This window comes from Longitalea luteola, assembly GCF_017356035.1.
Taxonomy (GTDB): domain Bacteria; phylum Bacteroidota; class Bacteroidia; order Chitinophagales; family Chitinophagaceae; genus Niastella; species Niastella luteola.
Map to the genome: position 1 here is coordinate 1 of NZ_JAFIQX010000017.1, position 57,671 is coordinate 57,671.

47 protein-coding genes (1 of these 47 running past the window's edge) are annotated in these 57,671 nt (G+C 44.2%); 35 read left to right on the plus strand and 12 right to left on the minus strand.

Annotated features, from left to right (window positions below):
• Positions 1–647: 647 nt before the first annotated feature.
• Both JUB15_RS26985 and JUB15_RS26990 read left to right on the plus strand, forming a co-directional pair.
• On the plus strand, positions 648–2,450 hold the full coding sequence (locus tag JUB15_RS26985) for a hypothetical protein (RefSeq protein ID WP_207515780.1): 1,803 nt from the start codon (positions 648–650) through the stop codon (positions 2,448–2,450).
• Positions 2,451–2,783: 333 nt separating this feature from the next.
• Complete coding sequence (locus JUB15_RS26990; protein WP_207515781.1) at positions 2,784–3,371, plus strand: hypothetical protein; 588 nt, start codon at positions 2,784–2,786, stop codon at positions 3,369–3,371.
• An 850-nt stretch (positions 3,372–4,221) separates the two neighbouring features.
• Here JUB15_RS26990 and JUB15_RS26995 read toward each other — a convergent pair.
• On the minus strand, positions 4,222–4,872 hold the full coding sequence (locus JUB15_RS26995; RefSeq protein ID WP_207515782.1) for an HD domain-containing protein: 651 nt from the start codon (positions 4,870–4,872) through the stop codon (positions 4,222–4,224).
• Positions 4,873–5,008: 136 nt separating this feature from the next.
• Complete coding sequence (locus tag JUB15_RS27000; RefSeq protein WP_207515783.1) at positions 5,009–5,260, minus strand: carboxymuconolactone decarboxylase family protein; 252 nt, start codon at positions 5,258–5,260, stop codon at positions 5,009–5,011.
• A gap of 135 nt (positions 5,261–5,395) precedes the next feature.
• On the opposite strand from JUB15_RS27000, the gene JUB15_RS27005 reads away from it, so the two are divergent.
• Complete coding sequence (locus JUB15_RS27005; RefSeq protein ID WP_207515784.1) at positions 5,396–5,986, plus strand: Crp/Fnr family transcriptional regulator; 591 nt, start codon at positions 5,396–5,398, stop codon at positions 5,984–5,986.
• 113 nt (positions 5,987–6,099) lie between these two features.
• Positions 6,100–6,849: a glucose 1-dehydrogenase gene (locus tag JUB15_RS27010; protein WP_207515785.1), complete on the plus strand. Its 750-nt coding sequence runs from the start codon at positions 6,100–6,102 to the stop codon at positions 6,847–6,849.
• Positions 6,850–6,971: 122 nt separating this feature from the next.
• On the opposite strand, the gene JUB15_RS27015 is transcribed toward JUB15_RS27010, so the two are convergent.
• Positions 6,972–7,742, minus strand: coding sequence for a PAS domain-containing protein (locus tag JUB15_RS27015; RefSeq protein WP_207515786.1), 771 nt, complete (start codon positions 7,740–7,742; stop codon positions 6,972–6,974).
• Positions 7,743–7,944: 202 nt separating this feature from the next.
• Between JUB15_RS27015 and JUB15_RS27020 the strand changes: the two genes are divergently transcribed.
• From JUB15_RS27020 to JUB15_RS27055, 8 genes are all read left to right on the plus strand, one after another.
• Positions 7,945–8,304 (plus strand): hypothetical protein, encoded by a 360-nt coding sequence (locus JUB15_RS27020; protein WP_207515787.1) that lies wholly within the window; start codon positions 7,945–7,947, stop codon positions 8,302–8,304.
• A 2-nt stretch (positions 8,305–8,306) separates the two neighbouring features.
• Positions 8,307–8,717 carry a response regulator gene (locus JUB15_RS27025; protein WP_207515788.1) on the plus strand — a complete coding sequence of 137 codons (411 nt, stop codon included), beginning with the start codon at positions 8,307–8,309 and terminating at the stop codon, positions 8,715–8,717.
• 259 nt (positions 8,718–8,976) lie between these two features.
• Positions 8,977–9,276, plus strand: coding sequence for a hypothetical protein (locus JUB15_RS27030; RefSeq protein ID WP_207515789.1), 300 nt, complete (start codon positions 8,977–8,979; stop codon positions 9,274–9,276).
• Between the two features lie 63 nt (positions 9,277–9,339).
• Positions 9,340–10,923, plus strand: a complete 1,584-nt coding sequence (locus JUB15_RS27035) for a SulP family inorganic anion transporter (RefSeq protein ID WP_207515790.1) — start codon at positions 9,340–9,342, stop codon at positions 10,921–10,923.
• Positions 10,924–11,355: 432 nt separating this feature from the next.
• The gene (locus JUB15_RS27040) at positions 11,356–16,272 is read left to right on the plus strand and encodes a PAS domain-containing protein (RefSeq protein WP_207515791.1); all 4,917 of its coding nucleotides are present in this window, start codon (positions 11,356–11,358) and stop codon (positions 16,270–16,272) included.
• 9 nt (positions 16,273–16,281) lie between these two features.
• Positions 16,282–16,722 (plus strand): response regulator, encoded by a 441-nt coding sequence (locus JUB15_RS27045; protein WP_207515792.1) that lies wholly within the window; start codon positions 16,282–16,284, stop codon positions 16,720–16,722.
• 509 nt (positions 16,723–17,231) lie between these two features.
• Positions 17,232–18,029: a hypothetical protein gene (locus JUB15_RS27050; protein WP_207515793.1), complete on the plus strand. Its 798-nt coding sequence runs from the start codon at positions 17,232–17,234 to the stop codon at positions 18,027–18,029.
• Positions 18,030–18,173: 144 nt separating this feature from the next.
• Complete coding sequence (locus tag JUB15_RS27055; protein ID WP_207515794.1) at positions 18,174–19,262, plus strand: alpha/beta hydrolase; 1,089 nt, start codon at positions 18,174–18,176, stop codon at positions 19,260–19,262.
• A gap of 67 nt (positions 19,263–19,329) precedes the next feature.
• Here the strand turns inward: JUB15_RS27055 and JUB15_RS27060 are convergent, their stop codons facing one another.
• Together JUB15_RS27060 and JUB15_RS27065 are read right to left on the minus strand one after the other, a co-directional pair.
• Positions 19,330–20,214 (minus strand): AadS family aminoglycoside 6-adenylyltransferase, encoded by an 885-nt coding sequence (locus tag JUB15_RS27060; protein WP_207515795.1) that lies wholly within the window; start codon positions 20,212–20,214, stop codon positions 19,330–19,332.
• Between the two features lie 156 nt (positions 20,215–20,370).
• Positions 20,371–21,411: a hypothetical protein gene (locus JUB15_RS27065; protein ID WP_207515796.1), complete on the minus strand. Its 1,041-nt coding sequence runs from the start codon at positions 21,409–21,411 to the stop codon at positions 20,371–20,373.
• A gap of 271 nt (positions 21,412–21,682) precedes the next feature.
• Between JUB15_RS27065 and JUB15_RS27070 the strand changes: the two genes are divergently transcribed.
• Together JUB15_RS27070 and JUB15_RS27075 are read left to right on the plus strand one after the other, a co-directional pair.
• Complete coding sequence (locus JUB15_RS27070) at positions 21,683–22,024, plus strand: hypothetical protein (RefSeq protein ID WP_207515797.1); 342 nt, start codon at positions 21,683–21,685, stop codon at positions 22,022–22,024.
• 52 nt (positions 22,025–22,076) lie between these two features.
• Positions 22,077–23,012: a YihY/virulence factor BrkB family protein gene (locus tag JUB15_RS27075; RefSeq protein WP_207515798.1), complete on the plus strand. Its 936-nt coding sequence runs from the start codon at positions 22,077–22,079 to the stop codon at positions 23,010–23,012.
• Positions 23,013–23,060: 48 nt separating this feature from the next.
• On the opposite strand, the gene JUB15_RS27080 is transcribed toward JUB15_RS27075, so the two are convergent.
• Positions 23,061–23,918, minus strand: a complete 858-nt coding sequence (locus JUB15_RS27080; RefSeq protein ID WP_207515799.1) for a DUF8832 domain-containing protein — start codon at positions 23,916–23,918, stop codon at positions 23,061–23,063.
• Between the two features lie 317 nt (positions 23,919–24,235).
• Here JUB15_RS27080 and JUB15_RS27085 point away from each other — a divergent pair, with 317 nt between their 5' ends.
• The 3 genes from JUB15_RS27085 (at position 24,236) to JUB15_RS27095 (ending at position 30,033) form a co-directional block, all read left to right on the plus strand.
• Positions 24,236–27,199 (plus strand): T9SS type A sorting domain-containing protein, encoded by a 2,964-nt coding sequence (locus JUB15_RS27085; RefSeq protein ID WP_207515800.1) that lies wholly within the window; start codon positions 24,236–24,238, stop codon positions 27,197–27,199.
• Between the two features lie 170 nt (positions 27,200–27,369).
• The gene (locus JUB15_RS27090; protein ID WP_207515801.1) at positions 27,370–29,568 is read left to right on the plus strand and encodes a TonB-dependent receptor plug domain-containing protein; all 2,199 of its coding nucleotides are present in this window, start codon (positions 27,370–27,372) and stop codon (positions 29,566–29,568) included.
• A 291-nt stretch (positions 29,569–29,859) separates the two neighbouring features.
• Positions 29,860–30,033 (plus strand): hypothetical protein, encoded by a 174-nt coding sequence (locus JUB15_RS27095; RefSeq protein ID WP_207515802.1) that lies wholly within the window; start codon positions 29,860–29,862, stop codon positions 30,031–30,033.
• A 7-nt stretch (positions 30,034–30,040) separates the two neighbouring features.
• Here the strand turns inward: JUB15_RS27095 and JUB15_RS27100 are convergent, their stop codons facing one another.
• The 4 genes from JUB15_RS27100 to JUB15_RS27115 form a co-directional block, all read right to left on the minus strand.
• Entirely contained in the window at positions 30,041–30,229 is a 189-nt protein-coding gene (locus JUB15_RS27100; protein WP_207515803.1) for a hypothetical protein, read from the minus strand.
• 58 nt (positions 30,230–30,287) lie between these two features.
• Positions 30,288–30,686, minus strand: a complete 399-nt coding sequence (locus JUB15_RS27105) for a response regulator (RefSeq protein WP_207515804.1) — start codon at positions 30,684–30,686, stop codon at positions 30,288–30,290.
• A gap of 205 nt (positions 30,687–30,891) precedes the next feature.
• Positions 30,892–31,266, minus strand: coding sequence for a hypothetical protein (locus tag JUB15_RS27110; protein ID WP_207515805.1), 375 nt, complete (start codon positions 31,264–31,266; stop codon positions 30,892–30,894).
• A 304-nt stretch (positions 31,267–31,570) separates the two neighbouring features.
• Positions 31,571–33,013, minus strand: coding sequence for a PQQ-dependent sugar dehydrogenase (locus JUB15_RS27115; protein WP_207515806.1), 1,443 nt, complete (start codon positions 33,011–33,013; stop codon positions 31,571–31,573).
• A 423-nt stretch (positions 33,014–33,436) separates the two neighbouring features.
• Between JUB15_RS27115 and JUB15_RS27120 the strand changes: the two genes are divergently transcribed.
• The 18 genes from JUB15_RS27120 to JUB15_RS27205 all read left to right on the plus strand — a co-directional run bounded on the left by JUB15_RS27120 (position 33,437) and on the right by JUB15_RS27205 (position 57,004).
• Positions 33,437–33,841 carry a response regulator gene (locus JUB15_RS27120; protein WP_207515807.1) on the plus strand — a complete coding sequence of 135 codons (405 nt, stop codon included), beginning with the start codon at positions 33,437–33,439 and terminating at the stop codon, positions 33,839–33,841.
• A 221-nt stretch (positions 33,842–34,062) separates the two neighbouring features.
• Positions 34,063–34,971 carry a hypothetical protein gene (locus JUB15_RS27125; protein ID WP_207515808.1) on the plus strand — a complete coding sequence of 303 codons (909 nt, stop codon included), beginning with the start codon at positions 34,063–34,065 and terminating at the stop codon, positions 34,969–34,971.
• A 170-nt stretch (positions 34,972–35,141) separates the two neighbouring features.
• A complete protein-coding gene (locus JUB15_RS27130; protein ID WP_207515809.1) occupies positions 35,142–36,497 on the plus strand; it encodes a MutS-related protein in 1,356 nt (451 codons plus the stop codon).
• Entirely contained in the window at positions 36,487–37,800 is a 1,314-nt protein-coding gene (locus tag JUB15_RS27135) for a MutS-related protein (RefSeq protein ID WP_207515810.1), read from the plus strand. Before JUB15_RS27130 ends, JUB15_RS27135 begins: the two co-directional genes overlap by 11 nt.
• A gap of 57 nt (positions 37,801–37,857) precedes the next feature.
• A complete protein-coding gene (locus tag JUB15_RS27140) occupies positions 37,858–38,445 on the plus strand; it encodes an RNA polymerase sigma factor (protein ID WP_207515811.1) in 588 nt (195 codons plus the stop codon).
• A gap of 109 nt (positions 38,446–38,554) precedes the next feature.
• On the plus strand, positions 38,555–39,775 hold the full coding sequence (locus JUB15_RS27145) for a FecR family protein (RefSeq protein ID WP_207515812.1): 1,221 nt from the start codon (positions 38,555–38,557) through the stop codon (positions 39,773–39,775).
• 227 nt (positions 39,776–40,002) lie between these two features.
• A complete protein-coding gene (locus tag JUB15_RS27150; protein WP_207515813.1) occupies positions 40,003–43,410 on the plus strand; it encodes a SusC/RagA family TonB-linked outer membrane protein in 3,408 nt (1,135 codons plus the stop codon).
• Positions 43,411–44,826 (plus strand): RagB/SusD family nutrient uptake outer membrane protein, encoded by a 1,416-nt coding sequence (locus tag JUB15_RS27155; RefSeq protein ID WP_207515814.1) that lies wholly within the window; start codon positions 43,411–43,413, stop codon positions 44,824–44,826.
• Positions 44,827–44,831: 5 nt separating this feature from the next.
• Complete coding sequence (locus tag JUB15_RS27160; protein ID WP_207515815.1) at positions 44,832–45,536, plus strand: DUF4843 domain-containing protein; 705 nt, start codon at positions 44,832–44,834, stop codon at positions 45,534–45,536.
• Between the two features lie 3 nt (positions 45,537–45,539).
• Positions 45,540–47,069 carry a PKD-like family lipoprotein gene (locus tag JUB15_RS27165; protein WP_207515816.1) on the plus strand — a complete coding sequence of 510 codons (1,530 nt, stop codon included), beginning with the start codon at positions 45,540–45,542 and terminating at the stop codon, positions 47,067–47,069.
• 7 nt (positions 47,070–47,076) lie between these two features.
• Complete coding sequence (locus JUB15_RS27170; RefSeq protein ID WP_207515817.1) at positions 47,077–48,009, plus strand: ABC transporter ATP-binding protein; 933 nt, start codon at positions 47,077–47,079, stop codon at positions 48,007–48,009.
• A 17-nt stretch (positions 48,010–48,026) separates the two neighbouring features.
• Positions 48,027–50,345, plus strand: coding sequence for a Gldg family protein (locus tag JUB15_RS27175; RefSeq protein WP_207515818.1), 2,319 nt, complete (start codon positions 48,027–48,029; stop codon positions 50,343–50,345).
• A gap of 219 nt (positions 50,346–50,564) precedes the next feature.
• Entirely contained in the window at positions 50,565–51,311 is a 747-nt protein-coding gene (locus JUB15_RS27180; protein ID WP_207515819.1) for a hypothetical protein, read from the plus strand.
• Positions 51,312–51,344: 33 nt separating this feature from the next.
• On the plus strand, positions 51,345–51,974 hold the full coding sequence (locus JUB15_RS27185; RefSeq protein WP_207515820.1) for a hypothetical protein: 630 nt from the start codon (positions 51,345–51,347) through the stop codon (positions 51,972–51,974).
• 211 nt (positions 51,975–52,185) lie between these two features.
• Positions 52,186–53,022, plus strand: coding sequence for an SDR family NAD(P)-dependent oxidoreductase (locus JUB15_RS27190; RefSeq protein WP_207515821.1), 837 nt, complete (start codon positions 52,186–52,188; stop codon positions 53,020–53,022).
• A 65-nt stretch (positions 53,023–53,087) separates the two neighbouring features.
• Positions 53,088–54,005 carry a helix-turn-helix domain-containing protein gene (locus JUB15_RS27195; RefSeq protein ID WP_207515822.1) on the plus strand — a complete coding sequence of 306 codons (918 nt, stop codon included), beginning with the start codon at positions 53,088–53,090 and terminating at the stop codon, positions 54,003–54,005.
• 150 nt (positions 54,006–54,155) lie between these two features.
• On the plus strand, positions 54,156–54,920 hold the full coding sequence (gene map, locus JUB15_RS27200) for a type I methionyl aminopeptidase (protein WP_207515823.1): 765 nt from the start codon (positions 54,156–54,158) through the stop codon (positions 54,918–54,920).
• Between the two features lie 425 nt (positions 54,921–55,345).
• Positions 55,346–57,004, plus strand: coding sequence for a T9SS type A sorting domain-containing protein (locus tag JUB15_RS27205; RefSeq protein ID WP_207515824.1), 1,659 nt, complete (start codon positions 55,346–55,348; stop codon positions 57,002–57,004).
• Between the two features lie 62 nt (positions 57,005–57,066).
• Here JUB15_RS27205 and JUB15_RS27210 read toward each other — a convergent pair whose 3' ends face one another.
• Together JUB15_RS27210 and JUB15_RS27215 are read right to left on the minus strand one after the other, a co-directional pair.
• The gene (locus JUB15_RS27210; RefSeq protein WP_207515825.1) at positions 57,067–57,573 is read right to left on the minus strand and encodes a DUF6520 family protein; all 507 of its coding nucleotides are present in this window, start codon (positions 57,571–57,573) and stop codon (positions 57,067–57,069) included.
• A gap of 7 nt (positions 57,574–57,580) precedes the next feature.
• Positions 57,581–57,671 carry the 3' end of a MauE/DoxX family redox-associated membrane protein gene (locus tag JUB15_RS27215; RefSeq protein WP_207515826.1) on the minus strand. It continues 443 nt past the right edge of the window, so the window shows 91 of its 534 coding nt (coding positions 444–534); the start codon falls outside the window, past its right edge — the gene reads right to left on this strand; its stop codon occupies positions 57,581–57,583.

Sequence of the window (57,671 nt, forward strand, 5' to 3'; positions counted from 1 at the left end):
GGTCCTTTTCCAATGTTTCTTGTCCGTTTTATTTGGCTGCAAAACAACTACTTTTCTCCTAAATCCCCCAACTTTTCAACCTGATCCGTTTTTCACGCATTCACTGTTTACACGACACATAAATGACACATTTAATGACATACAAAAATCAGCTTCGTTTTATGGGTCCCGTTAATCTACGCCCGGAACTGGAGGCTAATCCACTTCGTTGTACTCAGTTTGTTCCGACGTGACACATGGCTCGTTTTACACTTGTTACACTGATTTAGCAACTTTTCGACTAAAGATGTCGCCAGTATTCTACGCCGACATTTTACAGATTATAAGGGCAAACAGCAAAACACCATTCAGAAAGAAATTGCTACCATCACCCCACATGTGGATCCCCATTCTGGAAGGTTTAAGCGTTTAGACAAGGCGCTTCAGGACTTTTCTTCTGTTAATATTGGCTAAATTATTCCCTCCTGACCCACCAGCACGAAAATCTAAGCACTTTATTCTAAGTGTACCCTATCACGCCATTGAGATCACCCGCCTTGCAACGAACAAATAAATCAAATACGTGAAAAACACCCGTATTTAAAAAGGAGAAAAATTAAAACTTTGGAATTACAAGTCAATATTTTTTAACCCTTAATTTAACCGGTATGAGCGCAATGAAAGTTTCCCTGTCGTTTATTTTATGCCTTTTTTTTTCATACTCTTATTCTCAAGGCACATCTAAAGCCTCGCCCAACGTGACAGATACGGGAAAAGTAGAAGACATTAAATCGGATACAGCATTACTGAAATCGATTGAAAAAAATACTGAAACATTAACAAAGCCGACGGTAGACGAAATTAATGGCCTTACAAAAATCAAGGAAGCAATTGAAGATGAAATAAAAGCCATTAAGCATGACAGAAACAAGGCGCTCGCAGAAAGGCAATCTGAAATTGCTGAAAAGGAAAAAAAGTTAAGTGGGGTTAAAGAACAAATAACATCTTTGCAAGAGCAATACAATAAGCAAAAAGCCGCTCTTGATGATTTAAAAAGACGAACACAAGACCTCAAGCAGAATGCAGATTCTTTACAAGACGTAGTTAGAAAGTTAGATACATCCAAAAATAAATTACAAGCGGTGTCGGATTCATTAAAGAATGATTATCAACAGAAGCTATCTACATATATCAGCGAGCTGGCTAAAAAGGAAGCTGAGATCGCTAAAAAGGAAACTGAGCTTGCAAAGAAGGATGATTCTCTCTCTGTGATTGCTAAGATCAGGCTTGAAGACGTAGCGGTAGAGGTGAACAAAAAGCGGAAAAAGAATTTCGCTATAGATCCTGAAAGGATTTATGATATTGATAAAGGCAGTAAGGAAAATTTTTTATCTGCAAAAGATAGCCTTGCAAAAAAAGATACTGTAGAAATTAATCTGGCGAATATTAAAGAGGTTAGAATAAATGTAAGTGAAGGGTTGATAAATGAAATAATTGTTAAAACAGATATCGGAGTTTTTAGAAATAAAAAGGCACCTATTGATATAGTTCATTTGGGAGAACGTTGGGAGGATAAATTATACAGAGAAGGGACTGATTCAGCTAGATATATTTTTTTAAAGCAAGTAATTTCTTACACGCCCATACGATCCTATGGCGATTTACCGTATGCCCAATTTGATATTACTTTGACCCGCGATAGCAGTAATCGAGAATATGAGATAAAGGAAAGTACTTCAATTAATTCCTATTTTGATGTTTCTGTTTTTACCGATGTAAAAGGCATTTCAGGTGATGCTAATGGGCTTGCTCAAATTACAGCTAACGCCAAGTTTATTACCAATACACGCAACGCTGCTAACAAAGCACTTATTTTTAGTAATTATGTTTCATTTTATGGCGGTTTATCCAAATTCGATAATGATTTTAAAGGCACCCCAATTTTAAATGGAGATAGTATAAATCGAAAGGACTTATTTCAGCGGTCTAATTATTCATTGGGTTTGAAATACAATGTGCTCCATTGGGTTAAATCTCCCTATCCGCAGCGATTGATCCAAGATATACAGCTAAATGTTGGATATAACTTTATAGGCTCCAAAGTGCTCAATACCTATTTTAAAGATAGTGCCAAAACCGCGATGGATACAATCGTTAGTACTGTGACACACAACCAAATATATATTGAACCGATGATTGGGTTTAGTCGGCATAGAAATTTTAATATGACCATAGGGCTTCCTTTTTTTGTCCAAAACTTGAAAGCAAGTTCAGGTATTGCCAATCGTGAATGGGAGTTTTGGGCTTGTCCGGCAATCACACTAATGTACTATTCTGGCAGGGAATCACGAAACAAACTGTTTTTCCGATACAACCATTTCGTCAATCTAAGCAATACAAAACAAGCCTTTACCCAAATGCAGTTAGGGTATTCGGTGAATATTACCGAGCTTTTGAGTTCGAAAAAATAGATTGCGTGCGCAACCTGCTATTATCGTAATGAATAGCGCATAAAAACTTTATTTATCAACAATTTTATGCGCTATTTTATATATTTAATTCAAAAGATGTTGATCCTGGACTTCCCAAACTCCACGACTTCGGAGTGGCTGCCTGTCTGGATGCTGTTAAAAAAAGGTGAACTACAATACTGATCAAACCAGCTTTTTATTTAAATTACGAAATCTGTTAAGGTTATGATACTGCCGTTATGAATAGATATTGTTATTTATCGGTTAGGGTAGCAGCGTTACAACCTAATTTAGCGTCCGTAGGAGTTTTTTTATTCAGAAAAAAATTCGTGTATGGATCTCGAAAGCATGCAGTACTATGAGGAAAGCCCTGAAGAAAAGCGGAGAAGAAAGAAGGCAGAAGAGGAATCTGCTAAATTTATGGGAGTTCTTTTAAAAACCATTGGTACATGGTTTTTACTTGCATTTATTTATAGTAGTTCGCTTTTTGCAGCATATTTTATCCTTAATGATTCTAAATTCTTTGCAAGCCTGAAAGGTTGGGAACAAGTGATCGCGGTAATGTTTCTGGCCTATTTAATCAGTAGCCTGGTCTTTTTTCTCAAAGGGATCATGATCGTTTTGAGAGCATACCGCAATTGGTGGTGGATAGTAATTTGGGTGGTATGCTTTGTTTTTGTGTGCCTGCTGCCTACTGTGATGGTTTATTTTATTCTTGAAAATATATTAGGTCCTTCCATCCCCGCAAAGAGGGATGGTATAAGCCATTATCAATTCTGGAGCCAGGTAGGTGCTATTGTTGCGGGTGGTTTTATTTACCACAAGTATGGCTTAAGCCGGGATAATGTCCTGAGAATTAGTGCCTGGGCATATTCATTAGGAAAACGTGCAGGACTTGCTTTGACAGGTCACAGAAAGTGATCCATTGCATATCTGATCCAAGTAAATTCGGTCGATTCTGATAACGCTTTATGCATGCGATATCCTGCATAGATTGAACGTTTATCCTATCATTTTCTGCTTCCTCGACGCTTTTTACTTTTTAGCATCATGTTTTCGTTCATGCGGAGTCTGTGCAACTGTAAAAATCTACAATGATTCCCTTGTTGCGGCTTGACAATTATCATTTACTTTATTAATTAATGTCATATCGCCGGGCTTACCTGGACAGACAGGTTTTTCCTGGAAATGGGGGCCAGGTTAGAGAAAGATCCCCGGGTGAAAAAAGAAATGTTAAGTGTTAAAAAAGAAAATATCGCTGCACTCATCAAAGATGTGCAAGCGCTTATGCTCTCGTCAAAGACCGCCTATAAATCAGGAAGAAGTAAACATGAACTCAGCTGAACAAACACCATTTTCGGATGTAATATCCCAATCGTGGATATTGTAAGTTCCTTCCACAGTAAGTTTGGCGGGGCCATTGGAGCGTTATTTTAGCTGGCTTAAGCTGTTAATGGAAGTGAACAGACTGCTTATGAATATGACAAAGGCAACAGCGACAGGCGTTATATGCAGAAAAAAGCGTTTCATTGTATGTCGTTGGGTGATGAACAAATTGATGATGTAAAACTATTGCCTGGATTTTCCAGAACGTATGACCTTACTAACGGACCAGTCTGACTGATATCAGGTGTGCGGATGACAGTGTACCGTTGGGCAATAAAGAAAGGCAGCCGGATGGCTGCCCTTGTTCCCTTTTGAAAATCCGGGTTGCGATTTATAGGATTTTTTATGCGTTACTGTCTTTTTTCTGTCAGTTTTAGCATACCGGTTACTCGCTCCATGGCGAATGAATAATAGCATCGCAGAAATTCTTTCTTTCAAAATTCGGGATCATAAAGGCACAGATGTCGGCATTGATAGTACCATACGTAGTTTCAGGTTTGTGTTTGAAGCCTTCAAAAAACGCAGGAATGATCTTTTTCTTAAAGCCGGTACGTGGAAATTGTCTAACGATTTCTTCCCGATTTTCTGCAGACAACTGGTCGTATCCCCTGCCAACCACATCCAGTGCCACACCATAATTTAATAACGAGACTTCCGCCTCTTTATGGGGCGCGACCCCAGGTATCGTATGCAAGGCGATAGCGTCCCATACGAGCTGTAGTGTCTGCTTTGGCATTCCATGGCTTCTGAGAAATTCACGGGCCGCATTCGCCCCGTCTACCTCAAAACATTTGTCAGGACTACTGTAATGTGAAGTAAGCCCCAGATCATGAAAAGCCGCGCTGACATACAAAAGTTCAGGGTCGTACGTGAGCTTTCTTTGCTCGCCATTTAACGATGCAAATAAATAAGTTCGCAATGAATGATTATACAATAATTCGCTTCCATGTTCGAGCAATAATTCCGTAGCCTGACGGGCAATAATGCTGTCAGGTATTTTGATACCGGCAACAGTTTTAGGCAGCTTCGTTGTCATAACGTTTCATTTTAATCAATAATTTGCATCACTTCACTTAAACGGGTATAGTTTTGGTGGAAATACCCACACGATTCATAAAATTGATATGACATACCAGCACGATTAGATCGGCTATTTCCTTGACCATGGCGTTTCAGATGAAACCTTCCCATGCGGAAAGCGCAAAGATCCTGCGCGGCAGTTCTCCTGTTTTTAAAGCTTCATGGGTATGATAATCAATACAAAAAACACATTTGTTAATTTGAGAAACCCTGATCTTGATCAGCTCTATCAGTGACCTGGGTATTGAAGAGCCATACAGCCGTTGATCCATTGCAGCGATTTGCTCCCAGTATAATGGTTCTTCTTTCCATACATCTAAGCGATGCTTAATTGACTTTATCATAAATTAAACGTTTTATATTGACAAAGTTCCACACAGGAGTTATTTATCTGCTTAAACTGGTTTAAGAAATGTGTTTCGCAATGCAGGCCAGCACTTTCGTTCGAAATCTCCTAATTTTGGCAGAAAAGGTTTTGCATGCAGCCTACTCCCTCCATAGAAAACTATGTTCGAAAATATGTTGATCTAAATGATGAAGAATTGGCCCACTTTGCATCAGCTTTTAAAGAAGTGAAAGTCAAAAAGCGGCAATTCCTCATACAGCCGAACTTTGTGGCCCGTCACCGGTATTTTGTACTCAAAGGCGCTGTAAGAGCTTACGTAGTGGCAGAGGATGACCAGGACAATACCATACAGCTGGCCATTGAAGAATGGTGGATATCGGATTATAACAGTTACATGTTTCAGCAGCCTGCCAGTATGTTTGTGATGGCGGTCGAGGATAGTACGCTCTTGCAGATCAGTTTTGAAGATGAACAGCGATTAAAAGCATCAAATTATAAATATGAAACCTTTTTCAGGATGATTGCTGAACGCGCCGCAGCTTTTATGCAAAGACGCGTTATTACAAGCCTCACTATGTCGGCCGAACAGCGATATGATCTGTTGATAGAAAAGTACCCTGAAATGGCAAACCGGTTCCCTCAATATGTTATTGCCTCTTATCTTGGTATGACTACCGAGTTTCTTTCCCGCATTAGAAAACAAAAGCTTAGGTCAAAAGGATAGCGCCAAAAAAGTTGAACCAGTTCAACGTTTTTTATTAGCCTGGTTCATTTTTTAAGGTTTTTCAGAAAGTGATTTTTGCATAGTCAATATCGATAATAGTAAAAGATTGAAACATGCAAAAATTACAAAACAAAGTAGCTGTTGTCACTGGTGGCGGCAGCGGTATCGGATTGGGTATTGCAAAGGCATTTGCGGCAGCAGGAGCCCGGGTCATTATAACTGGCCGAAACAAGGCCACGCTTGATAAAGCAGTGCAGGAAATTGGACACGATGCCGTGGGGCTGCCAGGCGATGTGTCTGATCTTTCACAACTTACAGGCATTTATCAAACCATCGACAGAAACTATGGACGTATTGATGTGTTGGTGGCCAATGCCGGCGTGTATATAATAGGGCCGCTTGCTACATTTACTGAGGAAATGTTTGACAAAGTGAGCGACATCAATTTTAAGGGAACTTTCTTCACGGTGCAAAAGGCATTGCCGGTGCTCAATGAGGGCGCATCTGTGATCCTCGTTTCCTCTACTGTAAATGGAAAGGGCATTCCAAATCATGCTGCTTATGCGGCTACTAAGGCTGCCACGCGTTCATTGGCCAGAAGCTTCTCCGCCGAACTGCTCAACAACAGGATCAGGGTCAATACGCTGACACCTGGTCCCATCGACACTCCCTTGTTTACTACTATAACAAACAATGCAGAGGAAGCAAAAGCAATGGCGGAAAGCATGGGCAACTTCACACCCGTAAAAAGACTGGGAACACCGGAAGAAATTGCTGCAGCAGCATTATATCTCGCTTCAGATGACTCTGCGTTTATGCTTGGTGCCGAAATCCTTCTCGACGGCGGTCTGAGAGATCTGTAAACGTCAATACTTCAAATTTATGACGGTTAAAAATGAAGGAGAGCACGGGGTTTCCCACACATTAATAGAAAACGGGAGCCAGAGAACCGGCTCCCGCAATAGTGTAATTATGTTGATTAAAATTATTCACTTTCCCCGCGCATTAACCGATGTGCGATGATCAACACGCCATATACCATTTCTTGAAACGAAAAGGGCGTAATGAATATATCAAAACGACAATTTTCTACCAGGTCTGACGCACTTCTGATCCATGAAGGTGTGCCGTCAAAGGCAGCGTTGATCTTAAGGTGCACTTCAGAATCTTTCAAATTCGGAAAACATTCAAAAATATTTTTTCCTTTCAATTCATCCGCCGTTTTTCCGCAGCATTTTGATAGGGCTTTATTGACAGCAGCAAGTACCAACTTTTTATCGAGTATCATAATTAGGTCATTGCTGGCGTCAATGATAGTTTCTGCCATCTTTGCCCGGTTATTCAACAATAATTGCTTCTCCAGCAAGACCCTGTTCAATTCGGAAATCCTGTTTTCCTGTTGAACGCTGTTCGAAATATCCTTGATAATACATAGTATACCGTGCAACTGGTCTCGCGTATCATGCAAAGGCATAATCTTCCATTCAAAATACTGGTTGGCTTTTTTCATAGGAAAGGTGCGTACAAGGGAGCGGCCCTTAAGAACAGATTCAAGATGCTGAAAAATAGCACTCCCATACCTTGCTTCGGGGAAAAAGTAAAACAGGTTTTTTTGAAACGCATCATTTATTGCACGGCCCAGTTTGTCTTCAGCTACTTTATTTACCATGGTGATCTGTAAATTTTTGTCGGTAGCAATAATCATATCATTTGAATGTTCTATAATCAGCCTGCAAAGATCAGTATCTGAAAACATAAACCTTTCCGTTACATATTGCCTGTCTTTATTCTTTTGTTCCATAACCGATAATTTTTAATTATCTATCTTCTTCTATTCTTCTGCTCTTTTCATAGAGCAAACAACCATGCCCCTTACGCAGAATACTGTACAGAATTAACATTTTATGTCAACCAGAGTAACCAGGCAGCTACCTTCAAAGAATGTAACAACCAACGCTATGGAGCCAAAATTTTCTTATGGCGATAAAGTAGTGGGTAGCTGGGTATTGAATTTGGAAGACATCAGAGATGGGAATGTGTACCTGTTAGTTACAAGGAACGGCATCTTATTGCGACGAATTGTAAACAAGCTCAGTGACCGGAAAAGTCTGCAGCTCATTTCCGATACATTAAAGTACAAAGACCAATATCCTTTAATAGAATTGTCTCCAGATATAATATATGAAGTATGGCTTGTGGAATATGTTATCAGCTCAAATCTTGACCAACCGATACAAAATGTATATGTGAAGATCGCAGATCTGGAAACTAAAATACAGGACTTATATAAATCAATGCAAAAAAGTAACACGCCTTAGAAATGAAAAAGGACATTAAAATTTACCTTGTTGATGATGATGAGGAAGATAGATTTTTAATGTTACAGGCTTTTAAACATTTAGGCATTGACGAAGGTATCTTACAATTCTCAAACGGCAAACAACTGATAAAGCATTTGAGCAGCTTGGAGCCTGACCATTTTCCCCAGCTTATCATCCTGGATTATAACATGCCCGTGCTAAACGGGTATGAAACTTTATCGGAAATCAAAATAAAGAACCTCTCATCTTCTATAAAGATTGTTATATATAGCACATCTATAAACGATCAGCAAAAGGCACAGTTCAAAAAAAATGGCGCATTAGATTGTTTTATAAAACCGACCACTTTTTCAAGACATCTTGAGATAGCCAGAACCTTTTTCGATATTGCTTTAGAATCACACAATTAATCCACTTCGATGACATCCTGCCTATGCAGTTAAACCGGCTAATGGGAATATTGAATGGTGGACGCATCCACAAAAGCGATATATTGTCAATATTGCAGGTAATTTTGACATTTTGGTAAATAATAAGACGGCTATGAAATCGGTTTGCCAGCTGGTAATATATGGCAAAAATACAGGCTGAATGCCATTTTGTAATGACATGGGCGTTGCTATCGGGTTTGCATACTTTTTGTTGAGCCGGTTATTATAACCGATCACAATGAAAAAGTTGATCGCGGTACTGTTTTTCCTGGCAATAGGAATAAAAGTGTCAGGCTGCCCGGCTCAATATAGTGAGAACCGGCACAGCATCTTTGCCGTGCCGTTCGAAGAAAGCGATACCAAATGCCAGCAACTTGATTCGAAAGAAAAGTTTGAGGAAGAATCTGCTGTAGTAACTTATTTCGCTATAGCATGTAATTCGGCAAAGAGTGCCAGGTATATTATCCATCCTTATACAGCTGCTTCTTCTCATGAAATGGAACCGTCTTTCCCTCCTCCCAATGTAGGTCTGCATTAGCAAACGTCTCCTGAATCAATCGACTGTTTTTCAAAATTTGCTTAACCATAAATACGGTAAGACATGAAAGGTGTGTTTAATTCAATAAAGAATGACATCTCTTCAGGTATAGTTGTATTTCTTGTGGCTGTCCCATTGTGCTTAGGTATCGCGCTTGCCTCAGGGGCTCCTTTCTTTAGCGGCATGATTGCCGGAATAATTGGGGGTATTGTTATAGGTTCCATAAGCAATTCATCCCTGAGCGTCAGTGGCCCGGCAGCAGGCTTAACTGCTGTTGTACTGACAGGCATTGCGACGCTTGGATCGTTTCAGATCTTCCTATGTTCCGTATTTCTTGCCGGAGCCTTACAGTTTGTGCTCGGTATGCTAAGAGCTGGCAGTGTAGCCAATTACTTCCCGGGAAGTGTTATTAAAGGAATGCTTACCGGTATAGGCATTATCATAATCATGAAACAGCTTCCACATGTAGTGGGTTATTATCAAACAACAACTGCAATAAATAGTGTTAGTGATCTGTTATCAAACTTTCATCTCGGGGTAACAATTATCTCACTGTTGGCTTTCCTTGTGCTCATATTTTGGGAGAAAAAATTGGTAAACAAAATCAGGCTAATACCGGGCGCCCTTGCAGCAGTTATCCTGGGCGTTATCGTGAACCAGGTCTTTGTCCTTCTTTATCCGGAAATGGCCCTTGAAGGCCGCTATCTCGTAAATGTGCCCGTGGCCGATACTGTAACAGATTTCCTGAATTTTTTTACCTTACCCGAATTTTCTTCAATATGGAATGACGATGTATGGATAACAGCCGCTACCATAGCGGTAGTGGCTTCTGTTGAAACATTGCTTTGTATTGATGCAGTAGATAAGATGGACCCTTTACGCAGGGTGACCGACCAAAACCGGGAATTAAAAGCGCAGGGTGTTGGTAATATGGTTTCCGGACTGCTTGGCGGCTTGCCGCTTACAAGCGTCATAGTGCGTTCTTCTGCCAACGTGCAGGCGGGAGCAAAAACAAAAGCATCCACCATTACGCATGGGCTGCTGTTGCTGGCATCATGCGCACTGGTGCCTCAACTGCTTAACAGAATTCCTTTGGGTTCGTTGGCGGCCGTCCTTATCGTTACAGGATATAAACTGGCGCGCATCGAGATATTTAAAAAGATGTACCGCAGTGGGATCTATCAATTTCTTCCTTTCATAATAACCATTGTGGGAGTGGTTGCTACCGATTTGCTTAAGGGTGTGGCATTGGGGCTCGTTACCAGTGCAGCCAGCATTCTTTATTTAAATATGAAAAACGCCTATTATTTTCACAAAGAAAAATATCACGACGGAGAGATCATAAAAATCCATCTTTCAGAGGAAGTTTCGTTCCTGAATAAAGCAAGTATAAAGATGACACTGCAGCATCTTCCGGCGCATTCAAAAGTGATCATCGATGCCAGCAATGCAAAATACATTGATTTTGATGTGCTGGAACTGATCAGGGAGTTTAAAGACATACAGGCTCCCGAAAAACAAATTGATTGTCAGTTAATGGGCTTCAAAGACTCTTATGGTGTAAACAACATGTACGCTGTAACTTCTGAGCCTGCATCAGCCTTTAAAAACAATATTGTTCACTCAGATAAATATGCAAATGTTTGAGAGCTTACCTCAATACCACCCGCGTTGCCAAAAAATAAAACCGCGATGTAGAAACATCGCGGCTTTTGGTTTAAGGCCCTGACAAGTAGCTTAATTAAAATAGGGTTCATCGTTAGCAACTGGTTTACTGTTCATTTACAAAGATTGTAGTTTATTATCTCATTGATTTATTCCTAAAGGATTAAATATAAATAATAAATTACATGTTATGATATTCTGTTTTATCGAAGCTGCCAGCTTGCACGAATGTATGTAACTAAGAAATCTTAGCGGTGATGTGAAGGCATTGCAACAAAAAATTTCCTAAAAAATGTGACCTAACTGTGTTTGAATTGATATGGGCCGGCATTTAATGTTTAAGACCAACTTCATGCTAACCCGATTAATACTCAGGGGGATTGGTGCAATTTCGTAACTTGAGTGACTTTAAGTATGGAACATCGTTTAATTCAGAATACAGATAACACTATCCCGGACTATTTATCCGGCGGAGGTGAAATGGGGCGATTTATTCGAGAAAAAGACTGGTCAAAAACTCCGTTAGGAAATCCAATCGGCTGGCCTCAAAGTTTGCGTTCAACCCTTAGTATTTGCCTTAATTCCAATTTTCCCATTGCGATCTACTGGGGAAATGATCTTATCCTTCTTTATAACGATGCATGGAGTCCAATACCTGGCAACAAACATCCGTGGGCATTGGGCAAACCTGCAAAGGAAGTGTGGCCCGAAATATGGGACGCAATAGAACCTCAGTTCAGAAAGGCTTTCAGTGGCGTACCGGGCGGTTCCAAAGACGCTTTTCTTCCCATGAACCGTCACGGCTATCAGGAGGAGTGTTATTTCAATTTTACATTTACTCCCATTTATGGCGAAGGTGGAAAGGTGGAAGGTGTTTTTAATGCGGTAATCGAAACCACAAAGACTGTTCTGAACGAACGTCAATTGCAAACATTGCGTGAATTAGGAAATCTTGACAGAACCTCCAAAACAGTAGATGAAGTGTTGGCATCTGCAGCAAAAGTGCTGCAAGGAAATAACAAAGATTTTCCTTTTGCGATCATTTATAAAATTGTTGCGGAAGAAAATAAGGCCATTCCGATTTCATACGTAGGAACAACGGATGCGCAAGAATTCTTTCCATCATGGATCAATCTGGATAGCTCAGCCGACGATTCAATAAGCATTTGTAAAGCATATTCCACCAATGCTCTGGTTGTGTTTGAGAATAAGGAAAATAGAAAGGCTTTGCCGAAAGGTGGCTGGGACATTGAAGCGACAAAATTTATTCATCTGCCAATCGTTAGTCAAAGCAGAAAAACTCCAATAGCTATATTGTCGGCTGCATTGAACCCTTACAGGCAATTCGATGAACTATACAAGCAATTTGTACAATTAATAGCCGATCAAATATCCACGGAAGTCAACAATGCATTGGCTTATGAAGAAGAACGTAAACGTGCGCAAGCCCTGGCCGAAATTGATAAAGCCAAAACAGCCTTTTTTACTAATATTTCACATGAATTCCGTACACCTTTAACTTTAATTCTCGGATCGCTTGAGCAATTGCTTAACAGAAAAACAGAAGAAATTGTAACTGAACATAAAGACGCAATAGAAACCTCACATCGCAACGCATTAAGAATGTTGCGCCTGGTTAATAATCTGCTTGATTTTAGTCGTATTGAAGCCGGAAAGGTCAAAGCCCGATTTCAGCTTACCGACCTTTGCCAGTATACGTCCGAACTTGCTTCTAATTTTCGTTCTGTAATTGAACATGGCGGATTGCAGTTTTACGTTCATTGTGAATCAATTTCTCAGCCGGTGTATGTAGATAAAGAAATGTGGGAAAAAATTGTACTTAATCTGTTATCTAATGCATTTAAATATACGCTGAACGGCAGTATCAGCATTTCGCTGCAATCAAAAAATGGTAGTGTTATTCTAAAAGTCAAAGATACAGGAACCGGTATACCGGAAGAAGAAATTCCAAAGATGTTCGAGCGTTTTCACCGCGTACAAAATGTTACGGGGAGAACTTATGAAGGGACAGGTATCGGACTTTCTCTGGTCAAAGAGCTTGTATTGCTTCATGGCGGAAATATATCAGTGAAAAGCAAGACCGGTGAAGGAACAGAATTTATCATTTCAATTCCGACCGGAAAGCATCATTTGCCTGCGGAATATGTTGTGGACAAAGAAACTGATCTCGATACGGCTGTTTCCGTCGCGTTCATTGAGGAGGCTGATTCACTATTAAGGAAGCCTGTCGCTTCAGATACGCAAGATCGCTTTAAGAACGCACCTACGATTTTAGTAGTAGACGATAACGCTGATATGCGGAGCCATATCAGGAACATTTTATGTAAAGATTTCAGTGTAGTTACCGCCAACAATGGAATGGATGCGCTGTTGAAAATAAAAGAAGAGGAAGTTGATGTCGTGGTAAGTGATGTGATGATGCCGGTAATGGATGGCATACAACTGCTTAAAACAATTAAGAACACGCAACGTACGTCAACTCTTCCGGTCATTTTGGTGTCTGCAAGAGCAGGAGAGGAGGCTAAGATTGAAGGCTTTGATATTGGTGCAGATGACTATCTTATTAAGCCTTTCTCAGCAAAAGAATTGTTAGCAAGGGTACGTTCGCAAATCAGTATTTCACAAAAAAGAGACAAGGCCTTAAGAGATGTTTATAATCTTTTTAATGAGGTGCCATTCGCGGTCGCTGCTTTGAAAGGCCCTGAGTTGATAATTGAATACATCAATCAGTATAGTCTTGCTATTTGGCAGCTGTCAAAAGATGAAGTTGTAGGCAAACCTTTGTTTGACGTTCGGCCTGACCTTCGTAAAAGTGCTGCACCTATTCACGAAGAAGTTTATCGTACCAAAAGGAGGTTCGAAGCCAGGGAGGCGCCGATACAAATGCTTGTAAACGGCAATGAGGAACTTCGTTATTTTAATGTTACTATTGATCCTATGAAAGACGATGAAGGCAATATAGTGGGTCAGCTTGCTACTTCTATTGATGTAACCCAACAAGTTGTAGCAAGAAAAAAAATCGAGGAAAGTGAAACCAGGGTTCGCATAGCGGTGGAATCAGGACAATTGGGAACCTTTGATATAGACCTGGTTCGCCATTCCATTGTTTTTTCTGATAGGCTTGCTGTTATTTGCGGTTTAGATCCGACAAAGAAATGGTCGCATCACGATTTATTAAATACACTGCATCCGGAGGATTTGCCTGTCAGGAACAAAGCCTATGAAATAGCATTACAAACGGGCAACTTACATTATGAAGCCAGAGTTATTTGGGGCGACGGCTCTGTTCATTGGCTTCGCATTCATGGTAGGGTAAAATATGAAAATGGTGAAGCGAAACGAATATTTGGGATTGCACATGATATAACAGATGAAAGAATTGCTCAGGAAAAAATCAGGGAAAGCGAAGAACGCTTTCGGGCCCTTGTGAATGCCACCTCCGATGTGGTATATCGGATGAGCCCTGACTGGACCCAAATGCAGGAATTGAAGGGCCGCGGATTTATTTCCGATACCGGAGAACCTATTAAAGACTGGGTCAATAAATACATTCATCCAAAAGATCAGGAAAGAGTACAGCAAGCAATTGCCACGGCGATAAAGACAAAGTCTATATTTGAGCTGGAGCACCAGGTAATCAGTGCTGACGGTACATTGGGCTGGACCTTTTCAAGAGCGATCCCTATTTTGGATAAAGAAGGCGATATAGTTGAATGGTTTGGCACTGCCAGTGATATAACTGAAAGGATTCGGATTGAAAGCCAATTAAAAATAAACGAGGAAAGGTATGCTCTTACTATCAATGCGACAAATTTAGGCATCTGGGATTTTGATGTAAAGAACCAGGTAGTTGTTGGCAGTGGCAAAATAGCTGCCATATACGGACTGGCTTCCAATGAGGAATACAACCTTGCTGTTGCATTCGACAGCATATATCCTGATGACAGAAATGAACAGAATAAACTATTTGAATCTATTATAAATGGCAGGGTTAATAAAAGTTTTGCAACAGAATATCGTATTATTCATAAAAAGAGTGGTGCCGTTAAATGGATAAGGGCACACGGGAAAGCCTTTTTTGATGAGCAAGGCCAACTGACCCGCACTGTTGGTACCGTTGCCGATGTTACGGAAGCTAAATTAGCAGAAGATGCATTGAAAGAAAGTGAAAATCGCTTTCGAACATTAACGCAATCATTGCCGCAATTGGTTTGGACAGCCACCAGGGAGGGCTATTGCGATTTCTTTAATCAACAGTGGTACGATTACACGGGTAGCACGCCTGAACAATCATTTGGTGATGGGTGGGCGAAATACATTCATCCGCAACATGTTTCGGCTTTATATGCAAAATGGCAGCAAAGTATAAAAAGTGGTCAACCAGTGGTGTTTGAATTTCAGTTAAAAGCAAAAGATAATGGCTACCAGTGGTTTTACGTGTTGGGTAACCCTGTAACGGATGAAAATGGAAGTGTCATTAAATGGGTTGGCGCATTAACGAATATTGAGGAAAGAAAAACAATTGAGGAAAAGCTTGAGCGTCTTGTTGCAGACCGGACATCTGAGCTGCGGCAGGCCAACCAGGAATTGCATCGCTCCAACGATGACCTTCAGCAATTTGCCCATGTTGCCTCACATGATTTAAAAGAACCTGTTCGAAAGATAAGAACTTTTGTCAGCCGTTTAAAAGAAGAATACCGTACATTCTTACCGGAACAAGGTGAGCGTTTTTTGCAAAAAATTGAAAACGCAGCTAACCGAATGAATGCCATGATCGACGGTGTATTAACGTACTCGTCTCTTACCGGCAGCGAACAAAAGAAAGAATCAGTGGATCTGGGAGAAGTGTTGGAACAAATTGAATCAGACCTGGAATTGCTTATTCAACAAAAGAGCGCCATAATTGAAAAAGGAGAACTTCCTTGCATTACCGGTTCACGAATGTTGTTATACCAGTTGTTTTACAATTTAATCAATAACTCACTGAAGTTTGTAAGGCAGGCTGAAAGTCCCGTTGTAAGAATTTTATCAAGGCGATTAACGCCGGATGAAATAGACAGTAGGAGATTGGATGAGGGGAAGGAATACGTTCAAATCATCGTTACAGATAATGGTATTGGCTTTAACGAAAGCAATGCAGAGATTATATTTAAGACTTTTACACGTTTGAATTCAAAAGACCAATATGAAGGTACAGGACTGGGGCTTGCCCTTTGTAAAAAAATTGTGGAGCGGCACGGTGGTCATATAACTGCAAATGGCAAAGAAGGAGAAGGAGCGCAATTTTATATAACGCTTCCCATAAGTTAAGTTAGTCGTATGAAACCAATATTTTTATTAGCTGATGATGATATCGATGATAGAGAATTGTTTTGTGAAGCGCTGGGAACGGTTGATCCATCCATAACCTGTTACTGCGCAGACAATGGACGGGTTGCTTTGCACATGCTTGACAGTAAACAACCGTCAGAATACCCGCACTTGATTTTTCTTGATATCAATATGCCGGTAATGAATGGGTGGGAATGTCTGGTACAATTGAAAAGAAGCGAAGCTTACAGGCACATACCCGTTTTCATTTATACGACTTCTTCTCACCAAAGAGAGGCAAATATAGCATTTGACCTGGGAGCAGATTGTTTTTTTACAAAGCCGGCTGAATACAATGAGCTAAAATCCATACTTAAAATAATCGCGAATAACATAGGGGGGGATTGGGTAAGTGCAATAAGTCATTTCGATAACATTAAATCGAGATAAAAGTTTTCACCTGTGTTGGAAACTAAGGTCTTTTTAGATTAACTGTTTTCCCATGCGAAAAATCTCCAGCATTGTCACTCCGCCAGGATCTGGAAAATACTCGTGTACTTTCCAAATGCCATTATCATTTTGGATTCCAACTAAAAGGGTCTTATCCCAATGTATAGCTCTGGATACCCATTTATTGTGTGCACAACCATACCAATCGCGTTAAAACTACACGAAACTTAGAGAATCTCTATTAATAAAAGCGTCAGAATTAGTTTTTTTATTAATGTAACTGTTTGCCAATTGATCAACTTAACCGTTTTAAACATCTTGTTTCAGACTTCCCAATACAACTTAATGTCTTCCATTTGAGGATGTAAAAACGGATGTTGATACTAAATGATACCAACATACGCACATGATAATTTGTGAAATAATTTAACTTTAACAATACAGTAAAGCGATTTTGTTTTCTTTTATATTTAATGATCAAAAACCTTTTTATCATTAAACTGAATTGTATGCAAGTACAAGTAAGAAGAACCATCCTAAAAGAAGTCAGAAAAATTGGAACATTGCTTTCGCTCGAAAAAGCAAAGGAAATGATCGAAGCCTGGCAAAACCAGGAACCTGAAGCCGTTAAATCGTTCCTGTATGGCAGAAAGATCTTTGAACAATTACTGCAGGTGCCTGGGTGTGTAGGTATACGCGTTTTTAATGGAATTGATGACAATGGCCAGCAGGCTTTGGTATTTGTACCTGTTGGTGAAAAAAATCAGAACATCCTGAATTACTCAGTCACGACAACCGAAGGTATCGTTGTGGTAGAAGCGCCGGTTGCAGATGGCGGATTGAAGTGTCCTACGTATTGTCCTGCCCCCGCCACCGATATTGAATCACCGGCCTGGGAAACGTATATTGTTGATAAACAAAAAGGCGTTACCCGCATAATTGCTGATCTGGGAGAACTCATTTCGCGTAAAAAGGCGATGGAAATGGTAGAAAAATGGCAAAGTGAAGAACCGGAAGGCATAAAGTCAGTTTTATATGGCAGGGAAATATTCGATCAGTTGCTGGCTGTTCCTGGTTGCGAAGGCATTCGCGTGTTTAATGCTTATGATGATAATGCCATGCAAACTTTTGTTTTTGTCGCTGTAGATGGCCGTAATAACAACATAAGAGAATACAAAAGCCTGGACGGTAAAGAAACTATAAAGGCGCCCATTGCTGATGGTGGATTAAGATGTCCTTCCTATTGTCCTAATCCCGATTCACCAACACCTGTACCCGGCTGGGAAGATTATATAATTAATGAGTAGAGGTATTGTTTAAAAGATAAAAAAGAGGCTGTTTAAATGCAGTCTCTTTTTTATACAATGCACTGCTGGTGTTTTGGCATTTTTAGTTAGTTCGCCTGCTCGCAAATACTTAAATAAGCTATTATCATCCTCATCCTGGCTGTTATGAATACGATGTTGCGTCAATTGCTTTTAGTAATGGTTCTTAAACTATTGATATGTACCGCCTCGGCCCAACCAGTCGGTATGAATCTGTACCCGTTAACATTACCCTACGGGAAAGTGATGGACTGGCATTCAGCAATAGTAAATGATAGTTTCCGCATATATGTTTATTTTCCGCCCGGATATGACAGCTCGCATTGTTCCTATCCTGTATTGTTTTTAACCGATGGCGATTGGAGTTTCACAGCGGCAGTCAATGCCTTTGGCAGCTTAAAGCAGGATTACCGGATCGTTGAACCTGTTATAGTGGCCATAGGTTATGGTCATCGGCCTAATCGCCGGGATCGGGATCTTGATCCGGAGAAAGGCGGTTACGCCTTCCTGGAAGCTTTAAAGAAAGAAGTTATACCATGGACGAACGCACATTTGAAAGTAAACGATAACCGTGCTTTATACGGATATTCACTTGGTGGCAAGTTTGCTACTTTTGCCTTATTTAACGAACCTGAGTTGTTCACATCTGTATTGATAGGTGCTCCTGCCGAAGGAGGCAGACATTTATTACCGGCGGCTCATCGATATAAAACGAATGCTGTTCGAATAACCTCAAAGGTGTTTTTAGCAACCGGTGAGTATGAGCGTGAAACAGTCGCTAATATAAAACACTTTGAGCAGTACCTACAGTCTCAATCTCCTTCAATACCTGTTACTACCTGGGTGGCGCCTGCAATGAATCATGGAGCGGCAATACCTGCCGTATTACAGGAAGCGATCAAAGTTACCTACGCTGAAATAAATAAAGAGATTGAAGTTTCAGGAAAGCTGCTTAAAACTTATTCGGGAACATACATAGATTCCGCAAATAATGAAAAGTTCCGCTTGTTTGTGAAAAATAGGGCACTTTATATAATGTTGCATGGATATACCGCCGACTTTCCTTTTCAATTACGCGCCACTTCAAAAAACACATTTTCCCTTAGAGAATATGAGCGTATAGCGTTTACTTTTAGTGGTAATCGTCTTACTGTAATGTGGCCGGATGGACATGAAAGCAAGTATTTAAAAGTAAAAAATGGTAACAGGAATTAATTTCACCGAAGCCAATTGGTTATCCACGGTTTGCATTACATCGCAGAGAACTGTACCATTAGGATTATTATAGTATCTTTGTCCGCGTCTCTTCCTTTGCTTTTACCGCTTCCAGATATTTGCGAACATTTCTTTCCAACTCTGTAGGATACGTGTAGTTTAATCTTTGCGCAAGTTCAACACCTAATTCACTCGCTATCTCAGCATATGCAAACAGCGCATTCCAGTTTTCTTCAATATCACTTCCCGAGAACGTTCTTTCAATTCGTTTCCACAGCTCTGAGGGCAAATATTTTTTAAACAGCCTTCCATGTTTGTTCGTTGTTATATTCCATTGATGAGCGCTGGCAATATACCATTCTATCATGGGGACCAGATAATCAGTTCTCATCATGTTCTCCGACATAAACTTGGCGTAGAACAGTTCGTCCCGTGCCAGGCATTTCGCTACATAGGTCATATCCCACCAAAAGTCATTTAACAGTTGCTTAAATCTTTTTTCTGTGGGTTTTTTGATCAGGACAGATTGATAGGTCGGTGGTTTTATGCCCTTTGTAATACCATCTTTATCAAGTAGAATCGTATAGCCTACATCCCAATCTTCAGGTAATTCAGGTTGTCCGGCATCGTTTATGAACTCTGGTTTTTTATAAAGTTTGAAATCGACTTTTACATTGTCATTGTAAAGCACCATTTTCATAGCATGCTTTCCATCGAAAAAGGTTTCATCTTCCTCAACCATTGTTATCGGATAGCCAAAGATCGAAACCCATGTGTTATTATACTGATACGGGTCAATGTTGTCAAAAACGAGATCTATATCGATGTCACTGAAATCGTCCACTGGCGCCAGCGGGTTTACCAGAGAACTGGTTAGTAATGCAGCCCGAATATCATTGTTGCTTTTGGCCCAATCGATAATTTGTTGCAGCTTTTCGTCCCTTGCTTTCATCTGTTGTTTTCCGTTATTGAAAATTTCCAAAAAGAATTAGTAAATATACAAAAACATACCTGTTGCAAAAACGGCTGACAGTTCGCCGCGTTTGTATTTCTCCGCATCTTCGGTTTTGGGCATGTAGTAATAAAAGTGATAATGCCTGAAAGTATGTTACTTTTTATTTATTCTCATATACAATCCAACTTCACCTATAAACACCGCGTCGTCATAGCGGATGTTTAAATAGTCGCGTCCAACATAACCGTGAATCAAAAAGCCCACTTCATTGGTGATAGAAGGCATATAAGTTAAATAAGTGTGGGCCCCCAGCCGGTACTTGTTTTCAAGGGTGAAGTTTGACAGGTCACCTAAAATATATTCCAGATCTGTCCGGATTGAAAACTGCCGCTTTTTAGTTACTTTTTTCACCTTTGAGCTGAGTGCATTATTGATGGTTACCAAACGGGAAGCTTTCAACCACTGAAAACTGAATAACAGCCGTTGCTTTCCATAGCTATTATATAATTCACCGTTCATGCCCAACGGACCTTTGAAATCTATTTCTTTCTGCCATCCTACAGCGGTTGATATAACATGATTGCGTGCAGAAACATTGGCTACATTAAATAAAATGCGCAATGAATTGGTGCTGAAATCTCCGGATCGATAGTTGTGCCGTTGATTACCGTCTTCGTCTTTTATAAAAAAGGAATCAGCCTGGCCATTTGAGTAATGTAATAGCTGAATAGTTATCCAGGCTGGCGTGGTTCGTTCTTTTATTAAGCCACCTACAGATGTTACAAGGAGGTCAAGACCTAATCCGAATTTGTTATTAGAGGGCAGTAGTGGGCTTGAATCGTCTCGCGTTAGCCGCGGTGTAAGTCCTACGTCGAAGGTAAACCGAACCCGCTGCAGCCATTTAGGATTGTAGTATTTGCCTTTGTGAATGACAAACCGGTTTGAGAAATTTCCTTCCAGCCAATAACCGTTTTTTCCTTCTCCATCCCGCAGCGGTATCTTTCTTGTTTCAAGTGGATCGATGAGGGGGAAGGCCAGGTACATTAACTGGTCATGGTATCCCAGCAGCTGATGGTACCGGCTCATGGCAAAGTTGGGGGAAGAAGTTGATAGCGAATCGGGTGACCATAAACTTTCCTGCGAGTGAGCGAAAAAAGCGCTTAACAGTCCGCCTATTGTGAGTAACCGTTTCATTACCATGCTTTTGATAAGTACTATAAAAAGCATGCCTGCTGTTATACGTTAAATCAATCTCCTGGTTGTAAATATCAACTGTATGCGCCCGTTATGAAACGAAGTATCGCCATGACAAGCGATGCACCGCCTGGCGCCTGGGTTATTACCAATTCCGGTGACGGGTACAGGGTACATGTCATGTATGGAGCAAAATAAGAACAGTGTTATCAGCAGCGCGCTGGTGCAAGGAATAATTATTGCAACTGGTAGCTTATAAAATACCAGCGAAATGAAACGCCTGTTTTTGATTTTTGCTGTCCTGGGATGCTCCTTTTTATTTGCCGGTTGCGATAAGGATCATGATGATGATTTTGAAGAGGTTATAATTTACCCTTTTACTGCCCTCGGAATACCATATGGCCATCTGCCGCCTCCTGGTGAATGTAAGATCTGGATCCCCGGTCTTCCGCCCGGTCAGCAGGGGCCTCCACAGTCGTGTGAATCAGCAATGTTCCATGCGCCATTAGGGGCCTGGGTCATTGCCCGTGCAAATAATTGGTACGAGATACATGTAATAAGCGATACAAGACCGCCGGTCGTTGTAGAAACACGCTATTATGCATTGCCATAGTTGGCTGCATATTTAAGCAGGGTTGTTAATTGATCATTATTCATACAAAGACATGAAAGCGCTTTCACTCAAAGGGATTGGATCGCTGCTTAAGGATTCCTTCAAAGGCTTCTCCGAAGATAAAGTAGCCAAGTTGGGCGGCTCACTGGCTTATTTTACCATCTTTTCACTTGGACCTATGCTGTTGGTCATTATCTTCCTCGCTGGCCTCATCCTGGGGCAAAAAGCGGTGGAAGGATCATTGTATGAGCAGATCAACGAAATGGTCGGCTCCTCTGCGGCACAACAGGTGCAGCAGCTTATTAAAAGTGCTGCTGCCAGTGAAGGTGGCATTGCTGCCGTTATCGGATTGGTAACCCTGTTCATTGGAGCCACGTCTGTATTCACCGAGATCCAGGATTCTATAAATACCATTTGGCACCTCAGGATGAAACCAACGAACACCTGGAGGACCTTGCTGAAAAGCCGCTTGTTGTCTTTTGGAATTATTGCAGGGATCGGATTTTTGCTGCTGGTGTCTCTGGCTGCTTCCGCTCTTATGGAAGGGCTTGGCAAAAAAATAAGTGAACTGATCCCGGCGGCTGGTGTCTGGTTTATGTTTCTTCTTAGTTATGCCTTTACATTGTTCCTGGCTGTCTTCCTGTTTGCTATCATCTTTAAAGTGTTACCTGCCGCTTATATAACCTGGCGGGAGGTGTGGCCCGGCGCCATTACTACGGCTATATTGTTTATGCTCGGTAGATTCCTGATCTCATTTTATATTAGTAAAAGTGATCTGGGAAGTACTTACGGTGCGGCTGGCTCACTCGTGGTGTTGCTGGTATGGGTGTATTATTCCTCCCTGATCCTGTATTTTGGTGCTGAGTTTACCAAGGCCTATGTCGGCCGCTTTGGAACCGGTATTCGCCCGAAGGGCTATGCCTTATTGGCCGACGAACAAACTGCCGCCGGCAAGAACAAGCACGATCGAAGGGAAACCAAATCTTGATAACCGTCGTGGCTGCAGATCCATCACTTCTTGAATAATACCATAACGTTAATGGTTATGGCCATGATGGTCATGACTGGTTTCAGCGCTGGCGCCTTCCTGCACATCAACGGTGAAGTCGGCGGTTCGTACTTTTCCCGCAACTTGAAACTGTACCCACATCCTGTATATGCCGGGTTTGTCAACATGTGTTTCAGCATATATCGGGTAGCTCTTGCTGGCAACCGGGTGAATATGCAGAAGGTCTTTATCGGCCTTGCCGATCATAACAATATGCGCCGATGCCCCCAGATAGTTTTCTATATCTCTTGCTGCAAGCCTGCTGCCGTTTTTTTCTATAGTGAATTGAAGCGCTTGTGTTCTGTTTGTTTTAAAGTCGTTTCCGTTTTGCAGGCTTACGGTGTAGCCGTCAACTGTTGAAACAAACCTGGTAGATGCCGCTGCTGCGTTTGAAAAGGGGGCGCCTTTTACTTCGATTGCCTGCTTGTTCACATTTTGTGAACCGCCGGCCGGCTTATAGTCGGTAAACAACCAATATTTTCCTCCACCGGGAAATGTTTCGGTTACCACGTAGCTGCCATCGGGCTGCTCCTGTGGGTGTATATGGTGGAACCAGGTCAGCTCCTCATTTACCAGCAGCAGATGCACTTTCATTTCATGTGCAATATCCAGCGTAACCTTTTCGCCATTTTGCGTTATGGAAAGTTTTAGTGTGACCGGTTGGCCCGCTTCAATAACCTGTGGTGTTGAAGCGATCGTTACCTCAGATCGGGCGGCATCGTCCTTTTTGACCGGCTCCAGGTCCATGCCACAGGTAGGGCATTTATCTCCTTTTTTGCCAGTAACCTCCGGGTGCATCGGGCAGGCGTAAACAGTTGCTGCCTCTGCATGTTGATGGTGTTCCATTTTTATTGATTGGTTTTGAGTGTCTTTGCAGGAAGTGAACGGTGCTCCTGCAGCTAATGAACTTATAATTATTGATGTTTTGATCAGGTTGTTCATTTCGATACTTTTTGTGCTTGTCAGAATACTGCTTTTGATCGTCAGTTTGATAATACAAAGTTCATTTATCACAGTTTACCCATTGTTACAAAATTTTGAAAAAGATTTATATTTAATGGTTGTCTGCCTTCTACATTGTGGATATCTATTTTCAGCTGAATATTTTTAGCAACTTCGTTTGTAAGTCTTTGTTAGTATTTTTAGCTTCTAATAAACCTTATATGAAAAAATTCGCCTTATCCTTATTAATGGCGGTAGTGTGCTCTGCCGCCACCTCCCAGACAGATATCTTCACTTTAATGGAGCGGACGGATCTCCGGCTCACCGAAATTGAACGCATCGCCAATCGTTACTTTGACAGCGCAGGCACCGGCAGAGGTACAGGCTATAAACAGTATCAGCGCTGGTTGTATGAAAGAAAGTTTCACACCGATGAGAACGGTTTCTTTATCAATGCTGAAACCGAAGCTGCCCGCTACAAAGCAGCTAAAGCGGCCATGAGAACCCGGTCAATTGAATCTTCTGCAAGAGGCACTTTTGGCTCGTGGACCGAACTCGGTCCGCAAAACTGGACCTACACCAGCGGCTGGAATCCCGGCGTAGGCAGAATAACCTCGATAGCCATTCATCCTTCAAATCACGCTATAATATATGTAAGCTCGCCCGGTGGCGGCATCTGGAAAAGCACGAACAGCGGCGCTTCCTGGACGCCACTCGTTGATTTTACCTCATCGGCCTGGATGAATATTTTCAACCTTTGCATCGACCCTTTGAACCAGCATGTTATTTATGCGGCCGTACAAAATGGAGGCGTTATCAAATCAACAGATGCCGGTGTATCATGGACGGCAACGGGCGCAGGACCCAGTGGTTCCAAAAAAGTACTGGTACATCCTGCCAATTCATCGATCGTATTCGCCACAGGTACTAATGGCGTCTTCCGTTCTACTGATGGCGGCGCCAGCTGGGCACAGGTTCATACAGCAGCTAAAGAGGACATTGAGTTCCACCCAACCAATCCCGATATTATGTATACTTCCGGATCAGGCGGTACCAGCTGTTTTTGGCGGTCGGTTGATAATGGCGTTACATGGACAGCCATAACTGCAGCGAACGGCATGACCAACGTGGGAAGAACGTTGATCGGCGTTTCGCCTGCCGACCCCGCGGTAGTGTATGCCGTGCAGGCAAACGGCAGCGCCTTTGGCAGAATGTACAGATCGACCGATGCAGGCCAAACATTTGTGACCACTGTTGTAGGCAATGCCGCCAGCGGTACCAATTATTTTGGTTATGAAACAACGGGTATGGGTACGGGCGGCCAGGCTACGTACGACATGGCTATCTGCGTTAATCCCGTTAATATTAATGAGGTGATGATCGGCGGGATCATTTGCTGGAAATCTACCAATGGCGGCACTTCCTTTGTTGCTCAAACCGCCTGGAGTTATCCCAATTCGGTTGGTTATAACCATGCCGATGTACATGCGCTGGAATGGATCGGCACCACTATTTACTCCGGCAGCGATGGCGGCATTTACAAAAGCAACAACAACGGCGGCGACTGGATAGATCTTTCAGCAGGCCTGGGCATCAGGCAGTTTTACCGAATTGCCTGTTCCAAAACAGATCCCGATGTGATCACTGGCGGTGCGCAGGATAATGGCTCCTCATTCAGAAGAACAGACAGCACCTGGAAAGACTGGCTCGGCGCCGATGGTATGGATAATGTTATCAGTCCCACCAATGCCAATATTGCCATCGGCACCTCTCAGAACGGGGCTATCTATAAAACCACCAATGCCGGGCAGTCACGGACCAACCTGTCGCAACCTTCGGGCGGCAACTGGATAACGCCGCTGGTAATGCACCCCGCGAACCATAATACTGTTTATGGCGGCTGGACGGGTATTTATAAATCGGTCAATGGTGGTACCAGCTGGACCAAAATTTCCGGAACTGTGATAGGCGCCATGTTGAATACGCTGGCAGTAGCGCCAGCTGATACCAATTATATCTATGGTTCTGTAGGCGCTAAATTATATCGCACGAACAATGGCGGCACAACCTGGGATTCAGTGACAGTCCCTGCAGCGATCAATGCCATTTATGTCAGCCAGGTAAACCCTGCAAAGATCTACCTGGCGCTTAACAGCACGGTGAACCGCGTTTTTGTATCTACCGACCGGGGCACGACCCTTACCAATATTTCTGCAGGATTGCCGGCCCTGGTTGCCCGGTCAATAGTCGTAGACAACAACCCTTCTGAAAGTATTTATGTGGGGATGAATGTGGGCGTGTATTACCGTGACAATATAGATACCAACTGGGTGGAGCATGCCAGTGGTTTGCCACTGGTAGCTGTGAACGAGGTGGAGATACAGAAATCGTCCGGGAAACTGCGCGTAGCCACCTACGGAAGAGGCGTTTGGGAAACCAACCTGTGGACACCGGTGTTGGTAGGTACTACTGATATCACAGACGACGGCGGTGTACTGTACGCGCAATATACGACCGGTTCTCCTGCCAATGAAGATTATACCAAAGCGATCGATAATAATAACGCTACCAAATACCTGACCTTTAACTGTGCTGCCTGGCTGCGTTACAGCGCCGCCAATAACTGGGTGCCGAAAGGATACAGCATCGTTTCGGGTAATGATGCGCCTGACAGGGATCCTAAAAGCTGGACCTTACTGGCTTCAATAGACAGTGTCAACTGGGTAGTACTGCATTCGGTGTCAAATGAGTTCTTCAGCGGCCGTGCCCAGGAAAAAGTATATGTTTTCAACAACACGGCTACCTATAAATACTTCCAGTTCAACTTCACCTGCAAGGCGGGAACGCTCTTCCAGTTTGCCGAAATGCGCATCTTTGGAATTCAGCAACCGGTTATTCTCACCAAAGCAGCTGTTCCCACTAAACCTGTTGCTACGCCCGAAGAATTACCGGCAACCGGCATCAAGGCTTACCCGAACCCTGTTTCCGGAAAATTAACGATAACGGGACTTCAGCAGGCGCATACGATAATCATGTATGACATGAATGGGAAAAAACTGTTAACGCAACAGGTAAGCGGACATACCAAAGTATTGGATATGCAAAAGCTCACCCGCGGCATTTACCAGCTGATCATCATCGACAAAGACGAGGGACATACGAATCTCAGGATCATCAAAGAATAATAACGTGTTTATGGTTTGTAGTTTGTGGTTTGTGGTTGCTGCCGCGCTTTGAGATGCGCGATTGATGCAACTCATTTGATATGCAGCGGGAAGTAGAGGCTGCAATTAATAAGGCGTCACGAGTTTGTAAACAACAAACTACAAACTACAAACCGGTTATAACCCTTATCATGAAACATTTTATAGTAATGCAGCTCCTTTTGGTAGGGTCATCGCTTTGCGCTTATAGCCAGTTGCCGGTAGATTCAACCGGCGTATTGGAAGAAGTGATCGTAACAGCCAATAAATTTCCGGAGATAAGAAAGAATATTGCCCAGCCAACATTCGTATTCGCCAGAAAAGATATCGACAGGTCCCTGTCGAACAACACCGCCGGTTTGCTCGAGCATAGCGGGAAGGTATTCGTACAACGAAGCCAGTTGGGCGGGGGAAGCCCGGTCATCAAAGGATTTGAGGCCAGCCGTATTTTACTGGTGGTAGATGGGGTACGCCTGAATAATGCCATTTACCGCACCGGTCATTTACAAAATGTGATCACCATCGATGATGATATTCTGGAAAGGGTAGAGGTGTTGTCCGGTCCCGCTTCTACGATGTACGGATCCGATGCCTTAGGCGGGGTGATCCATTTACAAACAAAACGACCGCTGCTCGAAAAGATCAGAACGAATGTATCTACCCGCTATAGCAGCGCATTTAAGGAATTTACCGGTCATGCCGACGTTAATATAGGCACGCGCCGTTTTGCCTCACTCACTTCTTTCAGTTATAGCAGTTATGGTAACCTGCGGCAGGGCGGCCGGCGCCGGGCGAAATATGCCGGATTTGGTAAAAGGAACGAATACATCATGCAGATCGATGGCATCGATTCCATTGTGGCAAATGAGAATGTCAATGTTCAAAAGTACAGCCATTACCATCAGTATGATCTGTTGCAGAAGTTCCTGTGGCAGAAAGATCCGCGGCAGTCGCACGAAGTGAACTGGCAATATTCCAATAGCAGTGATATTCCCCGTTATGACCGGCTTACCGATACCCGCAATGGCGCCTTACGATGGGCAGAATGGTATTATGGTCCGCAGGAAAGGCTTATGGCGGCATATAATTACCAATCCAGCGAAATGAAAGGATTCTTCGATGCGTTGAAAGCCGGCGCCAGTTACCAGCACATAGAGGAAAGCCGCATGCAGCGTGCTTACAGGCGACCCTTACGCGAGAACAGGGTAGAACGGATAGATGTATGGGCGCTGAACCTGGACCTTCGCAAGATCACGGCGCAGCACGACTGGCATGTAGGCGCCGACGCTCAATTCAATAAGCTCCGTTCCATTGCGTTCAATTATGATATTCATTCCGGTATCAGATCGTCGGGCCTGGTCACCAGGTATCCCGACGGTAAGAACACCATGAGCTATAGCGGGGTTTATGCACAACACACGTTCCGGATCATACCCGGTAAATTGATCCTGAATGACGGCATCCGCTTAAATTATGTGAGTCTGGATGCCCATTTCAATGACACCGCCCTGCTTCATTTGCCATTTACGAAAGCGGCACAGCGGCATCTGGCTTATAGTGTCAATGCGGGACTGGTGTTTTTACCAGGCGGCGCCGGCAGCAGGATGGCGCTTAACGTGTCCAGTGGATTTCGGGCGCCCAATATCGATGATCTTGCCAAAGTGTTCGAATCAGCGGGTGGCGTACAATTGGTGGTACCCAATCCTGATCTTACACCAGAACATACCTGGCAATTCGATCTGGATCTGAGCAAACGTTTCGGTAAATGGATCGAGCTGGAAGTAAACGCATTCTACACCCTGTTCCGGGATGCAGTCGTTTTGGACAGGTTCAATTTGAACGGCGCAGCCAGTGTATTGTACGATGGACAATTAACCCCCGTGGTAGCCAATCAAAATAAAGCACGCGCCTGGTTGTATGGGTTGCAGGGTGGGTTCAGGCTTCGGCCGGCTTCCTTTGTCAGCGTTTACTCACATCTTACTTACACTTACGGGCGATATAAGCAGGAAGATAAGTCGACCGTACCGATGGATCATATCCCGCCTGTATTTGGAAAAACAGGGATTACAGGCCGGTATAAACTCCTGGAGGGTGAGCTTTATCTACTCTACAACGGCGGCAAAAAGCTGCAAAACTATAATCCTTATGGAGAAGATAACCTGCAGTATGCTACGCAGGATGGAATGCCGGGCTGGCAGATCCTGAACCTGTCGGCCAGTTATAATATAAGTAAACAATTTACCGTACAACTGGCTGTGGAAAATTTATTCGATACAAATTACCGGACATTTGCTTCCGGTATCAGCGGCGCAGGACGGAACCTGGTAATGAAACTGCGGGCAGGCTTTTGATGTATGCATTATTGAATACAACGCATAATTACATTATTTACCCTGGTATATGATTTGCAAATCATTCCATGGTTTTTCATAGGATATTGGAATAAAGGGGGCTTTATGTCTATAGAGCCCCACTTTTTGTTTTAATCTTAAAGGTTATATTGACACATATTTTAATGTATTTTAATAATTCCGATATTATTTTGGAATAAGAATTGAGGGGTTAAACGACAAAAAAGCTTCATGGAATCCCGGTTTCAAAGTCTTACGGCTGCTCAGCTTAGGACAATTATTATAAATGAAATGAGAAAGTTTGCCCTCGCGTTAGAGTACGGTTCTACCATTAGTGATCTTCAGGAGATCAAAGAGCACATCAAGTTACTGTCAGATACGCTTGCCATCAAAGAGAAAGAAGAATATTCAGGATCTGCTGTAGAAATTCCTCAACAGTCGAAGCAAATGCGGCCGGTTAACTGAACGGAGGCTAACCACTCTCGTTATCCGTCAGCTTTGATTTGTTTTTTATTTCATTAAATATTTCTTTGGCGTTTTTCCTTATAGCGATGAGTTCTCTTGGGGAGGCGTCTTTTTGTAATGCTTCCAAAAAGTTCCTCACTTCCGCAATGTATCTGCGCTCCAGCTCCTCCAGGTAATTTTTCAAACGTTCATCCATACACAATAGCATCTGATCACAAAGAACAGATCGCAATTCCTGTACCCACCTTTTTTCCTCAGGGTAGGGTGGTAGCCAGGATCTCCCGGACGATATTGCGGAATTCGGTCAGCGAGAATGGTTTAACAATATATTTATAAGCGCCTGCTTTTTGCGCCGTATCAATGATTGACGGTTCACTGGCTGTAGAAAATATGATCACAGGAATATTGTAAAGATTCAACTCTTTTTTTATGGAGATCAAACAGTTTTGGCCGCTCATTTTAGGCATATTCATATCCATTACTATCAAGCATGGTAATTCGCTGGTCGTTTTTAAAAACTGTAACAATTCCTCGCAGTTTTGAAACCAGGAGAGTTTAATGTTCCTGTCTATTTCAGTGAGGACTTCTAGGAATAAATAGTGGTCGTCAGGATCGTCTTCCGCCAAACATATATGTTTGATTTCCCGTTTCATCCGGTGGAATTGTTTCATAATAGAAAAAGGGCCCCCATAGACATAGGGTCCCGCTTATCCATTCAATTAAAACTTTGGGTAACAAATGCAAAAGATATTCCATGTGATTGGGACGCATTTTCATAAAAAAAGGGGCAGTTGCCCCTTCATTGTTACTTACTTTTACTTGTGCCGGTTTTTGCCAGCTGTTCCTATGTGGAAGGTTTCATAATTCGATACTCATAACCCGATCTTCATTTGTTTGAATAAGCGTTACGCTGCCCTGCAGCAAATTTTTCTTCATCAAACTGAGCACAAAATAGCCTGATGGGTTCTCAAAATATTCCTTTATTATCCAGGTGCCATTAATGAGTCTGGCGCCAATGAGTAATGTCTTATCCCAATAAACTGCCCGAAAATAATACCGTATGCGTGCGTCGCCATTTAGTTCAATGATTATAGCCGGTGATGAAATAGTTCGCACCGTTTTGGTATAGTGTTCTGCTGATACATTTATCAGCTCATTTTTCTCATCTAAAACATGATCTTCAAAAAATAAAAGACTATTCGTACAATCATAAACGTGCAATAGCCGCTCCATAAAAGATGGTATTGTCGGGTGAACAAATGTGTATCAGTGAAAACTCTCTATAAGGAGAGTGTGCTAATTCAGCACGGCTTAACCTGATTGGGGCACAGCTTGTGGGACGATCCTTCGGTTTGGAGTTTAAGGAAATTTATTATAAGGTAGAAAACTTATGCTACATGAACAAATGATTCTGATCATTAATACGCGGTGCCTGGGTTTAAAATGACACCTGGTGCAGGCCAGGTTGTTTATAGAAAGAAGTCCGAAAGCTCTTTACAGAATCTTTCGGACTTGTTCACCATTGGACGTATACTCATTAATAACCGGTATTACCGTTATTGCCGCTGGTAGTATCAGTGCCATTCCCATTTCCCATCTCATGTTTAGCGCTCACTTCAACGAGCTTATATACCTTTCCGGTATTACCTTGCGGCCCGAGCATGGAAGAAACGGTGAGATATATTTCTCCTTTATTATCCTGCCCGAATCCCCTGAGGTAGTATCCGATATCATCGGGATGGCTCTTTAAACTCACTTCTTCATAAGGCCATGAATGTCCGGCAGGCGTCGCTGCATATAATTCTCCATTCGGCGTTGTGGGCGTTTGTGAAAATGTGCCGAAGATGTATTTGCCATGCCAGCCATGAATTGAATGTCCGCGATAAACATGACCGCCAATAACAGTGGTTGCTTTTCCGCCGGCCGGATTTTGCCAGTTGTTCAATTCAATTACCGGATCTATCAGCGGATTGCCCAGGTTATCAACAGTAGGACAAGCCGGCAACACCTGCAGTGCGTTGGCTGCATTGAAACAATGCCTGCCTTCTTTTACATTCCAACCGTAATTACCACCCCTGGTAACTACACTTATTTCTTCCCACAATAACTGACCAGCGTCACCTGCAATTAACTGGTGCGATCCGCCCATGTCGAAGGAGAACCTGTATGGGTTACGAAAGCCGAATGCATAAATTTCATCTCTGCCTGCTTTGTTTACGAACGGGTTATCAACCGGGATACCGTATGGGCTTCCTGAGTTTACGTCAATACGCAAAATGTTGCCGAATAAATTCGCTTCATTATCCTGCCCGTTGCCACCCCTGTTGGCAGCGTACCAGTCTTCAACATGGCCTACTGCAGTATCATTAGCGCCGCCGCCATCGCCAATTGAAATGTACAGGTAGCCATCATGGCCAAAGGCCAGCGTTCCACCATTATGATTGAATTGTGGATCATCCCATTCAAGCAGCACTTTTTCGGTGCTCAGATCGGCTACTCTTTGTTCACAGTTAGCAGTGAATTCCGATACCCGGCTCAGATTGTTCCAGGGAACGCCAGGCGCCGGCCCACCGGCACGGGGCGGCAATTGATAATAAACATAAAACCGGCAATTGTTCCGGTAATCCGGGTGAAAAGCCAGTCCTAACAAGCCACGTTCATCAAATGCAGGATTAAGCGTTACAAGTCTGCTGGAAATATCCATAAAGGGCGTACTGCCCTTATTACCATCATTATCAATTCGCCAGATCTTTCCGATCTGATCAACAACATAAAGATTTTGACTGCCGGGAACAGATACCAGCTGGATAGGAGAAACGAATCCTTCTGCTATCAGCTGGATGTCAACTGCTCTGTGCTTGTTCGGAAGATCTATTTTTTTACAACCCGGCAGTATTGCTACTGTTACAATTGCTATTAAGCATAATGCGTTGAATGCAGGCTTACAATGGCAGAAGTTGTGAGGTAGTTTAACTTTCATAATGAATCAATTTTGGTGATGTAAAAGATGTACTGTCACTAACACGACAAACCGTAGCATTAACCAATGCATGATATTCAATGGTAATCCGGAATGGTGTATTTGCTGAAAGCGTTTAAACCCTTACAATCTTCCTAGAGTTCAGAAAAGATGATTCAGGTAGCAGAAAAAAAGGATAAAAATTGAGCAGAGAATTGTTGATAATAGCAGTACGACAAATTTAATGCAAACGTTGTTCCCAGGGCAAATAATCTCAACCTGATCACACTTCAGGCTGAATGTGCAGCCGGTTGGTTGTGGCATGTGATTTTATTTATAATGCGGCAAGAGCGTTTTTATGAGTCATAGCATTTATGTCCTGAGCTCCCGTAGATTTCGGGAGCTTTTATTATGTTATGGTGCAAAAGCAAACGTAACCTGTCTATGAAACGAACAATTAAACATATCTGTTTGGCCGAGGATGACCCCGATGATTTTTATATTTTTTCCAACCTGCTGCATGAAGTAGACAGTTCAGTGAAACTCACCTGGTTTCAAACCTGCGAAGATCTGCTCCGGTATTTAAAGAATGGCAGCGATCTGCCATGCCTGATCGTTCTGGACATGAATATGCCAAAAATGGATGGTCAAACCTGTTTGGTAACGCTCAAAAAGGAAATAACACTACGCCATATCCCGGTCATTATACTTTCTACAGCGTTTAAGCCTGGCGCCATTGACCTGGCTATCGAAGCCGGCGCTAATAAATATTATCAGAAACCATATTCGCCAAAAGAGTTCAAAACGATCATAAGCGAAATACTTGCGATGCCGGTTGCCGAACAATGAGAAGGTACAGGATTTGCATTTTTTGTTAGGTTACTTTATAAACACGCGACTGAATATCAACTGTATAAATAACTAATTAACAAATATTTGTGGCCTTTATCGCAAAGTTGGAATATTGTTTCTTCGTATCCCATGTAAACATCCGGTGAAACACGTTGGTAAGCGACCTGACCACCAAACCTTGTCTGAAGTTGATTCCCGTGTTAAATACCGAAATGTACATGAAAAGCGGCATCTGGACTTATTTCCTTTTTTTATCGATTACCTTGATATTGATGGTTGTTGCCTGCAATAAGGCTGACCAAACGGTTAGTGATAAAACTGATCTGACAACAGCCGATTCTACTATCGACACGAGCACTTCTTTACCTGTAAAATTATGCCTTAATGCACCGGATTATGGGGACAGTATCGTTTACGTAAAACCCCAGAATGGGGGCGATTTTTTTGTGGAACCCACGAACAACATCGGTATTGAAGGAACATATCTATCCTGGCCCGAAGGACTGCAAATAAACCGGAACACCGGCGTTATTAATCTTTCACAAAGCGAAACGGGCGTTCGATACCAGGTTGCATTCGTAAAGAAAGGAACTACCGATACCTGTGTAAGCCAGTTGATCGTGGGCGGACTAACTTATATGGATGGGATCTATGTGCTCGACCAACACGATACGCTGGCAAAACCGGTCTTCAACGCCGATCCTTTTAAATCTTCTGTCTGCGATGTCAGCGACGACACCGATTATCCCGATAACAATGGTAATGGCAACAACCAATGCGCCTTTGACGATGATGCACCCGGGCAGCGGGCCAACGATCATAAACTGCGTGTACGTACGAAAAGCGGCATCATTAACATGAAGAAGTCAGTGGATGATGGGTTGTTCGGTAAAAATCCGAAGAACGGCGCCACGAAAATGGTGCAGATCCGCTACAGGCTGAATGATGCCAGTCAGAAAGCACTTCAAAAAATAGCTGTACAGGTAATGTATTATGACAAGGTGTCGAGCATCCCACTTACATTACAACAGGAAATTGCCGGTAAACGAAACAGCATGTTCAACTACAAGATCGTTAAGGGAAAACCCAGACCACCGTTGCTGATCATTGCGGGATTCTCCAGGTGATCAACAGCCTCATTATCCGCGAGCTTTTTTTGTTTTTACACTTCGGGCCATTGCTTTATTTCTCTTCTTTTATAACAACGGTCATCAGTAACAGCTGGTAACACAAAAATATTTGCCTTGTACTGTTTTATTTTGGGTAGTATATTCGCCGATGTACTCAAAAGATGCACATGTCATTCACTACAGACAAACAAACCCTGGAAGACCTGAACATTTTCGGTAAACATGGCGGAGATTCCATTTACAACATCTTCAACCGCTGCGTTACAAGAGGCGGGGCGGCGGTTCTGGCGGAATTGTTCCGGTATCCCCTTGCTGATTTTGAAGCTATTAACAAACGCAGTGGAATTATACAATCGTTTGCGTTAGCGGGAACTTCGTTCCCTTTTAAAGGCGCCGACTTCGATGCGGTTGAATCTTATCTTGCTAACACCGATGAGCGCTCCAAACTAACTGTGCAGGAAAATACGGTGGCCCGCAAGCTCACGAACATGATCGCAATGGACATTGAGACCCAGCAGATCTATAAGGGTGTTGAAGCCCTCGTGGCGCTGATGAAGAAAACGCAGGAATTGATGGAAGAGCTGAATGAGAATAAATTTTACAAACAGGAGAATGAGGAAATACGAACCATTCTTAACAACCCCGCTTTCACTGAAATGAATCAAAGCAGGGGAAAGCTTTCACCCACACAAATAGCAGACTTTGATGTGATGCTGCGTTTCCGGTACCGGACCCTGGTTGAAAAGCTGTTGCAGCATATCTTTCACCTCGACGTATACCTGGCGATCGCAAAAGTGGCCAATGAAAGAAAGTTTGTTTTTCCGAAAGCCCTGCCCGCCGGCCAGCCTGATCTGCTGAAGCTGGAAGGAGTGTACCATCCCCAGGTAAAAAACGCAGTACCGAACAATATTCATGTTACCACAGATAACAATGTTATTTTCCTTACCGGCGCCAATATGGCCGGTAAATCAACTTTCATGAAATCGCTTAGCATTGCGATGTTCCTGGCGCATATGGGTTTTCCCGTTGCAGCACAGCAAATGGAATTTGCCGTGCTCGATGGTGTTTATACCACTATCAATTTACCCGATAACCTGGGCATGGGCGCCAGCCACTTTTACGCAGAAGTGTTGCGCGTAAAGAAAATGGCTGAAGAACTGCAACTGAAGAAAGGCCTCTTTATTGTTTTCGATGAACTGTTTCGCGGAACCAATGTGAAAGATGCTTATGAGGCTACGATTGCCATTACTTCGGCCTTCGCAAAGAAAAGAAAGAGCATTTTCCTGATCTCCACACATATTATCGAAGCGGGGGATGTGCTGAAAGAAAAGTGCAGCAATATCAATTTCGTTTACCTGCCCACGCGCATGAACGGCCATCAACCTGTATATACCTATACATTGGAACAGGGGATTACCGGCGACCGGCACGGCATGGTGATCATCAACAATGAAAAAATACTGGAGATCCTGCAAAACGGAAAAAAGCAATTACGAAAAACTACTGCAAACTATGGGATTTAAAACTGATAAGCAAACACTGGACGATCTGAATATTACCGGCAGGTTTAAAGCACAATCTGTCTTCAGTCTTTTTAATGACACGCAAACGGGCGGTGGTGAAAAGCTGCTGGAAGGTATGTTCCAGCAGCCGCTGACGGATGCTGCTGCTATAAACAACCGCAGTGATGTGTTTAACTATTTTCACAACAAGCAGCTGTCTTTTCCTTTCAATCCGTCAACCATCCAGGCAGCAGAAACATACCTGGGTGAAGAAACCGGCAGTTCTTACCTGCTAGCGGCGGGGGCGCATTTACGCAGGAAGTTCCTGCAAATGGCCATGAAAGACGAACAGTATGGCCAGTTGCAGAGCGGCCTGTTGGCGACCATCGATATGTTGAAGGCTTTGCAGCAGTTCCTGCCATTGATGGAAGGCTGTCCTGCCACCGGACTGTTTGAAACGGTTGCCGTCACTTTCAAAGGTGATAAGATGAAATGGCTGCAGGAGGTAGGGGTTGATCAACCGCTTACGCTCTTACAGCTGGCGCGGTATGACCATCTTGTGCGGCATGTACTGCGCAATGAAATGGAAGGCATACTCCGGTTTATTTATCATCTCGACGTTTATATCGCGGTAAGCAATGTGGCCCGCGAGCGGAATTTTTTGTATGCCCGGGCCCTTCCAAAGGATCAGCATATCTTTCAGACGACTGCATTACACCATCCGGCGCTGAAGAACGGGGTGGCCAATCCGCTTCACCTGCACGAGGACCGGAATGTGCTGTTCCTGACCGGCGCCAATATGGCCGGCAAATCTACATTGATGAAGTCGCTTGGTATAGCCGTGTACCTGGCTCATATGGGATTTCCTGTTGCTGCCAGGGATCTGGTGTTTTCGGTCAGGGACGGGCTTTATACGTCGATCAATGTATCAGATAATCTAAACCTCGGGTATAGCCATTTTTATGCAGAAGTGCTGCGGGTGAAGAAGGTAGCCGAGCAAGTGGCGGAAGGCAATGACCTGGTGGTCATCTTCGACGAACTTTTTAAGGGCACCAATGTGAAAGATGCCTATGATGCAACGCTGGCTGTTACAAAAGAATTTGCTGCCTATCGCAATAGCTTTTTTGTCATTTCAACACATATTATTGAAGTGGGCGCTGCGCTTCAACAGGAATGTGACAACCTGCAATTTTCTTATCTCCCCACCATTATGGAAGGCAGCGTGCCCAGATACCCGTATACACTTACGGCAGGCATTACGAATGACCGCCATGGTATGATCATCATTGAAAATGAAAGGATCCTCGAAATGATACAAGAATAAAAAAAGCCGCAATTTGTTGTATATTGATGAATAAAATCTAATACCAACGATGGTCTTATGTCGACTGTTGAACTTGACTATGACACGATATTGAAATTTAAAAATGGGGATGAATCGGCTTTCACCGTCGTTTACAATCATTTCTACAACAGCATATTCTCATTTTGCAAGTACCTGCTGCCTAATATCGAGGATGCGAGGGATATGACCGCACAACTTTTTATCCAGGTTTGGGAAAAAAGAGACAGATTCGATTCCTACAAAAACCTCCGGGGCTTTCTCTTTTTAAATGCACGAAACAAATGTTTCAATTACCTGCGCGACCAAAAGGCCCGCTCTGCCATTGACAAACAGCTTGGCGATTTTACCATTGCAGAACAAAGGTCTATTCTCTTTGCTGAAATTGAATCTGAGCTGGTCACCTGTATCCGCGAAGAAGTGGAAAAACTGCCCGACTACTACAGGAATATCCTGAAATTGTCGTATTTCCAGGGATATGATAACCAGGAGATCGCCGACATGCTTCAGATCAGTGAAAAAACGGTGCGCAATGCGAAATCGATTGCATTGAAGACGGTCAGGTTACTCTTTCAAAGCAGGAATGCGAAAATCGGCTTTGCCGTCAGCTTCTATTATTTTTTTTAAATCTTTCGGGACAAACAACACTCCTTACGGGTTATATATGCAGCAAAAGGAATTTCAACGATTTGCTTTTTCCTGATTCCTGTTTGTATACCTTATCAACTAACGGTTTATGAATGAAATGTCGAGAAATATTGCCGGTCTCATTATGAAATACCTGAACGACGAACTGAACGATCAGGAGAAACAGGAACTGGACGAATGGGTGCACCAGTCGGAAGATCATCAACGGTTTTTCCGGCAGTTTACCGGGGAAGAAGCGTTTGCTGCAACACTGGAAGAATATGAGACAAGCAAAGGCATCGTTTTAACGAAGATAAAAGAAGAGATTCACTTTGGCGCGCAGCGCCGGTCGAAAAGCAGGATCGTGTGGTTGAACCGGCGAACACTTACAGCTGCAGCTGCTTCCGTCATAATAGCTGGCGGCGCATGGCTGTGGTGGGTAACCGATAAAAAAGAAAAGCGGGTTACAGCAACCGTGACCGTACAGCCGGCGCACGACAGGCAACCCGCATCCGAAGGCGCTGTGTTGAAGCTGGCTGATGGAAAAGAGATCATCCTCGACGATGCGCAAAATGGTGCTGTTGCCATACAGGGCAATACCCGGGTAACCAAACAGGGAGGCCTGTTATCCTACAACAATAACGATGAGGGCGATACGGTTTTGTACAATACCTTGTCCACGCCGGAGGGTAAGATCTATAAATTGTTATTGCCTGATGGCTCCATGGTTTGGTTGAATGCGGCCAGTTCGATACGTTTTCCCACCGCATTTACAAACGGCCAGCGAAGTGTAGAAATAACCGGTGAAGTGTATTTCGAAGTAGCATCCGTTCGGCTTGGCTCAGGAGAAAAAATGCCCTTCCAGGTAACGGCCAACCAACGCGCCAGGATCAATGTGCTGGGTACTCACTTCAATGTGAATGCGTATGACAACGAGGCATTGCTTCGTACGACCCTGCTGGAAGGAAGCGTGCGTATACAGTTGATGCAGGAACCTGGTAACGCCGTTGTTTTGAAAGCCGGGGAACAGGCGCAAATAAGGAATGCGCAGGCCGGCCGCATCACCGTTCATCATGCGAATATCAAAAATGTGATGGGGTGGAAAGATGGCTACTTCAGCCTTGACGATCTGTCGCTGGAAGCATTGATGCGCGAGGTGGAACGCTGGTATGATGTAGAGGTAGTGTATGAAAAAGGGATTCCGGTGAAATCGTTCTTTGGAAAAGTGAACAGGGACCTTTCCTTACTTGATTTTATGGAAGGGTTGAAAGACTGGGGCGTTCGGTTCAGGCTGGAAGGAAGAAAGCTGATCATTACAGGAATCGAATAACGCGGAACGCTTAACGCTCAACGCTTAACGCTTAACACGGAACGCGGAACGCTGAACGCTTAACGCGGAACGCTGAACGCGGAACGCAAAGCGCCCCGTTAGGATGGATCCGTTCAGACGGGCTTAAAGCCGGAAACCTGGCTTTACCTATTGCCTGTTATCTATAGCAAATTGATTCAATCTATAGGCTTTTCAGAAGCCATGACCCAACCAAAACACTGTTGACAATGAGATTGACTGTTTTATTGATTGCCGGGATCTTCCTGGCACAAGGGGCTGTTATAGCCCAAACGATCACCTTCTCGGGGAAAGATATAGCCATGAACAAAGTGTTTGAAGTGATCGAACAACAAACCGGTTACGTAATTTCCGGCGACAAGAGCATCCTTACTTCTTCCAAACCTGTTACCGTGGCTGTTAGCAATGTTCCGCTGGATCAGTTCCTGTACCTAATATTTAAGGACCAGCATATTGCTTATCGCATCCGCGGGAAGAACATTTTCCTTTCCCGCAGCAGGGATCCGTCTACAAAAAATGAACTGTCAGTAACAGGTACACCTGCGCCATTTCCGCTGGCGATCATTACCGGCACGGTCCGGTCGCGCAAGGGCGAATTACTGCCGGGCGCATCCATCCGGTTGAAGGGTATGCAGTCAGGCACCACCACCGACGCCCAGGGAAATTTCAGTCTGCGCAACATACCCGAAAAGACCATCCTGCAAATATCCAGCATCGGTTATGAAACCATTGAAGTAGTGATAAACGAAGTACCGGAGGGTTACACCGCAGTGGCCGTTAAAAGAGACCAGGTTGATAACGTAAGGGCCATTCCCGGCAAATTGCTCACCATCGACATTCTGTTGGAGAACAGCAATAGCCAGATGAACCAGGTCATTGTCAATGGCTATTCAAATATCAATAAAAGCAATTTTACCGGCTCCGCCGTCACGATCAAACGCGACGAACTGTTGAAAGTAGCGCCAACCAATGTATTACGCAGCCTGCAAATATTCGATCCTTCCTTCAAAGTGACCGATAACAACAGCCTGGGTGCTGATCCGAATAACATCAACCCCGTCTATATCCGCGGCCGTTCAGGCATTGGGGATGTTACATTGCCAAACGATGAAGCCGCCCTAACGCCCACACAGCTTCGCAATGACCCCAACCTGCCCACCTTTATTCTCGATGGTTACGAGGTAACGGCGCAAAGGATCTTTGACCTGGATCCCACCCGGGTGGAGTCTATCACCATTCTCAAAGACGCGGCTTCTACTGCCATCTATGGGTCACGGGCTGCCAATGGGGTAGTGGTGGTAGAAACGGTAAAACCCGTGAGTGGAAAATTGCGGATAAATTATTCATTGAACGGAAGCGTAACAGCACCTGACCTGTCGGGTTACCACCTGTTGAACGCAAGGGACAAGCTGGAGCTGGAACGAATAACGGGTATGTTTGAACCCCGGCCGGATGATCAACCTTCGGGGGCGCTGGCCCGTGAGCGAAGCTATTACGGCAAACTGGCAGAGATCGACCGCGGCGTGGAAACAGACTGGCTCTCACAACCGTTACGCACCGGTTTAAATCAGCGCCACAACATCCTGGTGGAAGGCGGTTCCAAAGAGTTTATCTTCGGCGGTGACCTGAATTTTGCGCGTACGCAGGGGGTGATGAAAGGTTCCGGACGCAATAACAATTCGATTGGCTTTTCCATTTCTTACAGGAAGAATAACCTCATGTTCCGGAATTATATCCAATGGAATAATATTCAGTCACAGGAATCTCCCTTTGGTTCGTTTGCTACCTATGCCATGCAGAACCCTTATGATGATTTCCGGGACGAGGACGGCGCTTACAAAAAACTGTTGACAAACTGGGGACATCCCGGAAGCCCTTTAGGCAATCCCCTGTATGATGCACATCTGAAAAGCTACAACCGGACTGCACACAACGATTTTTCGAACAACTTCAGTCTCCGCTGGACCATCGCCAATGGCTTACGGCTGGATACGCGCCTATCCGTTTTGCTGCAAAAAAGCCAGCAGCAACACTTTAAAGATCCGGCTTCGTCGCAGTTCAATAATATGGAATTCACAAAAAGGGGAACAAAAAGCATCCTGGATGATGAACTGCGCACCTGGGATTTCAATGCGCTGCTGTTGTATGGCAGGGGCTATGGCAAACACTTTCTCAACATGACCCTGGGGGCGAATGCCAACCAGAAAGATCTGATCCGGTCCGGCTATTCCGTTCAGGGGTTTCTCACGGGTAATACAGACGATGTGAATTTCGCTGCTGAGATCCTGAACAAACCAACCGGTGACAATGAGAAATCGCGGTTGGTCGGCTTCCTGGCCTCGGCCAACTATAGCTACGACAATATCTACCTGCTCGATTTTTCAGGCCGGTACGATGGCGCTTCGCAATTTGGTTCCAATGTGCGGTTTGCACCTTTCTGGTCGTTGGGCGCGGGTATCAACATTCATAACTATGCAGGTATAAAACAAAACTATCCCTGGTTGAACAACCTTAAGGTTCGGTCGAACTACGGACAGGTTGGTAAGGCCGGGTTTTCACAAAGTGTATCTAAAAGCACGTACGGCTATAATTTTGAGGACTGGTATGTTTTTGGGATCGGCGCTAATTTAGTTACACTTGCCAATCCTGACCTGAAGTGGGAAAAAACAACGATGCTCGATTATGGTGTCGATGTCACCGTTTTTAACCGGCTTAGCATCACCTTTAATTACTACCATAAAAATACAGTCGACCTCATAGGGGATATTACCTTGCCTGTGTCTACCGGTTTTACTTCGTACAAAAGTAACCTGGGTGAGATCCTGAACAAGGGCTATGAGTTCAATGTACGGTACCAGTTGATCAATCGGCGCTCCGTGAGCCTCAGCCTGTATGCTACTGCGGCGCACAACAGTAATAAGTTCCTGAAGATCGGCGATGCGCTCAAAGAGTACAACAAGCGCGTGGAGAAATATTACCAGGATAACGATGTGGTAGATAAACCGCTGAACAAATATTTTGAAGGCGCCTCGCTAACGGCTATGTATGCTATGCGATCGCTGGGTGTGAATCCGGCAGATGGCAGGGAAATCTTCCTTGACCGGAACGGCGATGTTACCTATACCTGGAACCAGACCCAGCATGTGGTCGTAGGCGATACGGAGCCCGATTGGCGCGGATCATTCGGATTTAATTTTACTTACAAGAACTTCTTCGTCTTTACCGGCTTCCTGTACGAACTGGGCGGCGACATGTACAACAATACGCTGGTAAGTAAAGTGGAAAATGCAAACGTCTACTGGAACGTAGACAAGAGGGTGTTCTCAGACCGCTGGCAAAAGCCGGGTGATATCACCTATTTAAAAGATGTGCGCTTATGGAATGAGACAACACAGGTGACCTCACGTTTTGTGCAGCGCAATAATTATATCGACTTCAATTCCATTACTCTTGGCTACGACCTTCCGCAGCGGTTACTCAGCAGGTGGAAGATAAACAACTGCCGGGTGCAGATAACCAGTAATGAACTGGGACGCATTTCCTCTATCGACATCGAACGCGGAACCGATTATCCTTACGCCAGAACCCTCAACTTTACTTTAAACCTCGGCATTTAAATGAAAAAAGCATACTCTTTAATAATAGCGGCCATCCTGTTCATGAACACGGGTTGCGTAAAGAAGTGGCTTGAGCTGGAGCCCAAATCGGAAGTGTCTTCAGATGTGCTGCTGTCAACGCCGGAAGGCTTTTCCGTAGCGCTCAACGGCATTTATACAAATCTTTCATCCGACCGTTTATATGGCGGCGAACTGGCGTTCAACCTGGTGGATGTACTGGCCCGCGTATACGAAACGAAGAATACGCTGTACGACGGCCTGAAGAATTATGATTATGTATCGTCTGATATGGATGATAAGTTCAACGGCATCTGGTCCCTGGCCTATAGCACCATTGCCAATTGCAACGGCCTGCTGGAAGAGATGAATAAAAAAGGCGACGGGTTTTTCAAACCGGAAGAACGCGCCAGGCTGGAGGGCGAACTGTTAACTATACGCGCCCTGTTGCATTTCGACCTGCTTCGCCTGTTTGCGCCGGCGCCCATTGTGAAAGATGCAGCGGCTATTCCTTATTACACAACCTTGAGCAATATGCCCATGCCCGATAAGCTCACCAGCGAAATACTGCAATCGATCATTGCCGATCTGGAGCGCAGCAAAGCGCTTCAGCAGGCATTTGATACCCATCCCGAGGCTAAAAGAAATTTTCATAAGGACTATCGCTTCGAATTCAGCAGTAACATCAATCCGGCTTTTTACGGATCAAGCAAAAGAGGTTACCGGATGGGTTTTTACGCCACTACCTCGTTGCTGGCGCGCGTTGCCCTGTATGCCGGCAACAACCGGCTGGCGCTCGATAACGCCATGGAAGTGATCAATGATAAAATGCCGGACAATGAACCGGTGATCAACTTTACACCCGCTACCCTAATCGATGTAGGTGAATATAACCGGCTGTTGTCAGACGATGTGTTGTTTGCGCTGTACCGGAAAGACTATGAAGAAGGCTTCAATAATGTGACCTTTTTATTGCCCAACACGAACCAGATCTTTGGCGCCGACCTTAATTCGGATTACAGGAAGAAATGTTATCTCACCGCCGACGGAAAGCAATTGCTGAAGTATGAGACCAATCAGGACGACAAACGCGAAAGAGGCGTTAAGTCGTTGATCCCCGTAATGAGGTTGAGTGAGCTGTACCATATTGCCGCCGAAGCGTTATATGATACCGATCCTAACGGCGCCCTCAACCTGCTGAATACCTTGCGCACGAAACGCGGCTGCACCATTCCGCTGTCTCCTTTCCCCAACAAAACTGATTTCGTAGATGCCATTATCAACGATGCCCGCAGGGAGTTTATGGGTGAAGGCAAATTGTTCTTTATGTACAAGCGATTGAACAAGACCATACTCGATGAAACCAATGGCAACCAAACCCTCACCGACAAATTTGTATTGCCCGTAACCGAAAGATAAATAACATGAAACATTTCTATTTGATAACCCTGTTAGGCTGCTGGCTGATGAGTTGTAAGAAGGATGCGGTGGAGGTATTCGGCGGAACCAGTTACGTGTACTTCGCCAACCATCCGGGTGATAGCAGCGACGTGAAGCCTATAGAATATTCTTTTGCCTTTCATCCCGGCGCAAATAAAGATACCATACCCCTGCTGATAAAGCTGATAGGCAGGCTGAGCAACGACGACCGGCCTGTGGAGGTGGCGGTAGATGCATCGAACACCACCGCCTTATCCGGCGATTACGAGCTGCCCGGCCCTAACGCATTGCGTGCAAGACATGCCTGGGATACCATTGCGCTGGTGCTGCATAATTCTGACCGGCTCAAGACCGGCAAGTTCAAACTCAGGCTTTTGCTGCATGAAACTGAGCTTTTCCGGCTGGGACCTTCCGGCAACCGGCACATCGATATCACTTTTTCAGACATGATCGCCCGCCCTGCCTGGTGGAACCAGGATATGGAACAACTTTTCCTGGGCGCCTATTCCGACACCAAGTACCGGTTGTTCATTGAAGCTACAGGTATTGCCGACCTCACCGGCGTAACGGGAACCGAACGGCGCGCCTATGCCATCATCTTCCGCGATTTCCTGGCACGCGGCCGCGAAAATGGGGAAGTATATGTAGATGAGAATGGCCAGATCAATGTATCACCCAATTTACTCTGACACATGAAACAAACAACGATCTATAGTCTCTTATTTGGCTTGTTCCTCTTGTCTTCCTGTTATAAAGACAAAGGCAATTACGACTATGCTGAGCTGAACAAAGTAACCATCCTGTTTGATGGCGATACGAAATATATCAGGCCCCGGGTGTCTGATACGCTGAACATCGATCCGCAGTTGGTGTATAAGGGGGATACCCTTCGCGCAAGTAAACTGGCCGAGACCTTTGCATTTACCTGGTATTGCAACAACGAGCAGATCAGCAGTTCGCCCGTACTGCATTATCCGGTACGCAGCCTCACCGGCGTAAGGCCTTACCTGAAGCTGAAAGTGGTGAATAAGAACGACGGGTCTACTTTCCTGGAGGGGATGACCGTAGAGCCCATACCTGCCTACCTTACCGGATGGGTGGTGCTAACAAAAAAGGATAACCGCAGCATCATTTCTTTTATTGACCCTGTAAGCTTTGAGGTGAATGCCGACTTTTATGCCACCATCTCAGAAAAGGAGCTTGGCCCAAATGCGGTGCAGGTGAAAGAGATCTGGATGGCGAACGCGGGGCTCAGCAATGCGGGCAATATCCTTATTGTTAGGAATGACGCCGGCGGTAATATAGAGCTGGATGGCATCAAGCTGAATCCCATTGCCAATAGCAATAACTTTTTTCTGGGAAATACACTTCCGCCTGATTTTCGCCCACGCGGTGAGTTTTATATGTGGGACTACACCATTATGCTGGATGATAACAGGAACATTTATGTGCGCAAGCATGTTGACAACAGCCTTACGCAATCCGGTGTATATCCCAATAAACCCCTCTTCATTCCGGGCGGCGTGAAATTCGACCAGGGCTGGGACGGCACCTTTTTAAGCGGGCAAACCCTTCTGTATGATAAAACCCAGGGCAGGCTATTCCTTGCTTCCGACGATTGGGGCGCGGTACTGCCGGTGACCTATTTACCCGGACCGCCGCTGCCGCCCGGCACAACACTTATCCATGCCATGGATAAAGAACTGGTGTATGTGGGCAGGCTGCAGCAAGGGCGTTTCACCTCTTCTTACTACCTGGTATTCTTCGATGGGACTAAGTATTACGAGCAAAAGATCATGATCATGGACCAGCGCTTTACTGTGAACGCTTTATTTATGGGCGAAGTGCCTTTAGGCGCAGGTACCGCCAATGCGCAGAGCGTGTTCTGCCAGTTGCCGCGCATCGATAACTATATGTTCTATTCCGGCGGCAGCGGCAACAAAACCCTTTACCTGCACGAGCAGGGGCCAGGCATGAGCTCGGAATATTTCACTTTTGATTCACCTATCAAAATCATTGCTGCCGCACAGAACCAGCTCATGGGCGTTCATACCCATGATCAGCTGATGGTAGCGCTGGAAAACGGTCACGTGTATATCCTGGGCATTTTACCAGATCAAATGGCCGATCCCTCCAAACGTTTGATAAAAAAGATCGAGCTGAACCAGGGCGTACCTGTAAGCGGCATGTATAAAATGGGATATGGCTATTTCCAAATGTAAACAACGTATGAATCATCCAATAATAAAAGCGGTTCAGCTATCGCATCGTTATACGGCACAATGGGCTGTCCGTGATATCGATTTTGAGATACCGGTTAAAGGCATCTACGGATTGTTGGGATCCAACGGTTCGGGCAAGTCTACGATGATGAACATTATATGCGGTGTCTTGAAGCCTTCCAAGGGCGAAGTGTTTATCAATGGTATTGATATTCGTAAAGAGCCTATTGCAGCCAAAAGTTTAATAGGATTTCTTCCGCAACGGCCACCGCTGCATATAGACCTGAACATTGAAGAGTACCTCACCCATTGTGCAGGATTGAGATTGATACCACGCAAAGAACAGGCGCGTTCGGTGAACAAGGTGCTCGACCTCTGCGGTATCACGCATTTCAGAAAACGGCTGATCCGGAATTTGTCGGGCGGTTATCAGCAACGGGTAGGTATTGCACAGGCTATCATTCACAACCCTGAACTCGTGGTATTGGATGAACCTACCAATGGCCTCGATCCTAACCAGATCATCGAGATCCGTAACCTTATCAAGGAGATCGCCCGCGAACGAACCGTCATCCTGTCTACACACATGCTTTCCGAAGTACAGGCCGCCTGCAATTACATCCTGATGCTGGCGGAAGGACGCGTGGTATTCTCAGGCAGCATGGATGAGTTTGACCGCTATGCGGCGCCCGGCACCATTGTGCTCACGATGCTGGAGCCACGGGGAGCAGAAGCATTGAAAGGGCTGGCAAATGTGCTGGATGTGGAATCACTCGGCAGCTTTCGCTACCGGGTGAAGGTAGACGGTGTGGATGATATGCTGGAAACGATCATCGGTCAAAGCGTTCAACATGGCTGGCGCCTGAAAGAGATCAACGCAGAGAAAAACTCGATGGATACCATTTTTGCCACGCTCTCTAAAAAGCAAACCCGTTCCTGAACGTAGAAATTGAAATAATGAAACAAACGATAAGAATCGCCCGTACCGAATTGCAGTTGCTTTTTTATTCACCTATTGCCTGGTTGATCCTGATTGTGTTCACCATCCAGGCCAGCCTTGTTTTTACCGGTTCCCTGGAAGGGTTCGTGAATACAAAGGAATTGGGCTACCCGCTGCACAGCGTTACCCTGAACTTATATACCGATCCCTGGAACGGGTTTTATGCAAAGTTGCTCGGCTACCTGTACTTCTATATACCGCTGCTTACGATGGGTATGATGAGCCGTGAGCTGAGCAGTGGCTCCATCAAACTATTGTATTCTTCACCCATCAGCGACGCCCAGATCATTTTCGGAAAATTTATGTCCGTTGCCGCTTATGCGCTGCTGATGACCGGTATCGTTTCCCTTTTTACCCTGTATGGCGTCTTTGCGGTGGACAACTTCGATCTGCCCGCTACGCTAACAGGTTTGCTGGGTATTTTTCTGCTGATTGGTGCTTATGGTGCCGTAGGGCTTTTCATGTCGAGCTTGACCTCTTACCAGGTGGTAGCCGCCATGGGCACCTTTGCCGTTTTTGCCGTGCTCAGCTACACCAGCCAGTTATGGCAGAATGTTCCTTTTGTTCGTGATATCATGTTCTGGTTGTCGATCAGCGGCAGAACGAATGAATTCATTGGAGGCATCATCAGCAGTGAAGATGTTATTTATTTTCTGGTGGTTATCGGCCTGTTCCTGGGGTTGAGCATCTACCGGTTCCGTTCGGTTCGTCAGAAAACGCGTGCCTCTGTGTCGCTGGTGCGCTACCTGTTGGTGATCGGCAGTGCGGTGATCATCGGTTACCTGAGCTCACGCCCTGCGTTGATGTTCTTTTATGATGCCACCAGGACGAAATTGCGTACGCTGACGAAGGCCAGCCAGGATATTGTGCGTAAGGCCAAAGGTGGTTTAACCATCACCACCTACGGCAACGCGCTGGATGAAGACCGGTTGTTGATCTTCGGATTACCTCCGTTTGAGCTGCAGGATATGCGGATGTTCAGGGAATACATCCGGTTTAAACCAGAGATCAAAATGAAGTATGTGCATTATTACGCTAAAGGCAACAATGAGCAGTCATTGAATATGCGCTATCCAAAACTGAGTGACAAGGAACGGGTGGGAAAGATCGCGCAGACCTTCGGATTGGATTCAACTATGTTTGTGCCGGTGAACGACTTACATAAGATGAAAGAGACCCTGGCAGGGGAGCATTTCAGGCATGTAAAAGTACTGCAGCGTGACAGCGGGCAGCAGTCGGTATTGCGCATCTTTAATGATCCCATGCTTTTTCCTTCAGAAGCAGAAATAAGCGCCGCCATTAAACGGCTGGTTACCACTTTACCGAAAGTAGGCTTCGTGGGAGGGCATGGTGAACGCGATTGCATTAAGGAAGGCGACCGCGACTATAACAAGTTTGCCAGGGAAAATACATTCCGGTATTCATTGATCAACCAGGGCTTCGACTTCGAGCAGTTGACGCTTGACCAGGAAGTGCCGGCGCACGTGAGCATCCTCGTTATTGCGGATATGAAAACCGCCCTGCCTGAATTACACCTGCAGCATCTGCAGCAATATATTGACCGGGGAGGAAACCTGCTTATAGCCGGTGAGCCCAAACGGCAGGAGACCATGAATCCTGTTGCAGGTCTTTTTGGCGTGCAATTGATGGAAGGCAGGCTGGTAAGACCTAATAAAGATTTCCAGGCAGATCTGCTGTTTGCCCATCCTACACAAGAGGCGGGAAAGATCGCCGAGGCCTTTGGTCTCATTGGCAAGAACAGGCAGATAGTGGTGATGCCATCAGTAGCCGGATTGCAATACAACAACGCAGCTGCGAAAGGATATACCGCCACACCCTTGCTGGCAGCAGATACAGCGGGGGTATGGAATGAATTGGAAACGGTTGATTTTGTTGACGACTCTGCCGTGTTGAACCCGGCGGCAGGCGAAGCGGCAGCCAACAGAACAGCCACTGCCGTTGCACTGAGCCGCCAGGTGAATGGAAAAGAACAGAAAGTGATTGTGCTGGGCGATGCCGATTGTATCAGCAATGGAGAGCTTGGCCATTCGCGCAAGGATATCTTTCCGGCCAATTTTCTGCTGATCGCCGGCGCCTTCAACTGGTTGTCTGACTACCAGGCGCCTGTGGATGTGGCCCGTCCGCCATTCACTGATAACGATATTCATATCGGCAAAACAGGCTTCAAAGTTTCCAAAATAGCATTTACGGGTGTGCTTCCCGGTTTGATGCTGATCAGCTACCTGGTCATCTGGATCAGGCGAAGAAGACAATAGCAGCCATGAAAAGTAGTATACAGCAAAGGATCGCGAAAGCGGTCCTTTATTATGTTCTCATAAACTTGCATTTTTGAGCGGAAGTCGTGCGGAAATATTATATAACAGTTAAATACAAACGATAGATACTCACAGGCTTAAATTTAATTCTGGTTTTGTTTGATTAAATGACTGACCTGAATTATCTTAGATGTAGTTAAACCATTAAATACTTATCCAGTGAAGCATCCGAAATTATCAATTCTACTAATCTCATTTTCCATTGCCGCTTCTGCATGTATTCTGACCGACGGCAAACCGGAAAACTACAGCGAAGAAGGCGTTTTTCACCTAAGAGCTTACATGGCCGACGGAAAAGATACTTTTGATTTCAGCAAGGCGTTACGTTTAATAGACTCTGGAATGTATTTGGTAAAGGGGAACAAGATCAGGCGAAAGGCTTACCATTCAAGGGAACAACGCATTGATAGCAATAACGGGAAAGCGCTGAACACAACGATCGAAAAGATCGAAAACGAGTACCTGATTGATTTTGATAATGGTTTAATATTCTCTTACAGCCCCGATCCACCGGTAATCAGTGAACGGCCAATAACTGCGCTTAACTTTGACTTTCTATATGGTCCGCGCGCACAACATGTCACCAAATTAAGGGTTTTAAATATCGACACTATTAATATAAGCCGTTTCAATGGAAACCCTGTTTATCGTGGAACAGCTTTCATGCCTGAGACAAACGATACCGCAGTATTCCTGGCAACTTCACACCCGCTTCCTTTAAGATCTCCCATAAATAACTGGATCCCCGGCTTCAAACATGACATCCTCTCACTTGCGATGAAGTTCAAAAAAAACGTGGAAACGGGCGATGTCATCTGGTTTGTTTTGGAGATCTATGACATTACCAGCCGTAAAGTCGATCCGGTAGAATTCATTGTGGATTCCAGCAAAATCATCCGCAGTTAGCTTAGCTTTTTTATTCATTAAATCAATACATGTATGAATCAACGTTCATTCCTGCTAGGCATGCTATGCCTTGGCCTTGCCTTATCATCATGCAAAAAAGAGGGTACTAATGCTTCAAAGGACCTGCCTCCTCAAAACACCCGTGAAGTTGTCTGGAAAGAAATTGCGCAAATTTCAGCAGTATCAAAATTCTCAAAGATTGACACATTAAGAGTCAACCAAAGCATCGACAAAGGGGAACTTACTGTTGCCAAATTGCGTCAAACATTTGGTACGCTTACGGACGGGACACCAATACAGGAGAGTGAATATATGGATTATACAAATGATTATAGCCCATCAGGTGTGGGGTGTAACCAACATTTAACATTCATTTTCTGGAATTTAAGATCCAGGGGATATCCGTCTGTTTACAACATCAGTTGGACCAGTGGGAGTACCAGTGGGTTGCATAATTTAACTTACGACGGTTACGATCCGATTGCCACTTACACGTTTTCAAGCACCGGTGTCACTAATCACTGCACAGGTGCTGAGGGTTGGGCGAACCTGGATGAGAATATTTTCGGATTCCATAGGAATTGGAAGGTCGAAACAAAGGTAAGCGCCCAAGGTTCGGGTGTATGGTATGCAACCATAAAATTGACGAGAATAGGAATTTGACGAAAAAGGTCGGTAGGCTCAACCACTAAAAATATATAGCTCGCCCTCGCGGGCTATATATTTTTTTTGGCATGTATACGACCCGTTAAATGACACAATTTTCCCGTAATCGTTGATTTGGTTACAACAACCATAGAATTGGCTACGTCCATGCTTTGTGTTCTTTTCAACTTTGTAGTGCAAACAATTAATAACATAAAGCATAAAAAAAATGAGCACAAAAAAAGTATGGTTCGTAACCGGCGCATCAAAAGGATTGGGTTTAACCCTGGTAAAAAGATTATTGAAAGAAGGGTTCAACGTAGCGGCCACTTCCAGAACAGTTAAAAGTCTAAAAAGCGAAGTTGGCAACGCTTCCAATTTTCTTCCGCTGGAAGCAGATGTAGTAAATGAAACAAGTATCAAAAATGCCATTGCCAAAACCGTGGAAACTTTCGATGGCATAGATGTAGTGGTGAACAATGCAGGCTATGGACAATTAGGCACTTTGGAGGAATTGAGCGACAAGGAAGCCCGCCGGAATTTTGATGCCAATGTGTTTGGCCCGCTGAATGTGATCAGAAGCGTAATGCCGCATTTCAGGGCTAAAAATTCGGGTTATATCATTAATATTTCTTCCATTGCAGGATTTCTTGGAGGATTTCCGGGCTGGGGCATTTACAATGCCACCAAATTTGCTGTAGCTGGTTTTACCGAGGCGTTATCAGCAGAAGCCAGATCTTTGGGCATCCATGCAACCGTTGTTTACCCCGGCTATTTCAAAACCAACTTCTTATTAAAAGGCTCCCTTCACTTTGCTGAAAACCCGATCGCAGACTACAAAGAAGCCAGGGAACTGGATAGAGCGCATATAGAAGATATTCCGGGCAACCAGCCGGGCGATCCTGAAAAAGCAGCCCTTGCGTTGGTTCAATTAGCTGGCATGGAAAATCCGCCGCTGCATTTCTTTATGGGAAGTGATGCTTACGGAATGGCCAATAATAAAATTGAGCTGCTGCAAAAAGAACTGAGCACGAATGAGGCATTGAGCAGATCAACAGATTTCTAATAAACCCGGCGAAAAGAGATAGAACAGCTGTTGTTTCTATCTCTTTTCCTAAATTTGAAAGAATTATGAAAAACAAGCATGTACATACGTTCAACAGCATCAGTTCATTTCACAGCATGAGCGGATTGCCAAAACCCGAACACCCCCTGGTAAGTCTGGTGGATTATGGCCTGGTTGATTATCAAACCCAGGAAAAAGAGATCAGCTGGGTGCAGGATTTTTATTCCATCGGGTTGAAGCGGAATATCCAGGGAAAATTCCGGTATGGGCAACAGCAATATGATTTTGATGAAGGGTTGATGTCGTTTGTTGCCCCGGGACAGTTAGTGCATCTTGCCGTAGAAAAACCCAAAATTAAACCTACCGGTTTTCTATTGCTCATTCACCCTGACTTTATCTGGAACACACCTTTGGCAAAGAATATCAGGCAATATGAGTTCTTCGGGTATTCAGTAAATGAAGCGCTGTTCATGTCGGAAAAAGAAGAAGCTGTTATTACAGACATTATGCTAAACATTCAGCGGGAATACCATTCAAATATCGACAGGTTTAGTCACAACATCATCATTGCGCAAATAGAACTGTTGCTTAATTATTGTGAACGTTTTTATCAACGTCAATTTATCACCCGCAAGAAGAGCAGTCACCAGATCCTGGAACGATTGGAGAAGATACTCGATGATTGTTTTAATAATGATAATTTGATAAACAATGGCCTGCCTACCGCCCAATACATTGCAGGATTGTTGAATATATCACCCAACTACCTGGGTAGTTTACTGAAATCACTGACAGGGCAACACACGCAACAGCACATACACAACAAGCTGATTGAAAAAGCCAAGGAAAAATTATCGACCACTGATCTGTCAGTGAGCGAGATCGCTTATGAACTCGGCTTCGAACATCCGCAATCATTCAGTAAACTGTTCAAAACAAAAACGAATCTTTCGCCTTTGGAATTCAGAGCTTCTTTTAACTAAGAATAAGACTGTATAAACATATCCGTTTCCCTCAAAAGTAGTCACAACGCACCCTCCGCCTTACGTGCAGTTTCAGCAAAGAAGCCGGTGTTTTGTAACTGAAATAGCTTCTGTGTGTTCCTTTGAATTTTTAATGTTATTTTTGTAACTATGTCAATAACAAAAGAAGCTGAATTAACAGGGATGCAGAAAGCGGGTGAGGCGGTTGCTTATACCCTGAAAGAAATGAGGGCCTATGCCCAACCGGGGATGAGTACAAAGGCGCTGGACCAGTTCGGTGCTGAAATACTGGCCGGATTTGGGGCGAAATCAGCGCCATATTTAACCTACGGATTTCCCGGCTATACATGCATAAGTGTAAACAATGAATTCTGCCATGGAATTCCCTCCGATAAAAGGATCTTACAGGAAGGTGATCTGATCAATATCGATGTTTCAGCTGAACTGAATGGCTTCTGGGCCGATAACGGCGGGTCGTTTGTGCTTGGTAATGACATTCATCAGCATCAAAGATTGGTGGATGCGTCCCGGGAAATATTGCACAAAGCAATCGATAATATCAGGGGAGGCGTGAAAATAGCTGATATTGGCTACCTGATGGAAACGGAAGCTAAAAAGAAGGGCTTTAAAGTAATAAAGAATCTCGGCGGGCATGGGGTAGGCCGCAGTTTACACGAAGAGCCGGGTGATCTGCTGAACTATAAGAACCGGTATGATCTGCGGCGTTTCAAAAAGAATTCGGTGGTAGCTATTGAAACATTTATTGCTACCGCTTCAACGTACGCTACAGAGCTTAGTGACGGATGGACGATGGTTGGCGATAAAGGCGGCTATATGGCGCAGCATGAACATACCATTGTAGTAACTGACGGCAAACCGGTTATTTTAACCGCAATGAATGGAATATTAAATTAGCAGCTGTTGTTCAGCAGCAAAAGCGGCCGGCTCCAGAATGAGCCGGCCGTTTTCGTTTAGATGCAGATACCACCTGTGCAACCGGGATAATAAAAGACAAATCGCTCATCACGCTGACAGTGATGCAGCTGCGATGGGAATATTTTATAAAATTCCAAACCGGCGCGCCATTGGCTTTTTTATCAAATCCCTGTTTTTATGTATCTTAGCTCAAATTAATTCCTTCAGGAATTAAGGCGTACGATGTACGCGTCTCATCGGTTTCATGTACCATCAAGCCCCCCCTTTTTCATTCAGGTTAAGCACTTTTTTGTAGTTATTTATCTGCGTAATTGAATGCATGTGACAACGCTATCAGTTGGTATTTCTACCAGCCTGACAAGCTGTTGCTGAAACAATTACCTGATAAATACACTCATCTACTTATGAAAAGGACAATCAGCTTCGCACTTGCATTTTTAATTTTACAGATCAAAGGAATTGCCCAGGTTTCATTTACGCCAGGAAATATCGTTGTATACCGGGTAGGCACAGGTCCTGCAACCCTGGGCAATGCTTCAGCGGCCGTTTTCCTCGATGAATATACCACCGCCGGCACACTGGTTCAATCTATTGCCATGCCCGTAACGACCAGTGGCTCCAACAAGGCCCTAACGGCAACAGGCAGGGGTGATACCGAGGGTATACTTACTTTATCTGCAGACGGCCAGTATCTTGTTTTTACCGGCTATAATGCGCCGGTAGGCACCGGCGGTATTGGCGGAACATCCAGTACCTCGCGACCAAGGACCATCGGCCTGGTCAAATATGATGGTACCATCAACACTTCTACAGCGCTCACCGATCTTTCTTCCGCCAATGCGGTCAGGTGTGCGGTTTCTACAAACGGTACAGATCTGTGGGCTGTTGGCGCCGGAAGTTTCGGAACTACCGGGGGCGTTCGGTACGCAACAGTGGGCGCATCAACCTCCACGCAAATTACCGATCCAACTGAAAGTACCGGTTTTCTCAGGTGTCTGGCCATCATAGGAGGACAGTTATATGTATCCGGCAACAGCAATACGCCCCGGATAGGTACAGTGGGTACCGGATTACCAAAAACGGCAGACCAGACAATTACTAATTTACCGGACTTCCCGGACACGATAATGCCCGGACAGTTTGCGCTGCTCGATATGAATGCAGGGGTTCCGGGACCCGATGTCCTTTATTACACGAATGACAATACCGGTATTGAAAAATATTCTCTCGTGTCGGGAAGCTGGGTGCTGAATGGTAATGTTGGCGCCAGTGTGGACGATTACAGGGCATTTACTGCAATATTGTCTGGAAATACCGTTACGTTATATGCAACCAGGAGGGGAGCGAATAATACTACGATCAAGGGAGGGCAGCTGGTGCGCCTTACAGATGCAAGCGGCTATAATGGTGTTTTTTCGGCTACTCCCGTTGCACTGGCTAATGCCATTACCAACCAAACCGCTTTCAGAGGTGTTGCGCCTGCGCCTGTCCTGAATGTATTACCTGTTAAACTATTAGGTTTCACCGCAGGTAAAGTAAACAATGATGTACGATTGAACTGGTCGGCCACAGAAGCTGTGCGGTTCAGTCACTTTGAAGTAGAGCGCTCCATGGACGGAATGACATTTTCTGCTATTGGAAAAGTCGAATGGCAGCTCTCAGCGATTGGTAATGCCACCTTCAATTTTACAGATCCCGGGATTTTACAGGCTGCACCCAATAACATGCTTTACTATCGTCTAAGAATGGTTGATGCCGATGGTAAGGTTGACTATTCAAAGATCGTTCGGGTGGCAACTGATCACAACCCGCTCAGCTTAATTAATGTATATCCAACGCCATTCGTTAATGAAATATTCGTTAAGACAGCAATGATAACAACGGGTAAAGTGGATCTGTCGCTTGCAGATCTTTCGGGGCGGGTACTAACATCAAAAAATACTTTTGTGCCATCAGGTGAGAATGTCATTTCCGTTCCGCTGCCGGCTGAATTGCCAAAAGGGATCTATTTGCTGCGCGTAAGGATAAATGACCAGGTAACCACGGTAAAACTTTTTAAGTAAGCGGCGTAATGAATAAATAAGTCTGCCACACGAAGCCGTGTGGCAGACTTAAGTTTAAATTGTTATGGTGCTTTCAAATCTGCAATTTCATTAAAATCCTGCTGCGCATTGTCCTCGCCTGTCATCAAAGCAAAAGAAACAACATTGGAGATGGCAGAAGTAATATCATCTACTTTTGGTTTTCCGGCATACGGTCCCGAAGCATAAATATCACTTGGGTCAACACATGCGCCACACAGGTCGCCGCCCTGGTCGGGACATGAAGCTGTTCCGCCAGATAACACATATTTCGCTGGATCATATTCTTCACCCGGCGTACCGGTAAAATTAAACCAGGTACAGGTGAACATGGCCCTGTTTTTCTCTTCTGCCTTACGGAATGCAAATGATGTTGTAATTGCAAGCACAAAAACCATAGCGGAAATACCAATTTTGAAGCGTTTCATAGTTTTAAATGAATTTTTGATTATTAAAGAAGCCTGCATTATTGGGCGCAGGCAGTACCCTTTTTTTGTTGCAACAAAAATATTTTGATAACCGTGCATCATGTCAAACAGTCCCGGCGACATCGGCCGATCATTTCCTGTATGACCTGAGCATTATGAAAATGGCTCTTATTGTTATAGCTATAAAAAAGTAGTTAAATAGCAGGTGCTGGGTCCACGAC

Excerpts from the sequence above, each read along its gene's own strand:
- JUB15_RS26985 (WP_207515780.1), top strand. The coding sequence starts at position 648 with ATGAGCGCAATGAAAGTTTCCCTGTCGTTTATTTTATGCCTTTTTTTT.
- JUB15_RS26990 (WP_207515781.1), top strand. The coding sequence starts at position 2,784 with ATGGATCTCGAAAGCATGCAGTACTATGAGGAAAGCCCTGAAGAAAAG.
- JUB15_RS26995 (WP_207515782.1), bottom strand. The coding sequence starts at position 4,872 with ATGACAACGAAGCTGCCTAAAACTGTTGCCGGTATCAAAATACCTGAC.
- JUB15_RS27000 (WP_207515783.1), bottom strand. The coding sequence starts at position 5,260 with ATGATAAAGTCAATTAAGCATCGCTTAGATGTATGGAAAGAAGAACCA.
- JUB15_RS27005 (WP_207515784.1), top strand. The coding sequence starts at position 5,396 with ATGCAGCCTACTCCCTCCATAGAAAACTATGTTCGAAAATATGTTGAT.
- JUB15_RS27010 (WP_207515785.1), top strand. The coding sequence starts at position 6,100 with ATGCAAAAATTACAAAACAAAGTAGCTGTTGTCACTGGTGGCGGCAGC.
- JUB15_RS27015 (WP_207515786.1), bottom strand. The coding sequence starts at position 7,742 with ATGTTTTCAGATACTGATCTTTGCAGGCTGATTATAGAACATTCAAAT.
- JUB15_RS27020 (WP_207515787.1), top strand. The coding sequence starts at position 7,945 with ATGGAGCCAAAATTTTCTTATGGCGATAAAGTAGTGGGTAGCTGGGTA.
- JUB15_RS27025 (WP_207515788.1), top strand. The coding sequence starts at position 8,307 with ATGAAAAAGGACATTAAAATTTACCTTGTTGATGATGATGAGGAAGAT.
- JUB15_RS27030 (WP_207515789.1), top strand. The coding sequence starts at position 8,977 with ATGAAAAAGTTGATCGCGGTACTGTTTTTCCTGGCAATAGGAATAAAA.
- JUB15_RS27035 (WP_207515790.1), top strand. The coding sequence starts at position 9,340 with ATGAAAGGTGTGTTTAATTCAATAAAGAATGACATCTCTTCAGGTATA.
- JUB15_RS27040 (WP_207515791.1), top strand. The coding sequence starts at position 11,356 with ATGGAACATCGTTTAATTCAGAATACAGATAACACTATCCCGGACTAT.
- JUB15_RS27045 (WP_207515792.1), top strand. The coding sequence starts at position 16,282 with ATGAAACCAATATTTTTATTAGCTGATGATGATATCGATGATAGAGAA.
- JUB15_RS27050 (WP_207515793.1), top strand. The coding sequence starts at position 17,232 with ATGCAAGTACAAGTAAGAAGAACCATCCTAAAAGAAGTCAGAAAAATT.
- JUB15_RS27055 (WP_207515794.1), top strand. The coding sequence starts at position 18,174 with ATGAATACGATGTTGCGTCAATTGCTTTTAGTAATGGTTCTTAAACTA.
- JUB15_RS27060 (WP_207515795.1), bottom strand. The coding sequence starts at position 20,214 with ATGAAAGCAAGGGACGAAAAGCTGCAACAAATTATCGATTGGGCCAAA.
- JUB15_RS27065 (WP_207515796.1), bottom strand. The coding sequence starts at position 21,411 with ATGAAACGGTTACTCACAATAGGCGGACTGTTAAGCGCTTTTTTCGCT.
- JUB15_RS27070 (WP_207515797.1), top strand. The coding sequence starts at position 21,683 with ATGAAACGCCTGTTTTTGATTTTTGCTGTCCTGGGATGCTCCTTTTTA.
- JUB15_RS27075 (WP_207515798.1), top strand. The coding sequence starts at position 22,077 with ATGAAAGCGCTTTCACTCAAAGGGATTGGATCGCTGCTTAAGGATTCC.
- JUB15_RS27080 (WP_207515799.1), bottom strand. The coding sequence starts at position 23,918 with ATGGAACACCATCAACATGCAGAGGCAGCAACTGTTTACGCCTGCCCG.
- JUB15_RS27085 (WP_207515800.1), top strand. The coding sequence starts at position 24,236 with ATGAAAAAATTCGCCTTATCCTTATTAATGGCGGTAGTGTGCTCTGCC.
- JUB15_RS27090 (WP_207515801.1), top strand. The coding sequence starts at position 27,370 with ATGAAACATTTTATAGTAATGCAGCTCCTTTTGGTAGGGTCATCGCTT.
- JUB15_RS27095 (WP_207515802.1), top strand. The coding sequence starts at position 29,860 with ATGAGAAAGTTTGCCCTCGCGTTAGAGTACGGTTCTACCATTAGTGAT.
- JUB15_RS27100 (WP_207515803.1), bottom strand. The coding sequence starts at position 30,229 with ATGGATGAACGTTTGAAAAATTACCTGGAGGAGCTGGAGCGCAGATAC.
- JUB15_RS27105 (WP_207515804.1), bottom strand. The coding sequence starts at position 30,686 with ATGAAACGGGAAATCAAACATATATGTTTGGCGGAAGACGATCCTGAC.
- JUB15_RS27110 (WP_207515805.1), bottom strand. The coding sequence starts at position 31,266 with ATGGAGCGGCTATTGCACGTTTATGATTGTACGAATAGTCTTTTATTT.
- JUB15_RS27115 (WP_207515806.1), bottom strand. The coding sequence starts at position 33,013 with ATGAAAGTTAAACTACCTCACAACTTCTGCCATTGTAAGCCTGCATTC.
- JUB15_RS27120 (WP_207515807.1), top strand. The coding sequence starts at position 33,437 with ATGAAACGAACAATTAAACATATCTGTTTGGCCGAGGATGACCCCGAT.
- JUB15_RS27125 (WP_207515808.1), top strand. The coding sequence starts at position 34,063 with ATGAAAAGCGGCATCTGGACTTATTTCCTTTTTTTATCGATTACCTTG.
- JUB15_RS27130 (WP_207515809.1), top strand. The coding sequence starts at position 35,142 with ATGTCATTCACTACAGACAAACAAACCCTGGAAGACCTGAACATTTTC.
- JUB15_RS27135 (WP_207515810.1), top strand. The coding sequence starts at position 36,487 with ATGGGATTTAAAACTGATAAGCAAACACTGGACGATCTGAATATTACC.
- JUB15_RS27140 (WP_207515811.1), top strand. The coding sequence starts at position 37,858 with ATGTCGACTGTTGAACTTGACTATGACACGATATTGAAATTTAAAAAT.
- JUB15_RS27145 (WP_207515812.1), top strand. The coding sequence starts at position 38,555 with ATGAATGAAATGTCGAGAAATATTGCCGGTCTCATTATGAAATACCTG.
- JUB15_RS27150 (WP_207515813.1), top strand. The coding sequence starts at position 40,003 with ATGAGATTGACTGTTTTATTGATTGCCGGGATCTTCCTGGCACAAGGG.
- JUB15_RS27155 (WP_207515814.1), top strand. The coding sequence starts at position 43,411 with ATGAAAAAAGCATACTCTTTAATAATAGCGGCCATCCTGTTCATGAAC.
- JUB15_RS27160 (WP_207515815.1), top strand. The coding sequence starts at position 44,832 with ATGAAACATTTCTATTTGATAACCCTGTTAGGCTGCTGGCTGATGAGT.
- JUB15_RS27165 (WP_207515816.1), top strand. The coding sequence starts at position 45,540 with ATGAAACAAACAACGATCTATAGTCTCTTATTTGGCTTGTTCCTCTTG.
- JUB15_RS27170 (WP_207515817.1), top strand. The coding sequence starts at position 47,077 with ATGAATCATCCAATAATAAAAGCGGTTCAGCTATCGCATCGTTATACG.
- JUB15_RS27175 (WP_207515818.1), top strand. The coding sequence starts at position 48,027 with ATGAAACAAACGATAAGAATCGCCCGTACCGAATTGCAGTTGCTTTTT.
- JUB15_RS27185 (WP_207515820.1), top strand. The coding sequence starts at position 51,345 with ATGAATCAACGTTCATTCCTGCTAGGCATGCTATGCCTTGGCCTTGCC.
- JUB15_RS27190 (WP_207515821.1), top strand. The coding sequence starts at position 52,186 with ATGAGCACAAAAAAAGTATGGTTCGTAACCGGCGCATCAAAAGGATTG.
- JUB15_RS27195 (WP_207515822.1), top strand. The coding sequence starts at position 53,088 with ATGAAAAACAAGCATGTACATACGTTCAACAGCATCAGTTCATTTCAC.
- map (WP_207515823.1), top strand. The coding sequence starts at position 54,156 with ATGTCAATAACAAAAGAAGCTGAATTAACAGGGATGCAGAAAGCGGGT.
- JUB15_RS27205 (WP_207515824.1), top strand. The coding sequence starts at position 55,346 with ATGAAAAGGACAATCAGCTTCGCACTTGCATTTTTAATTTTACAGATC.
- JUB15_RS27210 (WP_207515825.1), bottom strand. The coding sequence starts at position 57,573 with ATGTCGCCGGGACTGTTTGACATGATGCACGGTTATCAAAATATTTTT.